Annotated in this window: 55 protein-coding genes (1 of these 55 running past the window's edge); 19 read left to right on the plus strand and 36 right to left on the minus strand. The window is 61.2% G+C overall.

Going from position 1 to position 55,716, the window contains the following annotated elements; genetic code table 11:
- Positions 1–15: 15 nt before the first annotated feature.
- The 6 genes from JNB88_RS21640 to JNB88_RS21665 form a co-directional block, all read right to left on the minus strand.
- Positions 16–1,887: a bifunctional metallophosphatase/5'-nucleotidase gene (locus tag JNB88_RS21640; protein ID WP_220357203.1), complete on the minus strand. Its 1,872-nt coding sequence runs from the start codon at positions 1,885–1,887 to the stop codon at positions 16–18.
- A gap of 398 nt (positions 1,888–2,285) precedes the next feature.
- On the minus strand, positions 2,286–2,654 hold the full coding sequence (omp10, locus tag JNB88_RS21645) for an outer membrane lipoprotein Omp10 (protein WP_220357204.1): 369 nt from the start codon (positions 2,652–2,654) through the stop codon (positions 2,286–2,288).
- A gap of 169 nt (positions 2,655–2,823) precedes the next feature.
- Positions 2,824–4,275, minus strand: a complete 1,452-nt coding sequence (locus JNB88_RS21650) for a homospermidine synthase (RefSeq protein ID WP_220357205.1) — start codon at positions 4,273–4,275, stop codon at positions 2,824–2,826.
- Between the two features lie 139 nt (positions 4,276–4,414).
- On the minus strand, positions 4,415–5,281 hold the full coding sequence (locus tag JNB88_RS21655) for a heme-dependent oxidative N-demethylase family protein (protein WP_220357206.1): 867 nt from the start codon (positions 5,279–5,281) through the stop codon (positions 4,415–4,417).
- 9 nt (positions 5,282–5,290) lie between these two features.
- Positions 5,291–5,659, minus strand: coding sequence for a nuclear transport factor 2 family protein (locus tag JNB88_RS21660; protein ID WP_220357207.1), 369 nt, complete (start codon positions 5,657–5,659; stop codon positions 5,291–5,293).
- 20 nt (positions 5,660–5,679) lie between these two features.
- Positions 5,680–5,964, minus strand: coding sequence for a YciI family protein (locus JNB88_RS21665; RefSeq protein WP_220357208.1), 285 nt, complete (start codon positions 5,962–5,964; stop codon positions 5,680–5,682).
- A 131-nt stretch (positions 5,965–6,095) separates the two neighbouring features.
- On the opposite strand from JNB88_RS21665, the gene JNB88_RS21670 reads away from it, so the two are divergent.
- On the plus strand, positions 6,096–7,004 hold the full coding sequence (locus JNB88_RS21670; protein ID WP_220357209.1) for a sensor domain-containing diguanylate cyclase: 909 nt from the start codon (positions 6,096–6,098) through the stop codon (positions 7,002–7,004).
- Here the strand turns inward: JNB88_RS21670 and JNB88_RS21675 are convergent.
- From JNB88_RS21675 to JNB88_RS21685, 3 genes are read right to left on the minus strand one after another with little or no spacing between them, the layout of a single operon-like run.
- Positions 7,001–7,627 (minus strand): aminotransferase class IV family protein, encoded by a 627-nt coding sequence (locus JNB88_RS21675; protein ID WP_220357210.1) that lies wholly within the window; start codon positions 7,625–7,627, stop codon positions 7,001–7,003. The two genes, JNB88_RS21670 and JNB88_RS21675, sit on opposite strands and share 4 nt — an antisense overlap.
- Positions 7,624–8,784 (minus strand): aminodeoxychorismate synthase component I, encoded by a 1,161-nt coding sequence (locus JNB88_RS21680; RefSeq protein WP_220357211.1) that lies wholly within the window; start codon positions 8,782–8,784, stop codon positions 7,624–7,626. Before JNB88_RS21680 ends, JNB88_RS21675 begins: the two co-directional genes overlap by 4 nt.
- 21 nt (positions 8,785–8,805) lie before the next feature.
- Positions 8,806–10,662 (minus strand): M3 family oligoendopeptidase, encoded by a 1,857-nt coding sequence (locus JNB88_RS21685; protein ID WP_420832205.1) that lies wholly within the window; start codon positions 10,660–10,662, stop codon positions 8,806–8,808.
- Positions 10,663–10,870: 208 nt separating this feature from the next.
- Here JNB88_RS21685 and JNB88_RS21690 point away from each other — a divergent pair, with 208 nt between their 5' ends.
- The 4 genes from JNB88_RS21690 (at position 10,871) to JNB88_RS21705 (ending at position 16,726) form a co-directional block, all read left to right on the plus strand.
- Positions 10,871–12,424: a sigma-54-dependent transcriptional regulator gene (locus JNB88_RS21690; RefSeq protein ID WP_037133682.1), complete on the plus strand. Its 1,554-nt coding sequence runs from the start codon at positions 10,871–10,873 to the stop codon at positions 12,422–12,424.
- A gap of 180 nt (positions 12,425–12,604) precedes the next feature.
- Positions 12,605–14,485 (plus strand): peptidoglycan L,D-endopeptidase MepK, encoded by a 1,881-nt coding sequence (locus tag JNB88_RS21695; RefSeq protein WP_220357213.1) that lies wholly within the window; start codon positions 12,605–12,607, stop codon positions 14,483–14,485.
- Positions 14,486–14,654: 169 nt separating this feature from the next.
- A complete protein-coding gene (locus JNB88_RS21700; RefSeq protein ID WP_220357248.1) occupies positions 14,655–15,563 on the plus strand; it encodes a LysR substrate-binding domain-containing protein in 909 nt (302 codons plus the stop codon).
- A 47-nt stretch (positions 15,564–15,610) separates the two neighbouring features.
- On the plus strand, positions 15,611–16,726 hold the full coding sequence (locus JNB88_RS21705) for an HPP family protein (RefSeq protein WP_220357214.1): 1,116 nt from the start codon (positions 15,611–15,613) through the stop codon (positions 16,724–16,726).
- On the opposite strand, the gene JNB88_RS21710 is transcribed toward JNB88_RS21705, so the two are convergent.
- The 11 genes from JNB88_RS21710 to JNB88_RS21760 form a co-directional block, all read right to left on the minus strand.
- The gene (locus tag JNB88_RS21710; RefSeq protein ID WP_220357215.1) at positions 16,723–17,040 is read right to left on the minus strand and encodes a hypothetical protein; all 318 of its coding nucleotides are present in this window, start codon (positions 17,038–17,040) and stop codon (positions 16,723–16,725) included. The genes JNB88_RS21705 and JNB88_RS21710 overlap by 4 nt on opposite strands.
- The gene (cysG, locus tag JNB88_RS21715) at positions 17,040–18,539 is read right to left on the minus strand and encodes a siroheme synthase CysG (RefSeq protein ID WP_220357216.1); all 1,500 of its coding nucleotides are present in this window, start codon (positions 18,537–18,539) and stop codon (positions 17,040–17,042) included. Before cysG ends, JNB88_RS21710 begins: the two co-directional genes overlap by 1 nt.
- A complete protein-coding gene (locus tag JNB88_RS21720; protein WP_220357249.1) occupies positions 18,511–21,168 on the minus strand; it encodes a nitrate reductase in 2,658 nt (885 codons plus the stop codon). The genes cysG and JNB88_RS21720 overlap by 29 nt, the downstream gene beginning before the upstream one ends.
- The gene (gene nirD / locus JNB88_RS21725) at positions 21,168–21,503 is read right to left on the minus strand and encodes a nitrite reductase small subunit NirD (protein ID WP_025658043.1); all 336 of its coding nucleotides are present in this window, start codon (positions 21,501–21,503) and stop codon (positions 21,168–21,170) included. Before nirD ends, JNB88_RS21720 begins: the two co-directional genes overlap by 1 nt.
- Before the next feature lie 4 nt (positions 21,504–21,507).
- Positions 21,508–23,958, minus strand: coding sequence for a nitrite reductase large subunit NirB (gene nirB, locus JNB88_RS21730; protein WP_220357217.1), 2,451 nt, complete (start codon positions 23,956–23,958; stop codon positions 21,508–21,510).
- 18 nt (positions 23,959–23,976) lie between these two features.
- A complete protein-coding gene (locus JNB88_RS21735; RefSeq protein WP_220357218.1) occupies positions 23,977–25,239 on the minus strand; it encodes an MFS transporter in 1,263 nt (420 codons plus the stop codon).
- 319 nt (positions 25,240–25,558) lie between these two features.
- On the minus strand, positions 25,559–26,773 hold the full coding sequence (locus JNB88_RS21740; protein ID WP_220357219.1) for a CmpA/NrtA family ABC transporter substrate-binding protein: 1,215 nt from the start codon (positions 26,771–26,773) through the stop codon (positions 25,559–25,561).
- Positions 26,770–27,387: an ANTAR domain-containing response regulator gene (locus tag JNB88_RS21745; protein ID WP_220357220.1), complete on the minus strand. Its 618-nt coding sequence runs from the start codon at positions 27,385–27,387 to the stop codon at positions 26,770–26,772. Before JNB88_RS21745 ends, JNB88_RS21740 begins: the two co-directional genes overlap by 4 nt.
- A 283-nt stretch (positions 27,388–27,670) precedes the next feature.
- Positions 27,671–27,934 carry a DUF2312 domain-containing protein gene (locus tag JNB88_RS21750; RefSeq protein WP_007527482.1) on the minus strand — a complete coding sequence of 88 codons (264 nt, stop codon included), beginning with the start codon at positions 27,932–27,934 and terminating at the stop codon, positions 27,671–27,673.
- A gap of 89 nt (positions 27,935–28,023) precedes the next feature.
- Positions 28,024–28,329, minus strand: a complete 306-nt coding sequence (locus JNB88_RS21755) for a DUF1244 domain-containing protein (RefSeq protein WP_037133698.1) — start codon at positions 28,327–28,329, stop codon at positions 28,024–28,026.
- Positions 28,330–28,340: 11 nt separating this feature from the next.
- A complete protein-coding gene (locus JNB88_RS21760; protein WP_420832206.1) occupies positions 28,341–29,195 on the minus strand; it encodes an N-formylglutamate amidohydrolase in 855 nt (284 codons plus the stop codon).
- A gap of 133 nt (positions 29,196–29,328) precedes the next feature.
- Here JNB88_RS21760 and JNB88_RS21765 point away from each other — a divergent pair, with 133 nt between their 5' ends.
- The 3 genes from JNB88_RS21765 (at position 29,329) to JNB88_RS21775 (ending at position 32,017) form a co-directional block, all read left to right on the plus strand.
- Complete coding sequence (locus JNB88_RS21765; RefSeq protein WP_156142530.1) at positions 29,329–29,814, plus strand: DUF1036 domain-containing protein; 486 nt, start codon at positions 29,329–29,331, stop codon at positions 29,812–29,814.
- Entirely contained in the window at positions 29,814–31,253 is a 1,440-nt protein-coding gene (gene pyk, locus JNB88_RS21770; RefSeq protein ID WP_007527473.1) for a pyruvate kinase, read from the plus strand. The genes JNB88_RS21765 and pyk overlap by 1 nt, the downstream gene beginning before the upstream one ends.
- 128 nt (positions 31,254–31,381) lie before the next feature.
- Positions 31,382–32,017, plus strand: a complete 636-nt coding sequence (locus tag JNB88_RS21775; RefSeq protein WP_037133704.1) for a LysE family translocator — start codon at positions 31,382–31,384, stop codon at positions 32,015–32,017.
- Here the strand turns inward: JNB88_RS21775 and JNB88_RS21780 are convergent.
- Genes JNB88_RS21780 through JNB88_RS21790 form a run of 3 tightly spaced genes read right to left on the minus strand, consistent with a single transcriptional unit; the run spans position 31,996 to position 33,379 of the window.
- Positions 31,996–32,565, minus strand: a complete 570-nt coding sequence (locus tag JNB88_RS21780) for a DUF4865 family protein (protein WP_220357222.1) — start codon at positions 32,563–32,565, stop codon at positions 31,996–31,998. The two genes, JNB88_RS21775 and JNB88_RS21780, sit on opposite strands and share 22 nt — an antisense overlap.
- Positions 32,562–32,963, minus strand: a complete 402-nt coding sequence (locus JNB88_RS21785) for a cupin domain-containing protein (protein ID WP_220357223.1) — start codon at positions 32,961–32,963, stop codon at positions 32,562–32,564. Before JNB88_RS21785 ends, JNB88_RS21780 begins: the two co-directional genes overlap by 4 nt.
- Positions 32,960–33,379 carry a tautomerase family protein gene (locus JNB88_RS21790; RefSeq protein WP_220357224.1) on the minus strand — a complete coding sequence of 140 codons (420 nt, stop codon included), beginning with the start codon at positions 33,377–33,379 and terminating at the stop codon, positions 32,960–32,962. The genes JNB88_RS21785 and JNB88_RS21790 overlap by 4 nt, the downstream gene beginning before the upstream one ends.
- Before the next feature lie 106 nt (positions 33,380–33,485).
- Between JNB88_RS21790 and JNB88_RS21795 the strand changes: the two genes are divergently transcribed.
- The gene (locus tag JNB88_RS21795) at positions 33,486–34,415 is read left to right on the plus strand and encodes a LysR substrate-binding domain-containing protein (RefSeq protein WP_220357225.1); all 930 of its coding nucleotides are present in this window, start codon (positions 33,486–33,488) and stop codon (positions 34,413–34,415) included.
- Here JNB88_RS21795 and JNB88_RS21800 read toward each other — a convergent pair.
- Positions 34,406–35,350 carry a GlxA family transcriptional regulator gene (locus JNB88_RS21800; RefSeq protein ID WP_220357226.1) on the minus strand — a complete coding sequence of 315 codons (945 nt, stop codon included), beginning with the start codon at positions 35,348–35,350 and terminating at the stop codon, positions 34,406–34,408. The two genes, JNB88_RS21795 and JNB88_RS21800, sit on opposite strands and share 10 nt — an antisense overlap.
- Before the next feature lie 118 nt (positions 35,351–35,468).
- On the opposite strand from JNB88_RS21800, the gene JNB88_RS21805 reads away from it, so the two are divergent.
- Positions 35,469–36,266 carry an SDR family NAD(P)-dependent oxidoreductase gene (locus JNB88_RS21805; protein WP_220357227.1) on the plus strand — a complete coding sequence of 266 codons (798 nt, stop codon included), beginning with the start codon at positions 35,469–35,471 and terminating at the stop codon, positions 36,264–36,266.
- Between the two features lie 247 nt (positions 36,267–36,513).
- Here the strand turns inward: JNB88_RS21805 and JNB88_RS21810 are convergent, their stop codons facing one another.
- Positions 36,514–37,488 carry a threonine ammonia-lyase gene (locus JNB88_RS21810; RefSeq protein WP_220357228.1) on the minus strand — a complete coding sequence of 325 codons (975 nt, stop codon included), beginning with the start codon at positions 37,486–37,488 and terminating at the stop codon, positions 36,514–36,516.
- 69 nt (positions 37,489–37,557) lie between these two features.
- On the minus strand, positions 37,558–38,643 hold the full coding sequence (locus JNB88_RS21815; RefSeq protein ID WP_223217276.1) for a helix-turn-helix domain-containing protein: 1,086 nt from the start codon (positions 38,641–38,643) through the stop codon (positions 37,558–37,560).
- Positions 38,644–38,778: 135 nt separating this feature from the next.
- On the opposite strand from JNB88_RS21815, the gene JNB88_RS21820 reads away from it, so the two are divergent.
- Complete coding sequence (locus JNB88_RS21820; RefSeq protein WP_220357229.1) at positions 38,779–39,486, plus strand: hypothetical protein; 708 nt, start codon at positions 38,779–38,781, stop codon at positions 39,484–39,486.
- Here the strand turns inward: JNB88_RS21820 and ggt are convergent, their stop codons facing one another.
- The 7 genes from ggt to JNB88_RS21855 form a co-directional block, all read right to left on the minus strand.
- On the minus strand, positions 39,487–41,226 hold the full coding sequence (ggt, locus tag JNB88_RS21825; RefSeq protein WP_220357230.1) for a gamma-glutamyltransferase: 1,740 nt from the start codon (positions 41,224–41,226) through the stop codon (positions 39,487–39,489).
- A gap of 91 nt (positions 41,227–41,317) precedes the next feature.
- Positions 41,318–42,391 (minus strand): alpha/beta fold hydrolase, encoded by a 1,074-nt coding sequence (locus JNB88_RS21830; protein ID WP_220357231.1) that lies wholly within the window; start codon positions 42,389–42,391, stop codon positions 41,318–41,320.
- Positions 42,392–42,456: 65 nt separating this feature from the next.
- Entirely contained in the window at positions 42,457–43,071 is a 615-nt protein-coding gene (locus JNB88_RS21835; RefSeq protein ID WP_220357232.1) for a tetratricopeptide repeat protein, read from the minus strand.
- Positions 43,072–43,173: 102 nt separating this feature from the next.
- Entirely contained in the window at positions 43,174–43,299 is a 126-nt protein-coding gene (ykgO, locus tag JNB88_RS21840; protein WP_007826467.1) for a type B 50S ribosomal protein L36, read from the minus strand.
- Between the two features lie 164 nt (positions 43,300–43,463).
- A complete protein-coding gene (locus tag JNB88_RS21845; protein WP_220357233.1) occupies positions 43,464–44,540 on the minus strand; it encodes a 5-(carboxyamino)imidazole ribonucleotide synthase in 1,077 nt (358 codons plus the stop codon).
- A complete protein-coding gene (gene purE / locus JNB88_RS21850) occupies positions 44,537–45,031 on the minus strand; it encodes a 5-(carboxyamino)imidazole ribonucleotide mutase (protein ID WP_037133747.1) in 495 nt (164 codons plus the stop codon). Before purE ends, JNB88_RS21845 begins: the two co-directional genes overlap by 4 nt.
- A 16-nt stretch (positions 45,032–45,047) precedes the next feature.
- On the minus strand, positions 45,048–45,251 hold the full coding sequence (locus JNB88_RS21855) for a YdcH family protein (protein ID WP_007527435.1): 204 nt from the start codon (positions 45,249–45,251) through the stop codon (positions 45,048–45,050).
- A 229-nt stretch (positions 45,252–45,480) separates the two neighbouring features.
- Between JNB88_RS21855 and JNB88_RS21860 the strand changes: the two genes are divergently transcribed.
- Complete coding sequence (locus tag JNB88_RS21860; protein ID WP_016557151.1) at positions 45,481–45,654, plus strand: YdcH family protein; 174 nt, start codon at positions 45,481–45,483, stop codon at positions 45,652–45,654.
- A 151-nt stretch (positions 45,655–45,805) separates the two neighbouring features.
- Here the strand turns inward: JNB88_RS21860 and JNB88_RS21865 are convergent, their stop codons facing one another.
- Both JNB88_RS21865 and JNB88_RS21870 read right to left on the minus strand, forming a co-directional pair.
- The gene (locus JNB88_RS21865; protein WP_037133752.1) at positions 45,806–46,066 is read right to left on the minus strand and encodes an ArsR/SmtB family transcription factor; all 261 of its coding nucleotides are present in this window, start codon (positions 46,064–46,066) and stop codon (positions 45,806–45,808) included.
- A gap of 69 nt (positions 46,067–46,135) precedes the next feature.
- Positions 46,136–46,900, minus strand: a complete 765-nt coding sequence (locus tag JNB88_RS21870) for a sulfite exporter TauE/SafE family protein (RefSeq protein ID WP_220357234.1) — start codon at positions 46,898–46,900, stop codon at positions 46,136–46,138.
- Positions 46,901–47,008: 108 nt separating this feature from the next.
- Between JNB88_RS21870 and JNB88_RS21875 the strand changes: the two genes are divergently transcribed.
- Together JNB88_RS21875 and JNB88_RS21880 are read left to right on the plus strand one after the other, a co-directional pair.
- Positions 47,009–47,662, plus strand: a complete 654-nt coding sequence (locus JNB88_RS21875) for a thiamine phosphate synthase (RefSeq protein WP_037133758.1) — start codon at positions 47,009–47,011, stop codon at positions 47,660–47,662.
- A 10-nt stretch (positions 47,663–47,672) separates the two neighbouring features.
- Entirely contained in the window at positions 47,673–48,752 is a 1,080-nt protein-coding gene (locus JNB88_RS21880; RefSeq protein ID WP_220357235.1) for a tetratricopeptide repeat protein, read from the plus strand.
- 1 nt (position 48,753) lies between these two features.
- Here the strand turns inward: JNB88_RS21880 and JNB88_RS21885 are convergent, their stop codons facing one another.
- Positions 48,754–50,487 carry a chemotaxis protein gene (locus JNB88_RS21885; RefSeq protein WP_220357236.1) on the minus strand — a complete coding sequence of 578 codons (1,734 nt, stop codon included), beginning with the start codon at positions 50,485–50,487 and terminating at the stop codon, positions 48,754–48,756.
- Between the two features lie 342 nt (positions 50,488–50,829).
- Between JNB88_RS21885 and JNB88_RS21890 the strand changes: the two genes are divergently transcribed.
- The 5 genes in view from JNB88_RS21890 to JNB88_RS21910 are tightly spaced (at most 22 nt apart) and all read left to right on the plus strand, a layout consistent with a single transcriptional unit that may run on beyond the window.
- Positions 50,830–51,159, plus strand: a complete 330-nt coding sequence (locus JNB88_RS21890) for an STAS domain-containing protein (protein WP_223217277.1) — start codon at positions 50,830–50,832, stop codon at positions 51,157–51,159.
- Positions 51,156–51,524, plus strand: coding sequence for a response regulator (locus JNB88_RS21895; RefSeq protein WP_037133766.1), 369 nt, complete (start codon positions 51,156–51,158; stop codon positions 51,522–51,524). Before JNB88_RS21890 ends, JNB88_RS21895 begins: the two co-directional genes overlap by 4 nt.
- Positions 51,521–53,581 (plus strand): chemotaxis protein CheA, encoded by a 2,061-nt coding sequence (locus tag JNB88_RS21900; RefSeq protein WP_220357237.1) that lies wholly within the window; start codon positions 51,521–51,523, stop codon positions 53,579–53,581. The genes JNB88_RS21895 and JNB88_RS21900 overlap by 4 nt, the downstream gene beginning before the upstream one ends.
- The gene (locus JNB88_RS21905) at positions 53,578–54,081 is read left to right on the plus strand and encodes a chemotaxis protein CheW (protein ID WP_037133772.1); all 504 of its coding nucleotides are present in this window, start codon (positions 53,578–53,580) and stop codon (positions 54,079–54,081) included. The genes JNB88_RS21900 and JNB88_RS21905 overlap by 4 nt, the downstream gene beginning before the upstream one ends.
- A 22-nt stretch (positions 54,082–54,103) precedes the next feature.
- Positions 54,104–55,716, plus strand: partial view of a methyl-accepting chemotaxis protein gene (locus JNB88_RS21910; RefSeq protein WP_220357238.1) — the 5' portion only. 79 nt of this gene lie beyond the right edge of the window; the window shows 1,613 of its 1,692 coding nt (coding positions 1–1,613); its start codon is at positions 54,104–54,106; its stop codon lies beyond the right edge, outside the window.

Genomic DNA, 55,716 nt, shown 5'->3' on the forward strand with positions numbered 1-55,716 from the left:
TCGAGACAAATCGTCTTACTTCGACGGAATCTGCAGTTCCTTGCCGATGGTCAGGTGACGTGGTGCCGGCGTTCCGTTGGCTTCCGATATCTTTTTCCAGAGCGCGCCCTCGCCATAGAACTGCTTGGCGAGATCCCAGAGCGTATCGCCCGCGGCGATGACGTGGCTGGTCGGCGTATTCGGGGCAAGGGCTGCGGGTGCCGCGGCCGTGGATGCCGCCGGTGCTGCGGCCGGCGCAGACACAGCTGGAGCGGTCGCTGCCGGGGCTTCTGCGCCCGCTGCCGCAACTTCGGTCACGCGGCCGTCGGTGTAGGGCTTGTAGGGCGAGTGCGCTGCCAGATACTCGACAGTGACGTCGGCAAGATCCGGTCCGAAATCATAGGCGTTCTTGCCTGCGGTCTCGAAGATCGAGTAGCCGTCGCCGCCTGCACGCATGAAGTTGTTGGTGACAACGCCATAGGTCTTGGCATCATCCAGCGGCACGAAGGCGTCGCCTTCCTTCGCTTCGACGGAAACGAGACGGCTGCCTGCGGGATTCGACTTGTCGAAGCTGTATTTGAGGCCTGATACCTGCGGGAACCGGCCCGCCCCTTCCTCGATCTTGCTGAGGCCGTTTTCCAGCGCCTTGCGGATATCGGCACCGGTCAGCTGGAAGGTTGCCAGCGTGTTCTGGAACGGGAGAACGGTGATGACTTCGCCCTGGGTGACGTCGCCGGCATCGATCGATGCGCGCAAGCCACCGCCATTCTGGATGGCGATGGTCATGCCCTGGCTCTTGCCGCGGTCGAGCATGGCATCGGCCACGAGGTTGCCCATCGAGCACTCCTCGACGCGGCAGACGGTGCGGTCGCCCTGGATCGGGGATTCGGTGGAGCCGATAACCTTCTTGCGCAGCTCCTCGATCGGCTTGGCGAGTTCCTCGATCCGGGTAGTCAAAGTCGGATCAGGGGTGAACGAGGAATCGATCAGGATCGGATCGCCCTTGGCTTCCTTGACGACGCCATTGTCATCGAAGGTGACCACGAGATCGCCGAGATACTTGCTGTAGGACGCGGCCTGGACCACCGGTACCTTGTAGCCGCCGGGATTGTCGACCATCGTCGGGTAGGGGCCTTCCGCCTTCGGATCGGTATTGGACAGCAGGCTGTGCGAATGGCCGCCGACAACGACGTCAACATCGGGAATCTTGGCGATGGCGGCGAGGTCTCGCGGATAGCCGACATGGGTCAACGCGATGATCTTGTTGATACCCTGCTTCTTCAGGTCTTCGACTGCGGCCGTGATGGTCTGCACGTCGTCGGCGATCATCACTTTCGGGCCGGGAGAGGAGAGTTCTTCGGTGTCGTTGGTTACCGCGCCGACAATACCGATCTTCTGGCCACCGACATCGAGCACCAGCGACGGCTTGATGCGGTCGCCAAGCTTCGAGCCGTCACCAGCCAGGACGTTGGCTGAAATGACCGGGAATTTCACCTTGTCGAGGAAGGTTGCGAGACCATCCTCGCTGTCGTCGAACTCATGGTTGCCGACGGTCATCACGTCGAACTTCATGTCGTTCAGCACTTCGGCTTCGGCGGCGCCCTTGTAGGTCGTGTAGAACAGCGAGCCCTGGAAATTGTCGCCGGCATTGAGCAGCAGCACGTTCTTGCCGTTGAGGTCGTTTCGACGCTGGTCGATCGCGGTCTTCAGGCGCGCCGCACCTCCGAAGCATTCCTTCTTGCCCTCTTCTTCGGCCGAGCAGGTGGAATCGAACTTGTTGATCGCTTCGATGCGCGAGTGGAAATCGTTGATGTGAAGAATATTGAGTTCGTAATCGGCAAAGGCGGCGCCGCTCGACAGCGCCAGTATCGACGCGGTCAGCAGACCGAATTGAAATGATTTCGTCATCCTGCTCTCCTGATTTTTGGGGCGAAGCCTTTGTCCCCTGCGCTCCGCCGTCTCTGCGGGCTCGATGTTTCCATCAAGCCCTTAGCGGCGGCAAGAGAAAAAGCTGTGACAGAAGCGGCGCATTCCAAGGGCGGTAAACGAAAAACCTCGCGAGAGGCTGCTTTCAACAAGCCTTAGAGCTGCTTTCTTTGAACGACGAAAATCTACTCAGGCTGCGAAAGCAGTCATCCTCTGAAACCGGCTTGTTGAGAATTTGAGGACGGCCAGCGTGATCTCGCGGCAGCAACGTGACGTCAATCGGTCGCCCGACCCCGTTCTATAAATAACGGCGGTCGCGTCCTCGGAGGCTTTTGGCAGACCAGAACCATTTAGTCCAACGCAAATCGAACTTTACAGCTCTACATGCGGCGCGCGAGCGTGAATTGTGACCCGGCATCGGAGGTGCAGTTGAGCTGGTTCTGGCTCACCAGCGCGCAGTTGACCTTGGACTGCGTCTTGCGCACGAGCGAGGTCATGTTGATCTCGACCAGCGACGGGGAGGTATTCACATAAGTGCCTGAGGCGAGAAGCTGGTTGCTGTCGGTCGTGCGGGTGGTGAAGGTTCCAGCCTGGAACGTGGAGATGATGCCGTTCGGATCCGACCATGAACCCTCAACGCCTGTCTGAGCCGGAGTTGCTGCGACCGGCATCGGGCGTGGCGACGACGTATTGCAAGCAGCCAGGGCTGCAGCGGCGCCAAGAAGGACAAGGAGGGTTCTGATTTTCATAAGCTTCTCCCGGGGATTCGGAACGAGAACTATCCGTTTGGTTGTGAGACACATGGCGCGGGCCGCCCGGGAAGGCAAGACTTTACGCTCTCCAGGCGGCATTTATACAGCAGGCGTTACAAAAATGCCCGCTTGAGGCGGGCATCTTCGAATGCGGGTTCGGACAGGATCAGCGAACGAGAATGTTCTTGAACTGCCACGGATCCTTGGCGTCGATCTCTTCCGGGAAGAGACCCGGACGGCCGTCGAGCGGAGTCCAGTCCGTGTAGTGACCTTCGACCGGGCCGAGATACTGCGCCTGGACGTCCAGGCAGCGCTTGTAGTCGACCTCGTCGGCTTCGACGATGCCGGCATCAGGGTTTTCGAGCGCCCACACCATGCCGGCGAGAACGGCGGAGGTCACCTGCAGGCCGGTTGCGTTCTGGTAAGGCGCGATGCGGCGGGTTTCTTCCAGCGACAGGCGTGAGCCGTACCAGTAGGCGTTCTTTGCGTGGCCGTAGAGCAGGACGCCGAGTTCGTCGATGCCGTCCTCCAACTCTTTCTCGTCGAGAACGTGTTGAACCGGCTGCGGGTTGCCGCCGTTGCCGAACATCTCATGCATCGAGAGAACCGCGTCGTTCGCCGGATGATAGGCGTAGTGGCAGGTTGGGCGGAAGGTAACTTCGCCGTCCTTGTCGCGAACGGTGAAGAAGTCGGCGATCGAGATCGCCTCGTTGTGGGTTACGAGGAAGCCGTACTGCGGGCCAAGCGTCGGGCACCAGGTGCGAACGCGGGTGTTGGCGCCGGGCTGCTCGAGGTAGATCGCTGCCTTGCAGCCCTTCTTGTGCTTCTTGCCGTTCTTCGGCATCCAGTTTTCGTGGGTGCCCCAGCCGAGTTCGGCGGGCTGCAGACCTTCGGAGATGAAGCCTTCGACGGACCAGGTGTTCCAGAAGACGTTCAGCGGCTTCGGATGCTTGGTGCGCTGGGTGTCGCGCTCTGCGATGTGGATGCCTTTGACGCCGACCTTCTTCATCAGCTTGGCCCAGCCTTCGCGGTCATGCTGATCCGGCTCCTCGAACTTCAGGCCGATGTCTTTGGCGAGGTTGACGAGCGCCTGCTTGACGAACCACGAGACCATGCCCGGGTTTGCGCCGCATGTCGAAACAGCAGTCGGACCGCCGGGGTTCTTGGCCTTTTCCTTGCGAAGGGTTTCACGCAGCGCATAGTTGGTGCGGTCGGCGTTCTTCATGCTCTTGTCGAAATAGAAGCCGAGCCAGGGCTCGATAACTGTGTCGATGTAGAGGGCGCCGAGCTTGCGGCAAAGCTTCATCAGGTCAACGGACCCGGTATCGACGGAAAGATTGACGCAGAAGCCCTGGCCGCCGCCTTCAGTCAGAAGCGGCTTCAGCAGCTCCTTGTAGTTGTCCTTGGTGACATGAGCCTTGATGTGCTTCACGCCGTGCTTTGCCATGATCTCGGTGTGATCTGCGTCGTCGCGCGGGTCGATGACAACCATCCGGCTCTTGTCGAATTTGAAGTGGCGCTCGATCAGCGGCAGGGTGCCACGGCCGATGGAGCCAAAGCCGATCATCACGATCGGGCCGGTAATTTCGGCATATACCGGGTGGTTGTGTTCTGTCATTCTTTCTTTTCTCCTGTGGAAGGCGACGAAGGCGATAGCCTCTAAGAATTTATCTGAAAATGCGCAGATAATGCGAGATTACCGGCTCTAACCATAAAACCGCGTCACAATAAAGAGTGTTGGTCCCGGAACGCAACTATCAGACGGGCGAGAGGGCATCGGCTAGCGCACGAAGCTTGGACGCAAGCTCTGCTTTTTGCAGGGTGAGGCCCTTGTAGGCGGCTTGCTGCTCATCGAGCGCTTCCAGTTGCTCGGCGAAGCTCGCAGCGAGCCAGCCGGCGCTGGGGTGATGGGCGATCGCGGCGATTGGATCGACATAGACGCGGATTGTGAAGAGGATGTCGCCAGACTTGGGCAGCTTGCGCAGCGTCTGGCGCTCAACCCGGGCAAAACGCTCGGCGAGGGTAAAGGCGTCGGCAGAGGGCGGGCGACGGTGCTTGGAAACAGGCAGGAAGAGATCGTCCGTGATATTGACCGACCAGTTCAGCCTTTCCACCGGCTGTGAAACCTGGAGGTTATCAAAGATGCGGGTGATGAGCGCCGCGTTGCGGGTGCCTTCGCCAAACCCGGGCACGTCGGCGTGGATCGCCTGCATCGGGCGACCGAACTTCTCCTGCAGCGACCAGGAGGAGGGAAAGGCGACGAAACCAGCGACAAGATGCCAGCCTTCCTCCTTGCGGCGCATGATGACGAGGTCGTCTTGCACCAGCAGCCCGGCGCGCAGGAGGGGTGGGGTGTTGCAGTCGGTCGCGTCGTCCGAAAGCCCGGGATGGCGCTCGGCAAGGTGAGCCCGGAGGAGATCGTAAGCCTCTTGTTGTGCCTCTTCGGTTCCGTCCTCGGCCACGAAGATCTCATCGCGATGGGCGTCGAGGAGCCTTCGCTTTTCGCCGACATAGCGCCCCCAATCGTCGTCCGGTTCGATCCAGCGGGCGAGATCGAGCGGCATCAAGCCGATGGTGAATGGGCGGGCGGAACCGTCATAGGGCGTGTAGATCGGAAGCGTCATGACGGCACTCTATCCGGTCAACGTCCCCTGATGGAAGACCATGCGCCACTCGCCATCGGCATCATGGCGCCAGATGGAACTGCGCAGCGATCTGACCGGCGGACCAGCCGGGACATTCCGTGTCGCCCGGTAGGTGACGAGCGCCAGGTCGGATGCGAGCAATCGCAGCTCGAAGTCCGTCAATGTGCGTGTCGTCCCATCCGGCGGCTCTGCGAGCAGGTCGGCGACGACGTCCCCGTATCCATAGAGGCGACCGGATGCACCGATTTCCCTGAACTCAGGCGAGAGAAGAGACGCAAGCGCTGTCACGGAGGCGCGGATCTCAGGCTCGAATAGCCGCTGTTCCAGAGATTGAAGATGTTCGGTGAGGTCGCTCATGCCGTTCCTGTCGTGGTCGTTCAGCTCTTCAGGAGATCCAGCCCTTCGGCCGTGGTCGTGATGGCTACCTCGGTGATTTCGTATTCGGCGACGCCATGCACCGTGAACGGGTCCTCGGCGACATAGGCTTCGATTTCGGCGCGCTGACCGATCGCAAGGACGACACCGCCGGTGCGCGGCACTTTGCGGCCGGAGGCGAGGAACCAGCCCTTTGCATAGCCTTCCCTGACCCAGGCCATATGCGGCTCCATGTGCTTGTCGGCTTCCTCGTTCGGCTTCACGTAAGTCAGGGCGAGGATGAACATTGCAGAATTTCCTTTCAGGGCGTTGCGTTCCGACGTATGTGAATATTCAATTGCCGTGGAGCCATCCATATTCTTTTTAGAATTCTGCTCCAAAGTGCGAACCGTTAAGTCAGCACGCCCGGAACAATCGGATGAACCAGATATCTGAGCGGCTTGCCGAGTTGCAGGAAAACAGTGCCGTCCTGATCGCCCTCTACGATCAGGAGGATCGACTGCGTTATGCAAATCCGGCCTTTCGTTCGACCTACGCCATCGAACCAGATGAAACGCCCCTGTGGTCGGAACTGATGCGGCGCAACACGCGCGCCGGCAAGGGGACGATCATTCGCACCGCCGATTTCGAGGTGTGGCTCGTTTCCGCGCAATCGCGCCGGGGCAAGCTGCCGTTCAGGGCTTTCGAAACCGATGTCGTCGATGGGCGCTGGTTCTGGATGACGGAGACAGTGCAGAAAGATGGCTGGATGCTTTGCATCGCCAGCGACATCACGCATCTGAAGCAGAGCGAGCGCGATGTGCGACAGGACCGTGACTTTGCGCTGCGGGCCTCGCAGACGGATGAACTCACCAGCATCTCCAACCGCCGCTTCATGATGGCTGCGCTGGAAAGCCTGATCGCGCGGCAAGACTCCGCCAATCCCGATATTGCCGGCTGCATCTGCATCATCGATCTCGACTTCTTCAAACGCATCAACGACGTCTACGGTCATCAGTTCGGTGACGATGTGCTGATTGATTTTTCCCGTCGCGTGCAGCCGGTCATCCGCCGGCGTGACAGTTTCGGGCGGATCGGCGGTGAGGAGTTCATGCTGATCCTGCCGGATACGACCCTGGCGCAGGCCGAGCTGATCATCGAGCGCATCATCGCAATGGTGCGTGTAGCCAGTCCGATCCCGGCCGCACCGTCCTTCTCTTATACCTGCTCGGCGGGATTGGCCGAGTTGCGATCCGGCGAGACGGCGCGTGAGGTCTATGCCCGTGCGGACGAAGCCTTGTATATCGCCAAGCAAAGCGGCAGGGACCGGCTGAAGATCGTGGCCTAGCCGACGATCCGGGCCGGGATCAGCCCGCGCAGCGAATTGCCCATGTAGAGCTTTCCGGTCATCAGATCGTCTACGGAGATTCGTCCAACGCGGGCCTTGCGTTGGCAAATCAGTTCCGTGCGCAAGACGCCTGATAGCAGGCCGCAGGAAATCGGCGGCGTGCGCAGCGTGCCCGAACCGTCATCGAGGAAGGCCGAGGTGATCGTACCTTCGCAGACCTCGCCGCGCTCGTTCAGAAGCAGAACTTCGTCGGCTTCGGACGCCGGATATTCTGCGCGCGCAGTCTCGTAAACGTCGCGGCGTGTCGTCTTCATTCGCAGCAGTTTATCGGCGGAATCGAGACGGGTTTTGGCAATCCGGACCTTCCATGTGATGCCCTCCGGTATCGGTGCGAAAGGCGCAGCAGTGACCTCGATTTGCCCCAGTCGATCAAGCGTCAACCGCATTCGCAGGGCCGTCGTGGCGCCGGCAACCGCCTCTTCCAGTTTCGCGGCAGCGCCTGTTGGCTCGGGAAAGCCGGTGCGGCGGGCGGAGCGGGAAAGGCGGGCAAGATGCAGACGCAGCCTGACGAAACCAATTTCCGGCTCCCAGCGCAGTGTTTCGATCAGCGAGAAGTCGTTCATCGCGCGATCTCCTGATCGCCGATCGCAAACCGCGCCTTCAGCAGGCATTCCTCGTATTCCGCTTCGGCGGTGGAATCGAAGACGATGCCGCCGCCGACGTTGAAGACCGCCTTGCCATCGGAAAAGACGCTGATAGTGCGGATCGCGACGGAAAAGCGCATGGCGCCTGATGGAGCAATCATACCGATCGCGCCGCAATAGGCGTCGCGTGGTGTGTCTTCCAGCGTGTGCAGGATCTGCATGGCACTAAGTTTTGGAGCGCCGGTGATCGATCCGCAGGGAAAGAGGGCAGCGAAGATATCGCGGATAGTCAGGTCCGGGAGGAGTTTCGCCTGCACGTGGCTGACCATCTGGTGCACGGTCGGATAGGTCTCGATGTCGAAGAGTTTCGGCACATCAAGGGTGCCGACCTCTGCGATGCGCGAGATGTCGTTGCGCAGCAGGTCGACGATCATGCGGTTTTCGGCCTGGGTTTTGACGTCCTCGCGCATCGCGGCGATGATCGCTGCGTCCTCGGCATCATCGGCGCCGCGTTTTGCCGTTCCCTTCATCGGGTGCGTTTCGATCCAGCCTTCCTCGTCGGTGCGGAAGAAGAGTTCGGGCGAGCGCGAAAGCAGGATGGGGCCGCCGAGATCGACCAGCGCGCCGTATTTCACCGGCTGCCTTGAAATCAGCGACCAGAAGGCCGCGCGCGGATCGCCGTCCCAGCGGGCGGTGATCGGCATGGTGAGGTTTGCCTGGTAGCAGTCGCCCTGCCGCAGGTGCCAATGCAGGCGGTCGAAGCGCTCTTTATATGTAGCAAAATCCCAGCCGGCCCTGGGGTCGCTCAGGAACTCACCGTTCTCGGTGCGCTGTTTCGGCTGGGAAAGCGGGTGGGTATCGGCTTCGGGCGCTTCGAAGATGCCGAAGGCCAGCAGCGGCGTCTCCCGGCATTCCGGCAGAAATGCCGCCAGCTTTTCTTCGAAGAGATAGCCCGCCTCATAGGCCATGTAGCCCGCCAGCCATTTGCCTGCGGCTTTTGCTTCTTCCATTCGGGCAAGGCCGGCAAGGAACTCGGCGCGCGTCCGGGCGATGATGATCTCCGACGGATCGGAAAAGAGCATCACTTGCCCGGTCGTGTCATCCCGGAACAGAACGTAGCGTTCAGCCTTGGTCATGCCTGCCTTTGGATCGAGAGCTTATGCGCTCTTATCAAGCGCTTCCAATTCGTCGATCAGCCCTTCGATCATCGACAACCCCTTGCTCCAGAACGACGGATCGGTGGCATCGAGGCCGAACGGCTTCAGGAGTTCGGAATGATGCTTGGTGCCGCCGGCCTTCAGAAGCTCGAAATACTTCTCCTGGAAGCCCTTGTCGGCCTTCTGGTAGACGGCATAGAGCGAGTTCACCAGGCAATCACCGAAGGCATAGGCGTAGACGTAGAAGGGCGAGTGGATGAAGTGCGGGATATAGGCCCAGTAGGTCTCGTAGCCTTCCGAGATCTTGATCGCCGGCCCGAGGCTTTCCGACTGCACCGAGAGCCAGAGTTCGCCGATATCCTCCGATGTCAGTTCGCCGGCCTTGCGGGCGGTGTGGACCTTGCGCTCGAATTCATAGAAGGCGATCTGGCGCACGACCGTATTGATCATGTCCTCGACCTTCTGGGCAAGCATCGCCTTGCGCTCACGCTTGTCCTTTGTCTTGTCGAGGAGGGCGCGGAAGGTCAGCATCTCGCCGAAGACGGATGCGGTTTCTGCGAGCGTCAATGGCGTCTGGCACATCAGCGCGCCCTGCGAGCCGGCGAGAACCTGATGGACGCCGTGGCCAAGTTCGTGAGCGAGCGTCATCACGTCGCGCGGCTTGCCGAGATAGTTGACGAGCACATAGGGATGCGCCGACGGAACCGTCGGATGGGCGAAGGCGCCGGGTGCCTTACCCGGGCGAACGGGGGCGTCGATCCACTGCTCGTCGAAGAAGCGCTTGGCGATCGCCGCCATCTCGGGCGCGAAGTTGCCGTAGGCGGAGAGAACCGTGTCCTTCGCCTCGCTCCAGGGAATGACGGCATTGGAGGTTTCCGGCAGCGGGGCGTTGCGGTCCCAGAAATTCATCTGGTCCATGCCGAGCCATTTTGCCTTCATCTTGTAGTAGCGGTGCGAGAGGCGGGGATAGGCTTCCTTGACGGCAGCCGCCAGCGCATCGACGACGTCGCGCTCGACGCGGTTGGCAAGGTGCCTGCTGTCGGCAATGTCCTCGAAGCCGCGCCAGCGGTCGGAGATGTCCTTGTCCTTGGCGAGCGTATTGGTGATGAGCGTGAAGATGCGCAGGTTTTCCTTGAAGGTCTGCGCCAGCGCCATCGCGCCCTTGCGGCGGATCTCCGGATCCTTTTCCTGCAGCATGTTCAGCGTGACTTCGAGCGGCAGCTTCTCGCCGTCGACGTCAAAGCGAAGCTCGGCCATCGTCTCGTCGAACAGGCGGTTGAAGGCGGCGGCCGATGTCATCGACTTTTCCAGGAACAGCTGTTCCAGCTTGTCTTCCAGCTGGTAGGGCTTGTCCTTGCGCAGGTCGACGAGCCAGGGGCGGTAGTGGCCGGCATCCAGGTCGTTTGCCATGCAGGCATCGATGACGGCGTCGTCGATGCGGTTGAGCTCGAGCGCGAAAAACAACAGGTGGCTGGAGAACTCGGTGATCTTCGCCTGGGCGTCACCATAGAGCTTGCCGTTCACCGGGTTTGATGTGTCGGAAAAATAGGTGAGGCCGGCAAACGAGCCGAGGCGTCCGATGATATCGTCCAACGCCTCGTATTCCTTCAGTGCCTGACCAATGCCCTCGGCACCTTTTTTGGTCGCGGCGTCGGCGAGCTTGCCCTTCCACTTCTCTTCGAAGGCGATTGCCTGCTTTCCGGCTTTTTCCATGTCGCCGGTGAAGGCCGTGGACGTTGCGGAGGGGTAGAGATCCTGCAGCTTCCAGGTCGGCAGATCGCCGAGAGCGGCGTCGGTCGCGGAGGCAGCAGAACTTGCCGAAAAATTAATGGCGGTGCCGGAGAGCGGGTTTTTCATCATCGGAGTCCTCTTCCTCTTTTGCGACAGGCTTGACTGTCTATGCCGCTAAAGGCTTGGCATCAAGGGGCTTTCGGCTGCCCACAAGCTCCGTTTCGGGTCGGATTCGGGTTCGTCACAAACGTTAAAATGCAATTGTTTCTCAAAACAGGATGTTCAAGCCTTTCTGCCAGAGTGCGTCTCAGGTTTCGCATGAAGTGAGGCAGCAATGACCGGTTACCATGAGCTCAAGGGTGCAGCGCAGATACTCGTCGTCGAGGACGACCCGATCCAGCGTCGACTGCTCAAGAACGCGATAGAGCGTCACGGCCACGTCGTCCATCAGGCGGAAAACGGCCGGATCGGGCTGGAGATGGTGAAGAGAGGCAGTGGCCTCTACAACGTCATCGTTCTCGACCTGATGATGCCCGAGATGACGGGCCTCGAATTCCTGGAAGCACTGCACGAATTCGGCACGCATGTTCCTGTCATTGTCCAGACAGGGCAAGGCGGCATCGAGACCGTGGTGCAGGCAATGCGCGCCGGTGCCTTCGATTTCGTCGTCAAGCCGGTCTCGCCTGAGCGGATTGCCAATTCGATCTCCAATGCCCTGAAGCTCGATCAGCGCGAAGTCAAAGCACGCGCTGGCCGCAGATCGCGTTCCGGCGCTGTCGGCTTCGACGATATCGTTTCGGCAAGCCCGGCGATGCTTCGCGTCATCGATCTGGCGCAGCGCGCAGCGCAATCGAATATTCCCGTCGTGCTCGAAGGCGAGTCGGGCGTTGGCAAGGAACTGGTCGCCCGTGCCATCCAGTCCGGCAGCGACCGCTCAGGCAAGCCGTTCGTCACGGTCAATTGCGGCGCCATTCCGCACAATCTTGTCGAAAGTATCCTTTTCGGTCATGAGAAGGGAGCCTTCACTGGCGCCACCGAAAAGCATATCGGCAAGTTTATGGAAGCCGACGGCGGTACGATTTTCCTCGACGAGATCGGCGATCTGCCGCTCGAAGTGCAGGTCAAGCTGCTGCGCGCCGTCCAGCAGGGAGAGATCGAGACCGTTGGTGCGCGTACAGCGCACAAGGTCAACGTCCGGCTGATCTCGGCGACCAACAAGGATCTGATCGAAGAGGTCAAGAACGGGCATTTCCGTGAAGACCTCTATTATCGCCTGAACGTTTTCCCGATCACCATTCCAGCACTTCGCAAGCGCAAGGAAGACATCCCACATCTCGTGCGCGTCTTCACCGAGCGCTTCTCGAGCGAGCAGAAGGGCGGTCACCGAATGTCGGTGAGTGCCGGCGCGCTGGCCTTGCTCACCGCCTATGACTGGCCGGGCAATATCCGTCAGCTCGAGAACGCGATCTTCCGCGCTGTCGTCCTGGCCGAAGGCAATGAACTGACCGAAGCAGATTTCCCGCAAATTGCGGCGCAGCTACCGGAATACGAAGTCGTCGATCACCTGGCACTGGTCGCGGACAACACGCGCCATGACAGGCAAAGCGACTTTTCGACAGGCGAGTATCCGGCCCACCAGGCCAGCGTCGAAGAGGCCGTGGCACGAATCACGGAGGCGCCTGATAACGCAATTGCCAGCACGAACCCTGCCGGGGACGTGCGGAAGCTTGCGGATGTGGAGGAGGAATTGATCCGATTCGCCCTTAAATTCTATCGCGGCCAGATGAGTCAAGTGGCCCGAAAATTGGGCATCGGAAGATCCACATTGTACCGCAAGCTCAAGGATTACGGCATAGATCCGGACAATCCGCAGAAAGACGCCGCATAAGTCCCCTAAATTAACATTCCGGCAATCATCTTTTGTTACCAATCATAAACCACTTGTTAGTGGCCTGTTCACTATGTAAAGAAAAGGTTGATCATGTGTGGCATTTTTGCCATCGTGTGACCGCATTTAACAGTCAACGGTGTCAAAGAGGGACCATCGGCTGTCTGACGGGGATTGAGTTTGCCGGATCTGAATGGGAATACGAAACCTTCGCGCCTGAACGTGCGCACTAGGTATACGGACCTTTGCGGAAAGGTGTTTAGGACGGCTATGGCCGCCCTTCTCGCACTCGCTGTTTCGTCGCCGGTTCTGGTCAGCTCGCCTTCCGAGGCGGCCGGCGAAACACGTAGCCTCAAGCTCTATTTCGTCCACACCGGCGAAAAGGCCGTCATTACCTTCAAACGCAACGGACGATACGACACCCAGGGCCTCCAGCAGTTGAACCGATTCCTGCGCGATTGGCGCAAGAACCAGCCGACGAGAATGGACCCGCGTCTTTTCGACCTGGTCTGGGAAGTCTACCGCCAGAGCGGCTCGCGCGACTATATCCATGTCGTGTCCGCCTTCCGCTCTCCGTCTACCAACGCGATGCTGAAAGGCCGCTCGCGCAATTCGGGCGTCGCCGAAAAGAGCCAGCATATGCTCGGCAAGGCGATGGATTTCTATCTTCCTGACGTCAAACTGGCGACTTTGCGCGGTATCGGCATGAAAATGCAGGTCGGCGGCGTTGGATTCTATCCGAAATCCGGCTCTCCTTTCGTTCACATGGATGTTGGCGGCGTGCGCGCCTGGCCGCGCATGAGCCGTCAGGAACTGGTCCGGCTTTTCCCCAATGGCAACACGATGCACATCCCTGCGGACGGCCGTCCGCTGCCGGGCTATGAGCAGGCCGTGGCTGATTACAAGCGTCGCGTGAGCTCCTCGCAGGTGATGATGGCAAGCTCAGGCGCATATACCGGATCGTCGTCGGGCGCTGCGGGTAAGCCCAGGACGCTTTTCGCCGCCCTCTTCGGCGGTGGTGCTGACGAAGCCGAGGACAATGATGATAGCGGTGCAACAGCGGTTGCCACTGCGCCGGCCGCGACGACCGTCTTGCCGAACGCTGCCAATCCCGCCGAACAAGAGCCCGCGCAGGCTACAGAAGTCGCAAGCGTAAACGCGCCGGTTCCGCAAGTGCGTCCGGCGTTCGCCAATGAGCCGGGCGGCAGCCAGATAGCCAACGCCCTTATTCCTCCGCAGTCCGGAAATGCAGCGCAGGAAGCCCTTGCTGCCGTGACCGATCAAAGTCAGCAGCAGTTCGCGGATCTCAGCGGCTACAGCGTACCGGTTCCTTCTCTGCTCGGACCGCGCCGCTCTCCGGGTGACGCGGAGGTCGCTTCGGCTGATCCGTCTGCGATGACGGGGAATCTCGCAGCGGTTCCGACACCGGCTGAACGACCGGCGCTTGCCGAAAAGCTTCTTGCTGCAGCGGACGCTGCTGAAGCAGACGACGATATGGCGGAGCAGGAGGATACGCTTTCTCCGGCTGTTGCCGATGCCCTTGACCAGCAGAATGTTGATGGCGACCGTCAGGTCGCATCCAACCAGGCGTCGGTCACGAGCGTCGAGCAGGCTATTAACGCGGCAATGCCGCAAAAGGTTCCAGGCGAAAAGCCACCGCTACAGCTTGCTGCGCTTGCTCCCGCCACGAAGTCCGCAAGCTTCGGCGATGGGTTCGATGCGCCGCGTCCGGCCGATGCCGGCGGCGTGTCGCAGGGCATGCCGACCAAGGGTGGTCGTCCGACGAAGCATGAAGCTGCCGAAGCCGACGCGAGCCGTGCCACCGTTCGCACCGAGCCTAAGCTGACGCAGAAGATCATCTCGCAATGGGCGCTCACCAACGCTCGCATGGAAATGGTCACCAAGCCGGTCAAGGCGCCGCGCTTCGTCAGCCAGACTCTTCGCGCGCAGCCGACCTCGGTCTATGCGGAAGGTTTCACCAAGACGGCTTCCGTCGATCCGGGCCGTTTCAGCGGCAGCGCGGTCAATTTCATGGAAGTGAAGAAGTTCGACTCGAACTGAGGTCGAAGGACAGGAATTTGAAAGAGCCGTCGGAGCGATCCGGCGGCTCTTTTGCTTGCGCCTGTGGCGGAAAGTCGCGTCGCAGGAGGTCATGTCGGGGAAAGAGTGGCTTGCGTTTAATTTCCATATCGAGAATAAAGCGGTTCCGATATTCTCGATAAGTGAAGACATGGATCTCTCGTCGATTGAAATCTTTCAGGCGGTCGCTGCGCACAGCAGCGTAACGAAGGCCGCCGCCGTTATGGGCCGCGTGCCCTCGAACGTGACGACGCGCATCCAGCAGCTCGAGGAGGACCTTGGGGTCCCGCTGTTCAGCCGTGACGGCCGGAGGATGTCGCTGACGCGTGAGGGGACAATCTTTCTGTCGTACGCGACGCGGCTTGCCGATCTGGCTGTGGAGGCAAGGCAGGCCGTGCGGCCGCTGAGCGTGTCGGGCGCGCTTCGCGTCGGGACGATGGAGAGTACGGCAGCGAGCCGGCTTCCTGAGGTCATCAGACGGTTTGGATCGCGTTGGCCCAACGTTTCCCTGGAGCTCACGATGGGGGCGACACGGGAGCTCATGCAGAGCGTGCTCGCTGCAGAGATCGATTGCGCGCTGGTGGCGCGGCCGCCGCAGGCGATGCTGGATCAGGCACGCTATGGGGATCTCGACTTCGGTAGGTTCGATGCCCGGCGCATTTATGTCGAAGACCTCGTGCTCGTGCTCCCCCCAAAGCACCCCGACGTCGAACTCGCAGCCGACCTTCGCGTTGGGACACTGGCGGTCATGGAGCCAGGATGCACCTATCGACGCATGGCTGAGGAGTGGGCGGAAGGCGCCACCTCGCTGCGCACGCTGGAACTCGCTTCCTACCACGCGATCCTCGCAAGTATCGTCGCCGGCAATGCGTGCGGTGTCATGCCGCGCTCGGTGTTCGATCTCCTGCGCTGGCCTGCCGATATCGTCACGCGCGAGGTCGGTGCTGTGGAAACCTTTCTCGTGCGGCGCAGGGGTGACCGGTCGGATGCGTTTGAGGCTTTTCACGATGTCCTTGTTGCCTCGCGAGGCAGGGATGGCCCTGCCAAACCCACGGACTGACCTCTGCTCGCACATCCAGTCAATCAATCGCTCTCTACCGGTTTGCCATGTCCAACACCACGCGTCCTAAAACAGACCCCAGCCAGCGCTCGCGTCTGTTTTCACCAATCCTCGCCGGCGCCACGCTCCGCGAACGCATGTTTGCCTGCCTTGGCGCGCTGATCGCGATTGCGCTGACGGGTATGGTTTGCGGCTATCTCTTCGGGCAGGGATCGCATCTGCCGCTGATCGTCGCGCCTATGGGCGCTTCGGCCGTACTGCTTTTCGCAGTGCCGGCAAGTCCGTTGGCGCAGCCCTGGTCGATCATTGGCGGCAACACGATCTCCGCCATGATGGGCATTCTTGCCGCACACTTCATTCATGAGCCGATTATCGCCATCGGTGTCGGTGTCTCGCTGGCGATCGGCGCCATGTCGTTTACCCGCTGTCTGCACCCACCGGGCGGTGCAGCGGCGTTGACCGCCGTACTCGGTGGCCCGGCGGTAGCGAGTTGGGGCCTGCTTTTTCCGTTCGTTCCGGTGGCGTTGAATTCCTGCATCCTGGTGGCGATCGGGATTCTCTTCCACAAGCTTGGGCGGCGGAACTATCCGCATGTTCCCGCCGCGGTGCCGGTCAATACGCACCAGACGATTGATCTGCCGTCCATTGTGCGGGTTGGCTTCCGCGAAGAAGACGTCGATGCTGCACTGGCGAAATTCGAGGAAACCTTCGACATCGATCGTGGCGACCTGAGCCGTTTGTTGCGGCAGGTCGAGGCCGAGGCTGTCGTCCGTTCGCACGGCACCGTCACCTGCGCCGACATCATGTCGCGGGACGTGATCGCGGTGAACGAGAATGCTGCTGTGGAAGAGGCGCGCTCGCTGCTGCTCAAGCACAATGTACGCACGCTTCCCGTCAAGAATGGCAGCGGACGCCTGATCGGCACGGTCGGACTGCGGGAGTTGATGGAGGCCGAACAGCTTGCCGGTCACGTCGCGAAGGCCGCGACCGCTCCCCCGGATGCGCCCGCCGTCAGCCTGTTGCCTGACTTGACGGACGGGCACACCCACGCAGTCATCATTGTCGATGCCGGCGGGCACGTGCTGGGGCTCATCTCACAGACGGACCTCCTCAGTGCCATGGCCCACATGTTGCCTGAACAGGCTCCGCGCATCGCCGCCTAGATGGGCGTTGCCCAGCCGAGCTGCAGGTAGGCCGCCAGGCTTATTGCGGACAGCGATATTGCGAAAACCGGTGGCGGAGCCCGCATCGTTCGAGCGAGAAGCGGGCCAAGCACTGCGATCAGCGTGCCAATCCACGGCCCGCCGCCGGCGAAGGCCAATCCGAGGGCGGCGAGACTGACGGTACTCGCGACCATCGTGAGCGGTGCCGTTGCCACGGCAGCATCCGCGCCGGCGCTGAAGATGCTGACGAAGCGCGGCCAACTGAGGGCGATTGCGAGAACCAGGAAAGCGGGAGCGATCGTCTCGAGTTGCATCAGCGCGCTCCGACGGCCAAGTGAAGATCGTCTTCGAAGCAACCAACATCGCCGGTGCCGGTTTGGCGTGCCGCAAGCGCGCTGCCGACAGCGATCAGGACAGGATTGTCATAACCGATCTCCGAGATTCCAGAGGCGATGGTCGAGAGCGTGCCGCGCCAATCGCGCTCAGTCGACCGGCTGACGTCGCTGATGACGATCGCCGGCGTTTCGGGCGAAAGTCCTTCGTGGATCAACCGATCGGCGATGAGCGGCGCCGTTCGGCCGCCCATGTAGAAAACGGTTGTCGTACGGGGATCGGCGACGGTCTTCCAATCGACATCGGCGGGCAGGCTTCCATGTCGGGAATGACCGGTGATGAAGCGGACGGACTGAGCATGGTCGCGGTGCGTCAGCGAAATCCCGAGGCGGGAGGCCATGGCGCTTGCGGCTGTTATGCCGGGGATGACGTCGACGGGGATGTTTTCGCGATCGAGATGGGCAATCTCTTCGCCGGCGCGGCCGAAGATCATCGGATCGCCGGACTTCAGCCGTACGACCCGCTTGCCCGATTTGGCGAGCTTAACCATCATGGCGTTGATGTCTTCCTGGCGGCAGCTTGTGCGGCCACCGCGTTTGCCGACCAGCATGCGCTTGGCTTCTCGCCGGGCAAGCTCCAGTACCTCCGAAGAAACAAGGTCGTCGAAGAGGATCACATCGGCGGCCTGCAGGGCGCGGACGGCCTTCAACGTCAGAAGCTCGGCATCCCCGGGGCCGGCGCCGACCAGCGTTACTCGGCCGCGCGAGGAGTGGGCGGGCGCTTCCCGAAGCCTGTCGGCTTCCTTGAGAAGCAGCCCGCTGACGCCCTCCTCCGGCGTATCCGAACTTGAAAAGGCGCGATCGACGAATGTCTCCCAGAAAGTGCGGCGGAGCGGACCGGGCGTGAGCCGTTCATTGACCCTGTCGCGCAATGTCTGAGCGAGTTCAGCCCAGCCCTTCAGTGCACGTGGTAGCAATGTCTCGATCCGACGCCGGATCGCCTGGGCGAGGATCGGGGCTGCGCCATCCGTCGAGATCGAGACGACGACGGGCGAGCGGTTGACGATCGAGCCGAACTGGAACTGGCAAAAGGCTGGCTTGTCTATGACGTTGACCGGCACGCCGGCGAGGCGGGCAGCGTCGAAGAAGGCTTTCGCCTCGTCGTCTTCCTCACAGTCGGCAATGGCGATGGCCGCGTCGGCGAAGATCGTTTCATCCCATGCTTGGCTGTGATGAATGAAACCGCCGTGAAGGTGCTCGGCACCGCGCGAGATCAGCTTCTCGAAAGTGTCGGAAAGCGCGTCAGCATAGACATGCACCTGCGCGCCGCAGGCACCGAGGAGCTCGGCCTTCCAGGCGGCGGCGTCGGAGCCGCCAGCGACGACTACGCGCTTGCCTTCGAGCGCCCAGAACACCGGCAGCTTGGCAAGCGGTTCCATGCGGGCGGGTGCTTCATTCCGCGGCTGCTGCAAGACATCCATCGATGATCCCCCTGATCTCGGCGCGGCAGGAGCCGCAGTTGGTTCCGGCATTGAGTTCCTTGCCGACGGCTTCGACGCTGTGGCAGCCGCCGCGAACAGCGGCGACGATCTGGTTGACGCCGACGCCGAAGCAGGAGCAGACGGTGGCGCCCGGATCGGGCTTGTCTGCGCCGGGGCGACCGGCGACGAGGGCGAAGCGCTTGCGCAGATTGGTGTGCTCGGCGGTAAGCTGGGAGATCGCCCAGTTGCGGGCAACCGCCACGGGTTCGCGGGCCAGGAACAGCGCCGCGAGCAGTCGCTTACCATCGAAGAAGGCGAGCCTCAGATCGCCGGACTGCTGGTCAGCGTAGCCGAGCGGCTCGACATTTTCGGGAATGGCGAAGGTGCTGCGGCACCACGTGCACCAGTCCTCGACCGGCTGGTCGAAGGCAAGCTCCACCCGCCAGCCGCCTTCGGCCTTTGCCAGCGCCCAATAGGCGGCCTCGAGATTGTCCGGCTTGGCGGCGGAAACAGCAAAGCCGTAACGCGCCGCCTTGAAGCGTCGCGCGGCGACGGCGACATTCTTCGAGGCCGGCTGGCCGGAGATTGCGTCTGTCAACGGCGCAACGACTGCGTCGATGCGGGCCTTGGCGGCAAACTGATCGTTCCAGTGCATCGGCACGAAAATGCTGCTGCGGGCCTGGCGCTCGGTGATCAGGGCACGCACCACGGCCTTGCCGTGAAGGCTTTCGATTTCAACGAGGCCGGCATTGCCGACGCCGATCTCGATCGCGTCGCGAGGGTGAAGTTCCGCGAAGGGTTCGGCGATATGGGACGAGAGCCGCGCGCTTTTGCCCGTGCGCGTCATCGTGTGCCATTGGTCGCGGATGCGGCCGGTGTTCAGCGTGAAGGGATAGTCGGCGCTGGTGCGATCCGCGGCGACCGGTTTGACTGCGATGAAGCGTGCCTTGCCGTCGGCGTGGTAGAAGCCGCCCTTGGCGAAGAAGCGGGTCACATCAGTCTCACGGCCCGCAGGCTGCGGCCATTGGAACGGCGAGAGCTCGTCATAGGTCTGATGGTTCATGCCGGTATAGGCGCCGATATCGAAGTCGCGACGGCCGTTGTTCTCGAAAGCTGAGAGGGCAGCGTGTTCGTCGAAGATCCCGGCATTGGAGTCGAAGTCGAAGGCCTGCGTAAAGCCCATCCGTTGCGCCACTTGCGTAAGCTGCCACCAGTCGGCGCGCGCGTCTCCCGGTGTCTCGAGGAAGGAGCGCTGGCGGGAGATGCGGCGCTCGGAGTTGGTGACAGTGCCGCTCTTTTCGCCCCAGCCGAGCGAGGGCAGAAGGACATGGGCGTGACGGGCGGTGTCGGTGCTTTTCAGGACGTCGGAGACGACAACGAAAGGACAAGCCTTGATGGCGGCCTCGACGGCGTCGGCGTCGGGCATGGAAACAACAGGGTTGGTCGCCATGATCCACAGCGCCTTGATGCGGCCGTCGGCAACAGCCCTGAACATGTCGACGGCCTTCAGGCCCGGCTTTTCCGCAATGGTCGGCGCATTCCAGAAGCGCTGGACACGGTCGCGATCCTCGGCACTTTCGATCGCCATGTGGGCGGCAAGCATGTTGGCAAGCCCGCCCACCTCACGCCCGCCCATCGCATTCGGCTGCCCGGTGAGCGAGAAAGGCCCCATCCCCGGCCGGCCGATGCGGCCGGTGGCGAGGTGACAGTTGATGATGGCGTTGACCTTGTCGGTACCAGACGAGGACTGATTAACGCCCTGGCTGTAGCAGGTGACGACCTTCTCGGTCGTGGCAAAGAGGCGATAGAATTCGCGAAGCTGCATGGCCGGCAGGCCGGTCATATCAAGCACCTCGTTGAAGGAGACGCCTGTCGCAGCCGTAAAGGCCTCTGCAAAGCCGTTGGTATGTTCGGCGATGTAATTCTGGTCGATCGAGTTGCTTGCGATCAGGTGTTCGAAAAGGCCGACGAAAAGCGCGACATCGCTGTCGGGACGGATGGCGAGATGCAGGTCGGCGATATCTGATGTCATCGTCCGGCGCGGGTCGATGACGACGACCTTCATGCCGGGGCGCGCGGCCTTGGCGGCCGCCAGCCGCTGATAGATGACCGGGTGACACCAGGCGAGGTTCGAGCCGGTGAGGATCACCAGATCGGCAAGCTCTATATCCTCGTAGGTGCCCGGCACAGTGTCCGAGCCGAAGGCGCGGCGGTGGCCGGCGACGGAAGACGACATGCATAGCCGCGAATTGGTGTCTATGTTGGCCGAGCCGATGAAGCCCTTCATCAGCTTGTTGGCGATATAATAGTCCTCGGTGAGCAGCTGGCCGGAGACATAGAAGGCGACGGAATCGGGTCCGTGCTCATGGATGGCATCCGAAAATCGTTGTGCGACGAGGTCAAGCGCCTGTCCCCATTCCGCCCGCTCCCCCGAAATTTCCGGGTGGAGGATGCGCCCGTCGAGATCGACGGTCTCCCCGAGCGCCGAGCCCTTCGAGCATAGCCGCCCGAAGTTGGAGGGGTGGTCCGGGTCGCCCTTGACGGACACCTTGCCGTCTTCCGCGACCTTGGCGATGACGCCGCAGCCGACACCGCAATAGGGACAGGTTGTCTTGACCTCTTTCTCCATCATTCGGCCGCCATCATCAGGCTTTCGAGCGCGATGTAGAGGGCGCCGTCCTCGTTGCGGACGGGAATGGTCCGCACTTCGCCCTCATCGGCGCCGAGCGCCTTGCCGGTTTCGAGCGAGATCACCCAGTTGTGCAGCGGGCAGGTGACGGCCTTGGCATGGACGATACCCTGGGAGAGCGGCCCGCCCTTGTGCGGGCAGTGGTCCTCGATGGCGAAGACCTCGTTTTCGGCCGTGCGGAAGACGGCGATCTTTCCCTGGGGTGTCTTCACGCAGCGAGCGCCGCGGAGCGGAATGTCGGATATGTCGCCGATTGAAATCCAGTTCATATCCATCTCCTTACTCAGCGGCCTGCGGGTAACCGATGGTCGCCATAGGCTTGAACTCATGCTTGTCCTTGCCGGAGACGCGCTCCGACCAGGGATCGACCTGGGCGAATTTCTGGGAGAAGACGAAGCGGTCGTAGTAGGCCTTGCGCTTGTCGGCATCGTCCATGATCTGGTGGCGGATTTCGTCGAGGCCGACGCGCTTCGCCCACTTGTAGATGCGCTCGAGATAGCGGGCTTGTTCGCGGTACATCTGCGTCAGTGCCACGATATGCTCCAGCGCCTCGTCCTCCGTTCTGACGAGGCCGAGAACCTCCGTGCCCTTGATGTCGAGGCCCGCAGCACCGGCGAAGTGGATCTCGAAACCCGAGTCGACGCAGATGACGCCGATGTCCTTGCAGGTCGCTTCGGCGCAATTGCGCGGGCAGCCGGAGACCGCCATCTTCAGCTTCGCTGGTGTCCAGGAGCCCCACATGAACTTCTCGATGCGAATGCCGAGACCGGTGCTGTCCTGCGTGCCGAAGCGGCACCAGTCGGAGCCGACGCAGGTTTTCACCGTGCGCAGGCCCTTGGCGTAGGCCTGTCCGGAAACGAAGCCGGCCTTTCCGAGATCGGCCCAGACGGCCGGGAGGTCTTCTTTCTCGATGCCGAGCAGGTCGATGCGCTGGCCGCCCGTCACCTTCACCATCGGGATTTCGAACTTGTCGACGACATCGGCGATGGCGCGCAGTTCGTTTGAGTTCGTCACGCCGCCCCACATGCGCGGAACGACGGAATAGGTGCCGTCCTTCTGGATGTTGGCGTGGACACGTTCGTTGATGAAGCGCGACTGGTAATCGTCGGCATACTCATCCGGCCAGTCGCAGACGAGGTAATAGTTGAGAGCCGGGCGACACTTGGCGCAACCGCACGACGTCTTCCATTCGAGCTCCTGCATGACAGCAGGGATGCTCTTCAGGCCCTTGGCCTTGATCAGGCGCCTGATGTCGTCGTGGCCGAGTTCGGTGCAGGTGCACATCGGCGTGACGGCGGCCGGGTTGTAGCTGTCGCCAAGCGTCAGCGTCATCAGCTTCTCGACGAGCCCGGTGCAGGAGCCGCAGGAGGCGGATGCCTTGGTATGGGCGCGTACGTCGTCCAGCGACGTCAGGCCTTTGCTTGTGATCGTCGAGGTGATCTTGCCCTTGCAGACGCCGTTGCAGCCACAGATTTCCGCGTCATCCGGCAAGGCTGCAACGGCCGCCATAGGGTCCAGCGGCGACCCTCCCTGATAGGCCTGACCGAAGATCAGCGTTTCGCGCATCTCCTTGATATCGGTCTGTTTCTTCTTCAGATCGTTGAACCAGGCGCCGTCGGCGGTTTCGCCATAGAGCACGGTGCCGATGATCTTGTTGTCCTTCAGCACGAGGCGCTTGTAGACGCCGGCTGAGGCGTCGCGCAGCACGATTTCTTCGCGGTCGTCGCCATCGGCGAAGTCACCCAGCGAGAAGAGCTCGATGCCTGTCACCTTGAGCTTGGTCGGCGTGTCGGAATGCACGAAGGCAGCGGAACGGTCGCCCGACAGATGCGAGGCGGCGACGCGGGCCATCTCGTAGAGCGGAGCGACAAGGCCGTAGACCATGCCGCCGACTTCGGCGCACTCGCCGAGCGCCATGATGCTGCCGTCCGAGGTCAGCATGCCGTCATCGACGACGATGCCGCGGTTGACGGCGATGCCTGCGTCCTTGGCGAGCCCGACGCTCGGGCGGATGCCGACCGCCATGACGACGAGGGTTGCCGGAATGATGCGGCCGTCGTCGAGCTCGATGCCCTCGACCTTGCCGTTGCCGACGATGGCCTTGGTGTTGGCCTTGGTGATGACCTTGATGCCGCGTTCTTCCACGGCCTTTTGAAGCAGGTAGCCGGCAGCCGGATCGAGCTGGCGTTCCATCAGTGTCGGCATCACATGAAGGACGGTGACGTCCATGCCGCGCGAGGCAAGGCCAGCCGCCGCTTCGAGGCCGAGCAGGCCCCCGCCGATGACGATCGCCTTCTCGCGAGACTGGGCGGCAAGCAGCATCGCCTGCACGTCGTCGAGGTCGCGATAGGTGATGACGCCGGGCAGATCCTTGCCAGGCACGGGAATGATGAAGGGCACAGAGCCGGTGGCGATCACCAGCTTGTCGTAGCTCTCCGTGACGCCGTGATCCGACGTGACGGTTTTCGCGGCACGGTCGATCTTGATGATCTTGTGGCCCTTGTAGAGGGTGATGCCGTGCTTGATGTACCATCCATCGCCGTGGATGATGATCTCTTCGTATTCTTTCTCGCCTGACAGAACCGGCGAGAGCATGATGCGGTCGTAATTGACGCGCGGCTCGGCGTTGAAGATCGTGACCTGATATTGGCCCGGTGCCTTTTCGAAAAGGTGCTCGAGCATGCGCCCGGGCGCCATGCCGTTGCCGATGATGACAAGCTTCTCAGTCATGTTTTTCAAGTCCTCAGATCAGGTGGCGGCGACGGCTTGGGCGGAGAGGCCGCGTCGGTCTAGTTGCTTGACCGACAGGTGCATCCAGACCAGCGAGATGACGACGACCGCAAAGAGCAGCATGAAGCAGCTCGACCAGAGGCCGGTCATATCCTTGAGAAAGCCGAAGGCGATCGGCAGGATGAAACCGCCAAGGCCGCCCATCATGCCAACGATGCCGCCGACCGCGCCGACGCTCTCGGGGTAGTAGGCAGGGATGTGCTTGTAGACGGCAGCCTTGCCGAGGCTCATGACGAAGCCGAGGGCGAAGATGACGACGATGAAGACGACAGGCGTGATGCCGAGCGCGGAGCCGGTGCCGGCGGCCGGGAGCGAAAGGATCAGCGTTGCCACAGCCGATACGGCGAACATGGCGTACATGACGCTGCGGGCGCCTTTCTTGTCGGACAGGACGCCGCCGAAGGCGCGGAAAATGCTGCCCGGAATGGAATAGGCAGCCGCGACCATGCCTGCCGTTGCCAGATTGAAGCCATAAACGCCGACCAGATAGCGGGGCAGCCACAGCGACAGGGCAACGAAGCCACCGAATGCGAAGAAGTAGTAGAGCGAGAAGCGCCATACCTGGGCATTCTTCAGCGGCGCGAATTCCTGAAGCAGGCTCTTGGAGGCAACGCCACGCTCACGGCGGAGGCGGAATGCCGGGTCATCGGTCGTGGTGAACCAGAAGACGATTGCCATTACAGCCAGGCCGACCGCCCAGATCTGAGCAACCGCCTGCCAGCCCCAGGCGATCAAGATGAAGGGTGCTGCGAATTTGGTCACTGCGGCGCCGACGTTACCGGCACCGAAGATGCCAAGCGCCGTTCCCTGCTTTTCAGGCGGGAAGAAGGGCGAGACATAGGCCACGCCGACCGCGAAAGAGCCACCGGCAAGCCCTACGCCGAGGCCGGCGATCAGCATCTGCGTGTAGGTCTGGGCATAGGAGAGAAGGAAGGTCGCCAAGGCAGCGGCCAGCATGGTGAGCGTGTAGACGAGGCGGCCGCCATAACGGCCGGTCCAGATACCAAGGACGATACGGACAAGCGAACCGGTCAGAACCGGTGTGCCGACCAGCAATCCGAACTCGGCCTCGTTCAGGCCGAGATCCTGTTTGATGCGGATGCCGATGATCGCGAAGATCGTCCAGACGGCAAAACAGAGGGTGAAGGCAATCGTGGACATCCACAATGCTTTGGCTGGTTCGCCGGCGGACATGGACTGCGTGTTCCTGATAACAGACATGGCTTCTCCGGGGCCCGACAAGGTCGTGCCTATCCATCGCTAGGGGTTAAAAACAAAAAGCCGGTGGTCAGGGCGCGCTTGCACTAGACGTGCGCGAGATATCCTGATCAGCGGCTTTGCTGTGGGCGCCCGTCGTTGGACGCGGAATTCTTGGCCTGTTGGCCTGCTTATAGCAAAGCAAGGGCCGTGCCAGTTTTGTTAAGTTATTGTTTTTGAATGGGAAGCATCGATCTCGAAAGTCAGGCGAGCATCTGTCGGCGCCAACGCATGCGCAGCAATCGCTCTAAAAATTGTGCAATGCGCATAAAATGAGCACGCTTTAGATGCGGGCTTGACGGGCGATATAGCTCTCGACGTCAGCGGGATCGAACAGGCCACCGTCGAAGAAACCGTCCGGCCCCAGTGTCAGCGCGCCGCTTGAGCCGACGGGGGTCTCGACCTGAAGCGCACCTTCCACCTTGGAGCTTGCGGCCGGCATGGCAATATTCAGTGCCTTGAGGGCATTTCGGTAAATATCGGGCCGGTAGGTGTCGTTGGCGATCTGCTGATGCTCCGGAGTATGCCGGATGTGCTCCCAACGAACCATCTGCGTATAGAACCACAGGGCGTGGCTCTTCCACGGAAAGGTCGCCGCTTTGGCATTGGGGACGAAAAAGTCCCTGATGCTCAGTGTTTCGCCTCCGCCGATTTGCAGAAGGCCGGTCAAAGCGGGCAGCAGGCTTTCTGCGGGCCGATCTACGTAGGCGGGCCGCGCCAGGAGATTGGCAAGCTCCTCGTGATTGCGGGTGTCGGCGGACCAGAGGGAGGCGCCGTAAAGAGCCCGCAGGAGAGCCGCCAGGGCTTCCGGGTGGCCATCGGCCCAGCGGCTGTTGACGCCAAGCACCTTCTCCGGACTTGATTTCCAGATGGCCGCTTTCACTGTCGCCAGGTGCGCCCCGCTGTGGAGTACGCCGAGCGTATTCCACGGCTCGCCGGCGCAATAGCCGTCGATCAGGCCCGATGTCATCGCATCAGCCATATCCGGGGGCGGCAGGATGCCGATCTCCACATCCGCGTCGGGGTCAATGCCGCTCGCTGCCAGCCAGTAGCGCAGCTCGTAGTTATGGCCTGAATAGGGGTGGACGACACCGAAGCGCAGTCGCTCGCCCTTCCTGTTATCGACGACCTTGCGCAAGGCGAGACCGCTGGATCGGGCATCAAGATCAGGCGAGGCGCCGCATTCGGCCATCTTGCTCCAGAGGCCGGCAGAGACAGTTACCGCATTGCCGCCAAGTCCAAGCGCCATCGGCACGATCATGCGCGGCGCCGGCGCGGTCAGTCCGAGATTGCAGGCGATCGGCATCGGGGCGAGAATATGGGCCACGTCGAAATGGCTGACCGCAAGCCGGTCGCGAATCGTCGCCCAGGAGCGCTCACGCACGAGCGTCAGCTCGATGTCCTGTTCGGCCGCAAAGCCCCTTTCCTTGGCGACGACCAAAAGCGCACTATCGAGAAGCGGCAGGAAGCCGGCGGTAATCTGATGCGTGCTCGTCATGCGTCGGTTCCCGGATCGAGGAGGCTTGCGGCGGTGATCAGGCTTTGCGCGATCTCGACGATCTTCCTGTTCTGGTTCATGGCCGTGCGCCGCATGAGCGCATAGGCCTCGTCTTCCGTCAGCCCGCGGGATCGCATCAGCAATCCCTTCGCGCGGTCGATCAGCTTGCGGTTTTCCAGTTCGCCGCGCGTTTCTTCCAACTCGCGGTTCAGGCGCGAGAAGGCATTGAAGCGGCTGATCGCCATCTTGAGGATCGGGCGGACACGCTCCTGCTTCAGGCCGTCGACGATATAGGCAGAAACCCCAGCCTCGACGGCGGCCTCGATGGAGGCTTCGTCCGACTTGTCGACGAACATTGCTATGGGGCGTTTTACCGCGCGGGAAATCTGGAAGATGCTTTCCAGCATGTCGCGGTTCGGGTTCTCGATGTCGATGACGATGACATCCGGGTTGATCTCCGTAATGCGCCTCGCAAGGCCGTTCATGTCGTCGATGATCGTGACATTGTCGTAGCCGGCCTCGCGCAGGCCGACCTCGATGATCGACGCGCGAATGCTGTTCTCGTCAATGACGAGAACGTTGAGATCGCTGGGTATGGCGGAGCGGTTGGCCACAGGTTTACCGCCGTTCACGGAGATCCGGGGGGCATGTGGGTTCAGATAGCGCCGGTGTCGGTATCGGGGAAGGTGCCATGCTGTCGTTGCGCTGCCCTGTGGCTTGGAGGCTGTGGTATGCCCGTTGTGTGGCCATTGAATGCGCGAACGACGCCTTAAAATCAAGCAGTTTCTATTGTGCTCATTTAATGGGCTTTGCTCTGACGTCACGGACTGCGCTGGGCGTCTGCAAAAAAGAAAGCCGCCGATCAGGTCGGCGGCTTCAAGGAAAATAGGCTGAAGATCAGCCTTCTGGCGGCGCCTCGATCATGCCGAGCGCGTGCAGATACGTGTCGAGGATTGCATCCTCTTCCATGCGTTCCTGCTCGTCCTTCTTGCGCAGCGCAACGACCTTCTTGAGGATCTTGGTATCGAAGCCCATGCCCTTGGCTTCGCCGTAGACGTCCTTGATGTCGTCGGCGATGGTCTTCTTTTCTTCTTCCAGGCGTTCAATGCGCTCCACAAAAGCGCGGAGCTGGTCGCGGGCGACGCCATGAGCATCAGACATCGTGTTCTCCTGATCGGGGTGTGAAATTCGGATGGCGTTGACTGCCGCGAAGCGTGTCCGGGGTCAAGCTGATTCAGGTCGCCGGAGATTTATTTGTGCGGCTTGTTCAGTTCGAATGCGGCTTTTTGGTCAGCCGAGGCATCGTTCTGATGAAGGTTCTTCCAATCCTCGTATGGCATGCCGTAGACGACTTCGCGCGATTCGTCCTTGGATAGGGTGACGCCTTCGGCCTCGGCCGCCTCGCGGTACCAGTTGGACAGGCAGTTGCGGCAGAAGCCGGCCAGATTCATCAGGTCGATGTTCTGCACATCGTTTCGTTCGCGCAGATGCTCCACGAGGCGGCGAAAAGCCGCAGCCTCGAACTCCGTCTGCTGTTCCTTCGTCAGGGTGCCCATCGTGGTCTCCTTCATTCGTACGGACCGGTGCGCGACACATGCACATTATACTCGTGCAGCGCCGGGTCTGCGTTCATTGTCTCGAAGATCGGCGCCAGGCGCTTTGCCCAAGCGGCAATGCCAGGTTCGTCGCCGATCAGGTCCTGGCGCACCTCCAGCAGGGCATGCGGGATGCCCGTCAGCATGCAGTGCCGGTACATCGTATCGCCTTTTAGCGCGCCGTCGTAGGGCTCGTTGTCGCCCACCACCAGATCAGGATCGCTGCGCAACATGCCGAGCAGCTGAGCGACTGCCCGGTGGTCGGTATCCCAGAGGACGGCCGCGTGCCAAGGGCGAGGGAAGGTTTTCCAGACCGGCGTATAGGAGTGAAGCGACAGGACGAGCGGGGCCTTGCCCGTCTTGTTCGCTACGCTGTCGATCGTTTCGCTGACGGCTTTGTGATAGGGGCGATGGAAGGTTTCGACGCGATAGTTCCACTCTTCATCTGTGATCGGATGATTGCCGGGAATAATCGCTCCGTCGGAAATCTTCATGATCAGCGTAGGGTCATCTTCACCGCGGTTCGGATCGATCAGCAGCCGTGAGAAGCCGCCAAGCACAGCCGGAACATCCAGCATCGAAGAGAGGCTCCGAACGAGCCCTTCAATCCCGATGTCATAGGCGATGTGGCGTTGGAAAGCGCTGTCGGGCAGGCCCAGTCTGCCATAGCGTTCGGGCAGTCGGCTCATCGCGTGATCGCCGAGCAGCACCAAGCCCTTGTCATGATTGCCGGATAATAGTTCGAATGATTTGAAAGTGCTCATGAGGGAAATGATCATCGCAATTGCGGGGCTGCCACTGATCGCACGGGTCACCGGCAGGTTCAAGCGTGCAGGACAAGGGAAGGGCGCGGCGTGGTCCAAGCGGGGCGCCGATCCGGAATATAATCGATTAGCATTGCGTTGACTTTCGCCGGGAGGCAGCGCAAGAAGGCACACCTAAAAAATAATCGGGAGCCCATTGGAAGTCGTGTTGATTCAGACCGCGCCAAGTTTCCTCATGCGTTCCGGGCCGCTTGCCCGTTTTGCACTGTTTGTTGTCGCGGCATTCTCGCCGTTTTTTATTGCCGATGCAGCCCGCGCCGACTTTCGCGTCTGCAATGGAACGCAGAACCTGGTGGGAGTGGCAATCGGCTACCGAGCGAAGGACGGCTGGATCACGGAGGGTTGGTGGCAGGTGCCGGCGACGACCTGCGCGACGCTGATCGAAGGGGAGTTGCAGTCCCGATATTACTATCTCTACGCCGAAGACGCTGCCCGGGGAGGCCGATGGACGGGTAACGTGCAGATGTGCGTGGCGGAGAATGAGTTCAAGATCACGGGTGTCAATGATTGCTACGCCCGTGGCTATCAGAAGATGGGGTTCAAGGAATATGACACGGGCCGCCAGGGCAGCTGGATGGTTCAACTTTCCGATACCCCAGGCACGCAAGAAAGCCCGAATTGATGAAGCGCAACCGCAAAGTTAAAATCCTCGCCACCCTCGGACCTGCCTCGTCCGAGGAATCGATGATCGAGAAGCTGCACCAGGCCGGTGCCGATGTCTTCCGCATCAACATGAGTCACGCCAGCCACGATGTGATGCGAACGCTGATCAAGCGTATCCGCGCCGTCGAAGCCCGCTCCGGCCGCCCGATCGGCATCCTCGCCGACCTGCAGGGTCCGAAGCTGCGCGTCGGCAAGTTCGCCGAAGGCAAGGTTGATCTGAAGCCGGGTGACACGTTTACGCTCGACAACAAGGATGTTCCCGGCGACGCGACCCGCGTATTCCTGCCGCATCCGGAAATCCTGGAATCAGTGCAGCCCGGCCACCGGCTGCTGATCGATGACGGCAAGCTCGCCCTGCGCGCTGAAAAGTGCGATGGCAAGAGCATCGTCACCACGGTTATCTCCGGCACGAAGATTTCCGACCGCAAGGGCGTCAGCCTTCCCGACACGCTGCTGACAGTCGGCGTTCTTACGGACAAGGATCGCACCGACCTCGCAGCCGTTCTCGAAACCGACGACGTCGACTGGGTCGCGCTCTCCTTCGTGCAGCGCCCGGAAGATCTGGCCGAGGTGCGCAAGATCGCGCGCGGTCGCGTCGGCATCATGTCGAAGATCGAGAAGCCGCAGGCGATCGAGCGCATCGAGGAAATCATCGAGCTCTCCGACGCTCTCATGGTTGCCCGTGGCGACCTCGGCGTCGAAATGCCGCTCGAATCCGTTCCGGGCATCCAGAAGCAGCTGATCCGCGCCTGCCGCCGTTCGGGCAAGCCCGTCGTCGTCGCGACGCAGATGCTCGAGTCGATGATCTCTGCGCCGGTTCCGACCCGCGCTGAAGTCTCCGACGTCGCCACCGCCGTCTTCGAAGGCGCCGATGCTGTCATGCTGTCTGCCGAATCCGCTTCGGGTGACTACCCGGTTGAAGCCGTCTCGACGATGGCCTCGATCGCCAGCGCCATCGAGCGCGAGCCGCACTATCCGGGTATCATCTACGCGCAGCGCGCGCAGCCGGAAGCAACCGGCGCCGACGCGATTTCGCTTGCTGCCCGCCAGATCGCCGAGACGCTGCGCCTGTCGGCCATCGTCTGTTACACCTCATCGGGCACGACCGGCCTGCGCGCCTCGCGCGAGCGTCCGCAGGTGCCGATCCTGGCATTGTCGCCTGTCATTCAGACGGCCCGCCGTCTCGCCATCGTCTGGGGTCTGCACTGCGTCGTCACCCATGACGCAACCGACCTCGACGACATGGTCAACCGCGCCTGCCGCATCGTTGCCGACGAAGGCTTCGGCAAGCCCGGCGACCGCATCATCATCTCGGCCGGCGTGCCGCTCGGCACACCCGGCGCGACCAACATGCTGCGCATTGCCTATATCGGCTCCGACGGCCAGAGCGGCGTCTGAGGCCTTCGATCCGAACCGAATGGAAGCCCGTCGCCTGATGCAGGCGGCGGGCTTTCCGTTTTCCGGCGCGCCCTTGCGCCGGACAAATGCAAATGCAAGTCTGCCCCTCCGAGGTCTGGGAGGTTTTCATGCAGACAGTGACACTTCTTGCTTTCGCAGCGGTTTCCTTTGTCGGTATCGCAACGCCAGGCCCGACGGTGCTTCTGGCAATGACCAATGGTTCGCGTTTTGGCATCAGGCGCGCAGCCGCCGGCATGCTCGGCGCGGTACTATCGGATTTCGTGTTGATTGGAGCGGTTGCGATTGGCCTCGGCGCGCTTCTGGCCGCCTCCGAGTTCTGGTTTTCGGCGCTGAAATATGTTGGTGCCGCCTATCTTGCCTTTCTCGGCGTCATGATGCTGCGGTCGAAAGGCACGATCGACGCTGCACTGAAGCAGGGGGATGCGGCGGCGGGCGGAACACCTTTCTCGATTGCGCTCAAGAGCTTCCTGGTCGCGGTCACCAATCCGAAGGGTTACCTGTTCTTCTCTGCTTTCCTGCCGCAGTTCATCGATCCGACCAGCCCGCAGGCAGCCCAGTATGCTGTGCTGGCGCTCGTGTTCGCCTCGCTCGATTTCGTCATCATGTTCGCCTATGCCGTGTTCGGCTCGCAGGCCGTGCGCTTTCTCAAGACGAAAGGCGCACTCTGGCTCGAGCGCGCTTGCGGCGGCGCGCTGCTGGCGCTGGCAGGTTCGCTGGCGCTCTATCGTCGGGCGACAGTGTGAGGCAGGGAAACGTGGCCGACGCGATAGATCTGGCCCGAGCCTGAAACGGGCGGAACTGATCCGTACAGACTGAAGCGCACCATTGTCCAGCTTGTCGGCTCAAAGGCTGATACGGAAGCCAGGACATCGGTCTCTAGCGTTTGTTGCTGTGCCCGCTTCGTCTCTTCCTGCCGGATGAGAGCCAACGGGGCATAAGGCTCGATCGCAAACGTCTCCGCAACGGCGAACTTCGCATCCCCGATCGTGGGGGCGGTTTCAACGTGCCATGCAATCCAGGTCTTGACCCGCGGCCAGCCGAATGAGCGTGTCAGTCCTTCGAAGCCGGGCCCGGTGAGGAAGTTGCTTGCGCCCTCAGGCTGTTGCCAGACATAGAAGGGCGCATAGAGATTTTCGGGGGAGCCGAACTCACCCTTGCGGGCGCTCAGATATGCCTTGAAGCCGAGGCCGGGAAACCCGTCCAGCATAGGTCCCTTGTCGCGGATGCGCCGGTCGATGATCGACATGTCGTAGTCGGAAGGCAGAGTGAAGCTGTATTGCATGGCCATCATGCGAGAACCTCCACCGGCTCCAGCCAGTCGACGACGCGGCCGGCCTCGGTTGCCTGGATGCTGATGTAGCTGAAGGGCGTGTCATCGACCGCGCCATGCCAATGTTTTTCGTTGGGCGCGAACCAGACGGCGTCGCCGGGTCTTATCTGCTCGACGGGGCCGCCTTCTCGCTGCGCGCGTCCGGCACCGGAGAGGGCGTATAACAGTTGTCCGCGTGGATGCGTGTGCCAGTTTGTGACCGTGCCGGGTTCGAGGGTTGCCCGCATCGCAGTGTTTTCGCCATCGGCTGCGCCTTCGAGCAGCATCTCCACCCAGAAGGGAACCGATGCGACGCCTTCGGGGGAGCGCGCAGCGTTGCCTGGGCGGCGGATAGTCATCTGCAGAGGATTGCCGCTCATGACGGCTCTCCCATGGCTCGCGCCCGCCAGCCTTCATCGGCCATCTGGGCGAGACCGTCGCCGAAGGACCACTCGTCCGGCTGCGAGCTGACGATGGTGATCATCACATCTTCCTTCCGCAGGCCCGGTGCCTCTGCGAGAATTTCGACGGCCCGTTCGAAGAAACGCTTTCTCGTCTCGGTGCTTCGTGGCCGTCCGGCGCGGATCGCAAAGAGGACGAAATCATCGGAACGCGGCCCGGCGAGGTAGTTGCGGTCGAAGATCAGTTCGCCGGGTTCGTGCTGATGGATGACGTGGAAGCGGTCGGCGGGCGGCACGTCGAAGGCCTCCACCAGCGCGCGATGAATGCCGTCGGAGACGGCGCGAAGATACTCCGGCGACTTGCCGCGCAGGAGCGAGATACGAACAAAAGGCATGAAAGCCTCCTCACTGATTTCTTGACAGGAGAAGGATGGCACGCCACGATAATGCATAAAATCAGAATTTTATGGATAGACTGTCCATAAAAACAGGACCATTGTAATGCGACGGACGATCTTCGATCTTGAAGTACTGAGGACCTTTGCGACCGGAATGGAGCTCGGCAACTTTGCCAGGGCCGCTGACCGGCTCGGACGCTCCACCTCGGCGGTCAGTGCCCAACTGAAGAAGCTGGAGGAGCAGGCCGGCACGCCGATCTTCCGCAAGGCGGGGAGAGGGTTGGCGCTGACCGATGCTGGCGAGACGATGCTGGCCTATGCGCGCCGGCTGCTGGAGCTCAACGATGAAGCGGCTGCCGCGGTACAGAGCATCGAGCTCGAGGGTTGGGTAAGGCTCGGGCTACAGGAGGATTTCGGCGAGACCTTGCTCCCTGACGTGCTGGGCCGTTTCGCGCGCGCGCATCCGAAAGTCCGTATCGAGGCGCGGGTGGTGCGCAATGTCGAGCTGATCGAGCGCGTCACGACAGGAAAGCTCGACCTGGCGCTTGCCTGGAGCGATGGTACATTAACGCCGCATTTCGAGAAGATCGCGGATGTGCCGATGCGCTGGATCGGGCCTGCCGAGGGAGGGATCGGCTGGACGCGCGGCAGCGGCGAGCCGGTGCCTCTTGCCTCTCTGGAGGCGCCATGTTTGCTGCGTGCGGCGGCGACCAAGGCACTCGATGCAGCCGGCATTCCCTGGCGGCTCTCGTTCGTCAGCCCTAGTCTCGGCGGACTGTGGGCTGCGACGGCAGCTGGCCTCGGCATTACCATTCGCACGCCGATCGGGTTGCCACGGAAGGTTAGGCCGCTCATAGCCAGAGAGGCAGGTTTGCCGGAGCTCCCATCGCTTGGCCTCGTCCTGCACCGTGCCGAGGCCGATCCCTTGCCTGCGACGGCCCGGCTGGCCTCGATTGTGCTGCAATCCGTCCGCGAGGCTGTGACGGACGCCGTGCCGCAACCTATCCAAATTGCTGCTGATGCCTACGCCTGATATTCACGCTGCGCGTTGCGGCGTATCGCCTGCGGCGGCTGGCCGAAGGCGCGCAGGAAGGCGCGGCGCATCCTCTCGCGATCCGCGAAACCTGTTTCCGTGGCAACGACATCGATCGGATGCCGCCCTTGTTCCATCATCAACCGCGCAGCCTCGAGGCGCAGGTTCTCAACTGCCTTGGCAGGGGATTGTCCGGTCTCGGCCCGAAATGTCCGGCTGAACTGGCGGGGGCTCAAGTGAGCAGCTTCGGCCAATTCCTCGACAGAAAGCGTGTTTTTCAGATTGCTACGGGCATGGGCGAGCGCCTTCTGGATGCGGTCCGATTTCGGCTCAAGCTCCAATAGTGCCGAAAACTGCGACTGACCTCCGGCCCGGCGATGGTAGACGACAAGCTTGCGGGCAACGGCACGGGCGACATCGGCGCCGTGGTCTTTCTCTATCATGGCGAGAGCCAGATCGACGCCGGCGGTCATCCCGGCTGAACTCCAGACGGAACCATCGATGATGAAGATGCGGTCATCCTCGATCTTGATCTTTGGGTAACGCGACTGAAGCTCGCGGGCGAGAAGCCAATGCGTGGTGGCGCGGCGTCCATCCAGGATGCCGGCTTCGGCCAACAGGAAAGCGCCGGTGCAGATCGAGGCGACGCGCCGTGAAGCGGCAAGCGCGCTGCGAATGAACTCTGTTTCCTTCGTAGTCGGCAGCTTGATGCCGACCGCGCCCGAAACCAGCAGCGTATCAAAGGCGGGATCGTCGAAGCGCTTGGTATCGACGGTCACCCCGAAGGAACTGGGCACAGGTCCCCCGGTCTCGGAAAGATACGAAACTTCATAGGCCGGTTCGTCGAGCTCGAGGTTGGTGAACTCGAAGGCAGAGATGGCAGCCAGGCTCATCATCTGGAAGCCAGGGAAAAGCAGGACGGCTACGCGCTGCATGGCTCAAAACTCCGTTTGTCCTAAAAGGTGGTTTATATGACATTCAAGACATTGGCAATCGGGCGTAAGACTCCATGCATGCGAACAGCGGGTGCTGTTGCTCAACCGGAGAACGACAATGACCGAACAACACAAAGGGACCGCGCTCGTGACCGGCGCGTCATCGGGGATTGGTGCTATCTACGCTCATCGGCTCGCCAAGCGTGGCTATGATCTCATTCTGGTCGCGCGAAATGCCGAACGACTTTCCGATCTTGCGACCAAATTGACCAGGGAGACAGGCAGGACGGTCGAGACGATCGCCGCCGATCTCGGCAACACGGCGGATCTGGCGCGCATCGAGGCGGTGCTGAAGAGCGATCGGAGCATCACACTCCTTGTCAACAATGCCGGCGTCGGGGGGACCGCACCACTGCTTTCGGCAGATGTCGACAAGATGCAGGCGATGGTCGACCTCAACGTGACGGCGTTGATGCGGCTGACCTATGCCGCCGTGCCGGGCTTCGTGGCCCGTGGCAACGGTGCGATCATCAACATCGCCTCGATCGTCGCGATTGCGCCCGAAGTCTTGAACGGTGTCTACGGGGCCAGCAAAGCTTTCGTTCTTGCCTTCAGCCAGTCGCTGAAGCATGAGCTGGCGGACAAGAATATCCGCGTTCAGGCGGTGCTGCCGGGAGCGACCGCGACTGAATTCTGGGGTATTGCCGGAACGCCGGTCGAGCACCTGCCGACCGAAATCGTCATGCAGGCGGAAGACATGGTGGATGCGGCTCTTGCCGGTTTCGACCAGGGCGAATTCGCGACGATCCCGGCGCTCGAGGATGTTGGATTGCTCAAGGCTTACGAGGATGCGCGCCAGGCGCTGATGCCGAATTTATCGCGGTCGGCACCTGCGGCACGTTACATGGCGGCATGAGGAAGGAATGGAGGCAGGCATCGCCTGCCTCACCCTTTGTTGGCGAACCTCTGTTGCTGGACATCCCTTATTTCTCCGTCATTCCGGCCTAGGGCCGGAATCCAGCCCGCCGCGCGTCTGCGCGGCCAAGGAGTCTTTCGCGATCAAGGACTTGATCGCGCTGGATACCGGCACGAGGCCGGTATGACGGTGATGGGCATCTTGCTCTCGTCCAGGCATTCAGTCGAGTTGACGGCTTCGCCTGCCTCTATCCGTGCCGTGCCAGCGCCTCGGCAAAGATATCGGCGTCGACGTTGCCGCCCGAAGTGACGACGACGACGTTGTCCTCCTCAAGTTCATCGCCATGGAACAGGGCTGCGGCCAGTGCGACCGCGCCACCCGGTTCGACGACGATCTTCAGCCGGACGAAGGCGAGGGCCATGGCGCGAAGCGCTTCCTCGTCTGTTACAACGATGCCGGCGCCGGCGAGGCGCTGCAGGATCGGGAAGGTGATATTGCCGGGCTGCGGCGTGATGATCGCATCGCAGATGGAACCGGTCATCGCGGCGTTTCGCTCGATCTTGCCTGACGCCAGCGATCGCGTGAAGTCGTCGAAGCCATCGGGTTCGCAGGGGCGTACTCGGAACGCCGGTGCGCTGGCTTCAAGCGCCAGGGCAATACCCGATGAGAGACCGCCACCGCCGCAGGGGACCAGTACCTCGGCCGACTTGATGCCTTCCTCATCTGCCTGTTCGGCAATTTCGAGGCCCGTCGTGCCTTGGCCGGCGATCACCTGCGGTTCGTCGAAAGGCTTGATCAGAGTGAGCCCACGTGCCGCCGAAAGCTCCGCACCAATGGCGTCTCTGTCCTGTGTGGCGCGATCGTAGAGGACGACTTCGGCACCGAGCGCGCGGGTGTTGGCAATCTTCAGCTTCGGGGCATCCGAGGGCATGATGATCACGGACGGAACACCATGCAGCTTGGCGGCGAGCGCAACGCCCTGTGCGTGGTTGCCTGACGAGAAGGCGATGACGCCGCGCGCACGGGTCGCAGGGTCAAGCGCGGAAACAGCCGACCAGCCGCCGCGGAACTTGAATGAGCCCGTGTGCTGCAGACATTCGGCCTTCACGAATACCCGCCGACCGGCAAGCTCGTCGATGAAGGGGGAAGAGAGAAGCGGCGTGCGGCGCGCATGTCCGCGCAGGCGGGCGCGGGCGGCGACGATCATTTCAATGCTGGCCATGGAGACTCTTTCGAAAGACTGTACGCCCATGCATAGGGCCGCACGCGATACTTGTGAACGACGACTTTGTCACCGTGACACGAAAAGCGTCGGTCGTGTATCGCTTGTTTCGGGTTTATGGCGACCGCGCCGCCGGAATTCCGTCGGGCTGGTGCCGGCAACGCGCAGGAACTCGCGATTGAAATTCGATTTGCTGATGAAGCCGCAATCGAACATCAGTCGCGTGATGGGCTCGTCCGTGTTCAAGAGCGCTTCGCGGGCCGCCCGGATGCGGTAGTCATTCACATATTGCGAGACGCTGACACCGTGAACGCGGTTGACCGCGACCGACACCCGCCTGGCCGGCAGGTTCATCTTTCGGGCGATGCGGCCGAGATTGAGGTCCGGATCGCGGTAGATCTGTCGCGACTGCATCAGGCCCTCGAGCGCGCGGGCGATGGCATCGTCCTCCTGGCTAGGTGCCGGAGGAGCAGGTGGTTCAGCGGAGGTGGTTACCAGCGACTGGCTGCCACTCGCAATCGAGGCCGCGGTGCCGAGGATCAGAAGCGTAATGACGTTGCCGACCGCGACGATTGCCCCGGCGTGAATGCCGCCGCTTTGTTCGAGGTCGAGACTGATCGCGATATCGGCCGCAGCCGAGGCGATCAGTGCCACGCCGGTGATCACGAGGGAACGATAGGAAAGAAGTGCCCCGTCGAGGCGCGAGGAGACGAGGGCATCGGGGCCGTGGCGAGCCAGCCACAGGAGGGCCGCCCCGTAAGCGAGGAAGGTCGCTGTCACAGCCGGGCCGACCCCATCGCGCCAGAAGATCAAGAGTGCGACGATCAAGATACTCGGCAGGATATGCGGCCAGAAGCGGAGGAGCGATGCCTGGCCTTCCGCAGCGAGGTTACGAAAGCTGATCCAGGCGAGCGCTGCGATCCCTGTTGCGACGACGGGCTGGATCGGCAGGATGGCGATCACGTCGTAGCCCCAGCGGATGCCGATCAGGATCGATTGCAGGGCGTAGGCACCAATGAGCAACAGGAACGGGCGCTTCTCTTGCTCGGCCCAATCATTCTGGCGGACCATCCGCACAAGCAGGATAGCAAGCAGCAGGGCAACGACGAAGGGCAGCGGAACGAAGATCATGTGGCCAGGTCCGATGAGACGCATTCAATAACTGCACCAGTATGGCCTTGATCGCAATCGCGGGCGACCCGGATCACGATCGAGGTCTCGATACAGTGTTCGATCCTCCACCTTGAACGCAGTCGCCAGCCGATGGCCGGCCTGTTCAAGGAGAAACCCATGACACTGATCCTTTTCATTCCCGCATTCATCCTGACACTCGCTTCCGCCTTCGCGGATGTTCGCGCGACCGGCGAGACGCTTGATATTTCCTCTGTCCGCTCCGTCGTCATCAGCGGGGATGCGAGCGATATAAGGCTCACAACGCGCGGTGCAGGGCCATACAGGGCGATCACCAGCGCGCGACGCGGCGGCTGGTTCTCGTCGTGGTATTCCAGCTGGTTCTTCAACGGTTGCCGCGACCGAAGCGCGATGCGTATCGACGGGGCGGTTCTGAAAATCCAGGTGATGCAAACGTCATGGACAGATCTCTCGGACTGCACGCCCGAGGTTTCGGCCAATCTGGCGCCGGGCACTATCGTGCGGATCGACCAGCAGGCGGTCAGAGCGCAGTTGGATGGCGATTTCGCCAGTGTCGCAATCGCCAGCAAGGCGGCCGATATTACCTTCGATGGCCACGCAACAGGGATCGATATCCTTGGTACCGCAGTTCGCGCTCAGCTCCGCTACGACACTATCCGGCAGGACGAGACAGTCAGCATCACGGCACAGTCATTGCAGGCCGATCTCAACTTCGGAAGCGGCGTACCGCTGGATTACTCGGTGATCGCCAAGGCTTCCTACGTCGATAGTCTGGAGCCGAGTGTACCCGGCGCCAAACCGCGCGTCAGCATCAAGGGCGACTATGTCCACGCTCGCATCCGGTAATCAGTAGCCGCCGGCGGAGCCCTCGGTGGAGCGGCTGTCCATCGCGCCGTAATAGCGCGCACCGCCACCCTTTTCGATATCGGCGAGGCTCTTGCCGCCGACCAGGATGCCGGCGGCCTGTCCCCATTGTGGCGGGCCGCTGCCGTCATCAAGCGTGTGCCCCATGCCGATCAATGCCCGGATCGTATCGGGCGAGAGCGCGTAGGGCTCGAGATAGATCTTGTCCGGCTGCCACTGGTGGTGGATGCGCGGGGCGTTAACCGCCTGACTGATGTCCATGCCGAAATCGATGACATTCAGGATCGCTTCCAACGTGATCGTAATGATGCGCGAACCACCGGGGCTGCCGATCACCATGAAGGGCTTGCCGTCCTTGGTCACGATCGTCGGGCTCATCGAGGAAAGCGGCGTCTTCTTTGGCGCAATCGCATTGGCTTCGCCCTGCACGAGACCGTAAAGGTTCGGCACGCCGGGCTTCGAGGTGAAATCGTCCATCTCGTTGTTGAGCAGGATCCCCGTACCGGGGGCGACGACGGCTGCGCCGAAATTGCCGTTCAGCGTGTAAGTGACGGCGACGGCGTTTCCTTCATTGTCGATGATCGAATAATGCGTGGTCTCAACGCTTTCCTTGACGCCGAGAGGCTGCAGGTTGGCAGACGTGCCCGATTTATAAGGATCGATCTTGGCGCGGATCGCCTTGGCGTAGCCCTTGTCGAGCAATGTCGAGAGGGGGTTGTCGACAAAATCAGGGTCGCCAAGGGCGGCGTTGCGGTCGACATAGGCGTAACGCATTGCCTCGACCATCAGGTGCACTGTCTCGGCCGAACCGTAGCCGAGGAAGGACAGCGGGTAGTCTTCCAGCACGTTGAGGATTTCGCAGATGATGACACCGCCCGAGGAGGGCGGAGGTGAAGAGATGATGTCGTAGCCGCGATAATTGCATTCGATCGGTTTCAGCTCACGCACCGCATATTGTTCGAAATCCTCCTTGGCAAGAATGCCGCCTTTCTCCTGGCTCGCCTTGACGATCGCGTCCGCCGGCATGTCCTTGTAGAAGGCGTCGGGGCCCTTGTCGGCGATGCTGGAAAGAACGGTGGCAAGGTCGGGTTGCACGAGCTTTTCGCCAACGGCGAAAGGTTTGCCCTCGGCCTTCAGAAAGATCTTTGCCGCGGCCTCGTCCTTGGCGAGTCGCTTTGCGCTCCCGCCAATACTGGCGACGTCGCCCTGTTCCAGCGTGAAGCCTTCCTTGGCGTAGCGGATGGCCGGTGCCAGCAGATCCTGTCGCGACTTGGTGCCATATTTCTCGCGCGCCATCTCGAAGCCCTTCACGGAGCCGGGCACGCCGACGGCGAGATAGCCGTCGAGGCTGGCGCGAGGGACGATGTCGCCCTTGGCATCGAGATACATGGTCTTGGTAGCGGCGAGCGGCGCGCGCTCGCGGAAATCGAGAAATGTCGTCTTGCCGTCCTTCAAGCGGATGGTCATGAAGCCGCCGCCGCCGATATTGCCGGCCGCAGGGTAGACTACGGCAAGCGCGTAGCCGACCGCGACAGCAGCGTCGACGGCGTTGCCGCCGCTCTTCAGCACTTCGACACCGACATCGGTCGCCAGATGCTGTGCGGTCACGACCATGCCGTGCTCGGCTTCAACCGGCGCGGGCGAGGCGGCGATTGCCGGCGACGCAAGGGCAAGCGACAGCGCGGCGACAACGGCAAGCATTCTATTGCGGGGGTGATCCATGACGTCCCTCAAACCATGATGTCCGAGGGATATGGGACGCGGCCTGCGTTCGACAATGAGCCGTGCGACGGCATATCCGGTCGCAGTGAGGTCAGTTTCTTGTCGCGACCGGTGGTGCCAGTCCGGCCGGGTGGCCGAAGGGTGCTGCAATGTCAGGTGGCAGCACGGGTTGTTCATTCACCAGCCGGCACTCGGCTTGACGCGCGGCGGCCTGGAGATCGCGGGGCACCCCACTGATTTTTTCCAGTGCTGCGATGGCAACGTCGGTGACCACGTAGTCCGGCTTGTGACCAAGGCCGCGAATCTTCACCAGTTCAGAGTCGGGGATATCCCGGGCCAGTCCTTGCGAGTGAAGGTGCTCCCAAACGATGGCATCGCTATCGCCGGTGATGATGACTGTCGGGGCGCTGATGCTGGAATACTGCGGCGAGTGGATTTTGACGTAGTCCAACAGGCGGAGACAATCGACGGCGTTGTAATGGAACGTTTGTGGGCGCAGCACGAGGGTAGGGCCAGTCCTGGTTACATAGTCCTTGGGGCGCGGATTGGGTCGGAAGATATTCTGTGTCGCCTGCTCCACGCGCCGCAGACCAAGCGGCACGACGACGGCGTGGTTGAAGAGCCAGCCAACGATCGGCATCGCCGAAAGATGATAGTACCAATCGAGGCCGCCAGGCCAGGGATGCGTCGCCGGAGCGAGAAACAGCAGTCCCGCGGTCATGTCGGGATGCCGGACCCCGAAGGCGGCGGCAATAGCGCCGCCGAAGGAATGGCCGACGATGATCGCCCGCTTGATCCCGCGCCTTTCCATGAGCTTAGCGATCGCGTCCGCCTGCCCGGACGGGAGGGCATTCTCGGGGCCGCCGCGTTCGGAATAGCCGTGCCCCGGTCGGTCGACGAAAAGCATTTCCGCACGGCCCTCCAAGGGATGCAGGAACGCGCCGACCTGATCCAACAGATTGCCGGCCGCGCCATGGATAAACACGAGCGGCGGCAGATCGGCTGATTTGGGACGAGGGACGTGAACGGCGTTCATCCGGTAGCCGCCTATATCCGTGAGTTGACCGATGTTGGGGTGCTTTGCCTCGAACTGCCGTCCCTTATAGGTGGAGTAGGCAATGGCAGCGGCTAGAGGAGCAAGGAAAACGGAAGCTTCGGCAAGCATGGAAATATCTGCTGAAAACACCTGACTGGTGCGTAAGATTGGGCAGTGGAGTTGACCGTCAAGGATCAGGTGCGGCTGCCAGCCAGCTTTTCGGAAAGTGTATTCATCTGTTCCTGTGCGCTTCGGTTGGCCGGATAGATATCCAGGAACCGCTCCCAGGCTTTCAGTGCCAGCTGGTCATTGCCCGATTCGGTGAGAATGGCGGCCATGCCCGACAGGGCGCCGAAATGGCGCGGCTCCAGATCGAGCACGTGCTCGATGTCCGACATCGACTTGCGATAGCTGCCGTTTGCGTAATTGAGCGTCGCCCGGCGATTCCAGCTTTCCGCGTAATCCGGCTTCAGCGCAATCGCCTGATCGAGAAAGTCGAGTGCGGCTACGGTGCGTTTGTCCTCAATCGCCTTGTCAGCCCATTGCATCAGGAGATTGACGGTAGCGCTTCCCGAGTCGTTCCACGCACCACGAATCTCGTTGGCAATGCCGCTCGCCTTGTCTGGATCACGCTCGCGTTTCAGCTGCGCGTAGAGCTGATCCAAATGCTGCTTCGGTGACAGGCTTGCGTCCGGCTGCTCGACAATAACTTCCTTCTCTGCGGCAACGGCAGGAGAAATAGGCGAGAACAGGAAAAGGGACAGCGGCAGCGCCGCGCAGGTCATAGCAAAAAAGCGCATGGCGGGCATAGTAGCCCGCCATTGCTGAAGATCAAAGCAATTTGATTTGATTGCCAAAGCAATCCCCGGACAGGCACGCCAAAAGCGCGCGAACCGTCCAGGCGTGCTATATCAGCCCTGACGAGCCTTGTAGCGCGGGTTCTGCTTGTTGATGATGTAGATGCGGCCCTTGCGGCGAACCAGGCGGTTGTCACGATGACGAGCCTTGAGCGACTTGAGCGAATTCTTGATCTTCATTGTTTTGATCCGCGATGTTTGAGGGGGAATTCACATTCGCCCGTAACTATTACATTCAAAAGCGCGCTCAGGGCGCGCTCTTCAGGTTGGGCGTGCAGATAACCCGGCGGCTTGGCTGTGTCAACCACATGACGGAGTTTTTCCCATGGCCGGGGCGGCTTTTATCAGGGAAAAACCGGCAATTTCGTGGTCAACGTTGTGACATGTCCCATCTTGCGGCCGGGGCGGGATTCCGTCTTCCCATAGAGATGAACGAGCGTGTCCGGCCGCCGCAGCCAGTCCGGCAGTGCCAGAATATCGTCGCCGATGAGGTTCTGCATCACGCAGTCCGAGTGGCGGTCCGCATTGCCGAGAGGCAGGCCGGCAACCGCTCGGATATGCTGCTCGAATTGCGAGACGACGCAGGCGGCTTCGGTCCAGTGACCGGAGTTGTGGACACGCGGCGCCATTTCATTGGCGATCAGGCTGCCGTCGGCAAGTACGAAGAATTCGATGCCTATGACGCCGACATAACCGAGCGCGGCAAGAATCTTCTCGGCGGCTCCCCGGGCGGCGGCTGAGGTTTCCGCGGAGATGGAAGCCGGAACCGTCGACGTGTGCAGGATGCCATCGCGATGAACGTTTTCGGCAGGGTCGTAGCAGACGACAGTGCCGTCGGTCGCGCGCGCCGCGATGATCGAGATCTCGCGTTCGAAGGAAACGAAACTTTCGAGTATCAGGGGGACGCCGCCAAGCGCTGCAAAGGCGCCGTCCGGTCTGTCAGCTGCGGAGCGGAACACCTTCTGGCCCTTGCCGTCATAACCAAGACGACGGGTCTTGAGGACGCCCTGGCCGCCGAAGTCTTTCAGCGCGGCTTCGAGATCGGTTTGGCTGTCTACTGCGTGGAAGCCAGCCGTCGGAATACCGCATCCGTTGATGAAACGCTTCTCGACGAGCCTGTCCTGCGCAGCCTCCAGTGCCTTGGGCGGCGGGTAGACCGGCACTTTGCGTGCAAGGCTTTCGGCGGCCGATACCGGGACGTTCTCGAATTCGTAGGTGATGACGTCGCAAGCCTTCGCAAGCTCGGCCAGCGCGGCGGGATCGTCGTACGCGGCTGCAACCTGGTCATTGGCGACCTGAGCGGCCGGACAGTCGGCCTGCGGTTCCAGGACGACGGTTCGGAAGTTCAGCCGTGCGGCGGCCATGGCAAGCATGCGGCCAAGCTGACCGCCGCCGATAATGCCGATTGTTGTTACAGTCATAGGTCGTCCATTGGATACTCGGCAACGGCGGCACTCTGGCGCTCGCGCCATTCGTCAAGCCGATCGGCAATCTCCTCATCCGACAATGCCAGCACCGCGGCCGCCAAAAGGGCTGCGTTGATCGCGCCTGCCTTGCCGATGGCAAGCGTGCCGACCGGGATGCCGCCCGGCATCTGGACGATGGAAAGAAGGCTGTCCTGACCGGACAGCGCCTTGGATTGAACCGGGACACCAAACACGGGAAGCGGCGTCATGGCCGCGGCCATGCCCGGCAGATGAGCGGCCCCGCCGGCGCCGGCAATGATCACCTTGAAGCCCTCATCGCGCGCCGTCTTGGCGAAGTTCACCAGGCGGTCCGGCGTGCGATGGGCCGATATGATGCGCGCATCATAAGGGATTTCGAGCGCCTCCAGCGTATCGGCGGCGTTCTTCATGGTCTCCCAATCGGACTGGCTTCCCATGATGATGGCAACGGATGGTCTGTCTGTCATCGTCACGGCATTCCCTTCAGGCGATGATGTCAGGGATGATCTGATCTTCAAGCTTCGTCAGCTTGTCCTTGATGACCAGTTTCTTCTTCTTCATGCGCTGGATGCGCAATGCGTCACACCCGGTGGCAATCATGGCGTTGATGGCGGCATCGTAATCCTCGTGCTCCTGGCGCAGTCTTGCGACCATGAGCCTGATTTCCGCCTGTTCCTGATCGGCCATATGCATTCCCCATGATCGTCTTCGGACATCGTCCGTTCTGCCGATGATTTCCGCAAGCTCCTATCACCAATTGGAAGTAACCGCCAGCCGCTGTTCGTCATGATTTTGCCACTTGTTCTCCTTGTTTTCACCTTCGACAAGCCTTCAAAAATGTGTCACAGTCGAAAGGTTGACGCCTTGGATCTCCGGCGGTGTTGGCCGGGGAGAGGTAAGAGGAAGGAAGGGTCAAATGACTGTTCAAGCTCATCTTGAGTCACTCCAGAAAAAGCATGTTGCTCTCGAGGAGGAGTTGCATACGCTGATGATATCCCCCTCTCGAAACGATAATGAAGTAGCTGAGTGCAAACGCAGAAAATTGCGGATCAAGGACGAGATTGAGCGCCTTAAATCATCCTTCCATTGAGAAGGACGCATAAATTGCCGAGCGCGGTCCTAGGCGCGGAGGAAAGAAATCCAATTTCACCAACAGCTTAGATGAGTTCGTGCTCAATACGCACATGTGCGCCGGTTCCGACGAAAGTCGTGAGCCGGCGCTTTTCATTTGAGCGGCCGGCCTACGCCCAGAACTGATCGAGCCAGAGATTGAGCTTGTCGAAGCCTCGGTTGTTAACCGCGTAGATACGCCGCGTGCCCTCTGCCGTTACAGAAACCAGATTGCAATCCAGCAGTGCCTTGAGGTGCTGCGACACGGCAGGGCGGCTAATCGGCAGCCCCTCGGCAAGCTCGTTCACGGTCTTCGGCGCGCGCCGGAGTTCCTCCAGCAGGAAGCGCCGGTGAGGGTCGGCTATCGCGGTGAAGGGATCCACGTTCGACATGGCGAAAAAGCTACGTCAAACGGCGCAATCAGGCAAGGAAATTGTGCGGCGCAACGAAACCCAAAATTGTCAGAAACCCAGGCCTTCCTTGGCGATCAATACGGCGGCGATGAGGGCCATTGCGTACATGAAGGGATAGAAAATCGCGGGCTTCATCCGGCGCACGCACCAGGCGCCGGCAATCGTCGCAAGCGGCGCAAATGGCAACAGCGTAGCCGAGGTGGCGAGGTTCTGGGTGTCGAGTTGGCCAAGCGCGAAGTAGGGAACGAGCTTGACGGCATTGAGGATCGCGAAAAAGCGGACGCTGGTGCCGGTATATTCTCGCGGCGGCATCTGCAGCGGCAGGGCGTAGATCTGGAAGGGTGCTCCGCCGGCATGCGCGACGAAGCTGCCGTAGCCCGACAAACTTCCCCAGATGGTTGCCAGCAATGGTCGCTGGTCATGGGGCGGCGTGTGCCGTCCGGCGCCGGGGCCGAAGTTGTTCCAGAAATAACGAAGGCAAAAGAGGATGGTGACGGCACCGATGACGACGCGCAGGACATTTCCCGGCACGAGGGCTGATGTCGCCCAGCCAAGTGCGATGCCAAAGAGGGCGCCGGGCAGCATTATCTTGAGCGTTGTCCAGTCGCCGTGCTTGCGCCAGATCACCAGCGAAATCATGTCCATGAAGATGAGGATCGGCAACAGGATTGCAGCTGCCTGGACAGGCGAAACGACGAGAGCGAGAAACGGCAATCCGATCAGCGACAGCGCATCGCCCATGCCGCCTTTCGCAAGTCCGACCAGAATGACGGCGGGGACGGCGGCGTAATAAAATGACAGGTCCATCGGCATGCTTTTGAAAATCCTCCCCTTGCCAGCCCCGTCTAACGGAATTACTCACACAGGACGAGTGCAGATCGGCCGCAAAACGGCCTGTTCCGCTGTAAATGGAAAGAGTTCATGACCGAACCCGAAAATCGCTGCCGCCTAGTTCTGATCGTCCCCGATGTTGCCGATGCCGATGAGCAGGCAAAGATGGTCGGCGATGCCTTGAAGGGCGGTGATGTCGCCTCGGTGATCGTGCCGCAATATGGTCTCAACGACGGCGAGTTCCAGAAGCATGCCGAGAAGCTGGTTCCAGTCATTCAGGATGCCGGCGCCGCCGCACTGCTTGCAGGCGATAGCCGCGTTGTCGGGCGCACCAAGGCGGATGGCCTGCACCTGACCGGTCCGGCTAGCGACATCGCCGAAGCGATCGACAAATATGCCGACAAGCTGATCGTCGGCGGTGGCAATGCCGCCGACCGGCACCATGCGCTGGAGATCGGCGAGGAGCGTCCTGACTACATCTTCTTCGGCAAGCTCGACGGCGATATCAAGCCGGAGGCGCACCCCAAGAACCTCGCCCTCGGGGAATGGTGGGCCTCGATGATCGAGATCCCGTGCATCGTCATGGGTGGTACGGATCCGGCGTCTGCACTGGCGGTCGCCGAGACGGGTGCGGAATTTGTCGCTCTGCGCCTCGCGGTTTTTGCGGACGCCGGTCGCGCACCGTCGGTTGTCGCTGAGGTGAATGCGCTCTTGGACGAAAAAGCGCCACGGTTTGAGGATTGATATCGCGCTCATGCCGATCCTGTCCCGCTCTCCGCGCGTTTATGCAGCCTTCGCCGCCATTCTGGCGGGGCTCACGCATGGCGCTTCGGCGCAGACGACTGACAACGTCGTCACGCGACCGCTTGTCACCGCTCCGGAGTCGTTGAAAACAGGGCGACCACAGGCAGACGGGACGGCACCTTCTACCGGCGTCGGCGTTTTCGACCGCATGGGTGCGAAGCTTCCCGACCTGCCGCCGGAAAAGGATTACAAGGGGCCGGTCGATGAGGCTTACGGCGCCTATCAGCGGGGCTACTATCTGACCGCAATGGAAAAGGCTCTGCCCCGTGCGCAACTCGGCGATCCGGCTGCGCAGGCGCTTATGGGCGAACTCCTGGCGGACGGGCTGGGCGTCAAGCGCGACATGAAGAACGCAGCCTTCTGGTACAGCAAGGGCGCGGAAGGCGGCGATCCCGCCGCTATGTTCAAGTATTCGCTGATGCTTATCGAAGGACGGTTCGTCAAGCGGGACAAGGCCAAGGCCGACGAATACATGCACAAGGCGGCGGATGCTGGAAACCCCTCGGCGCAGTTCAATTGGGGCCAGATCCTCACGGCCGACAATCCGGGTGACAAGGGCTTGAAGCTTGCACTGCCCTACTACGAGAAGGCTGCCGAACAGGGTATCGCCGACGCGCAGTATGCAGTGGCGGAGATTTATTCTTCGCTGCCGGATTTGCCGGAAGAAAAGAAGCAGCTGGCGCGCGAATGGATGGCACGCGCTGCGCATGCAGGCTACGATACGGCTCAGGTCGATCTCGGCATTTGGTTCGTCAACGGCAAAAACGGACCGCGCGATTTCACCAAGGGTTTCCAATGGTTGCGTCTTGCTGCCAATCGCGGCAACGTGGTCGCGCAGAACAAGCTCGCGCACCTCTATATCAATGCGCTCGGAACCAAGCCGGATCCGATCGAGGCGGCAAAGTGGTATGTGCTGTCACGTCGCGCCGGCCTGCCGGACCCGGCGCTTGAAGATTTCTATCTCGGTATCGAGGAAAGCCAGCAGAAGGCGGCAATCGATGCCGCCAACAAGTTCCGCCGGCTCCAGTGACCTAGAAGAGTGCGTCGGCGAAGAGGTCTTCGTCGTCCTCGGCCTTCGCGGTCTCGACGACTGCTGCCACGGGTTCCTCAGTGGCGGGAATGATGTCGCGGTGGACATTCCGTTCCTGCACCATGGTGTAGAGCTTGAAGATCTTCCGGTCGAGCGGTGCGACCAGGTCCGAAATATCCGATATGTCCGCGATCTCGGCGCCGGCCACGTCCTCCAGAACGTCCGCGCAGCGCGCGAGAACATCGCCCAGGTCACGCTGGAAATCCAGTTTGCCGATCAGCAGGCTTATTTTGCTTGCGACTTCGCGGCCATGCTCGGAAAGAACCTTGAGTTCGTCTTCCATCGTGTCTGCCGCTGCGCGGATGCTGGCGACAGCCGACGTGAGGTTTTCGCCGAGACCACCGCCATTCTGTGTGCTGGCCGGCGCAATCCGACCGGCTGCCGCTTCGAGCGCCGGGAGACCGTTGACGATCGCATCGGCCGACTCGTCGAGCTTGCCGGCAAATATCCGCAGTTCGGCCGTGACGACGTTAATCGACTTGCCTTCTTCCCCGAGACGGCTGCAGCGCAGGTTGGTGTTCAACGCCATGTAGTTGATGTCGGTCTTGACGGCGCGGATATTGCCGATCGCTTCCAGAAGCTTGGCAGCCGTGCCGAGGGTCGAGTGACTGACCTGATCGGCCTGCCGGGTGGCTTCGTCCACCTGCTTGACGATTTCATGTGCAGCGGAAACGCTGGATTCCAAGGCACGCATGAAATTGCCCTGACCGCCACCACTCATTTGATCGCGCAGGCGTAGAATTTCCTGTGTGTCCTGGCCGAAGCTCGCGATCGTGTCCACGACGCTGCGGGAGTCGCGATGGAAGTCCTTGCACATGTCGCTCATCTGCGCGGCGGTCAGATGATGGACGACGTTCTGCAGGCGCTGGCGTGCGTCTGCATCGAGCCTGCGTCCGTCTTCCCCATCCAGAAATTCATCGAGCAGGACAAAGGTGCTTTGGACATGTTCGATGCGTTGGCGGGTGATGTCACCGACCTGTAGGGCCGACAGCGTCGCGGCCACCTTGCTCTGGATGCCGCGGGCAATAGCCGAGACATCGCGGGCAATGGCCGCCAGGTTCTGTCGGTGGCTCGCGATTTGTCGGGCGTCGTCCTGCAAGGCACGGGCAACCTCGGGAACCGTCTCCGAATAACTGCGGGCGACGGACGCACCGAAGCTCAGGGCGATTTTGACTTCCTTCTCGAGGCTGTCGAGGTGCGCGGCGAAGCCATTGACCTCGGCAGTGCCCGAAGAGATGCGCTCAAGGATTTCCTGGGCGAAGCCGGCGAATTCGGGAAGGCCGGCGCCGGTGATCTTCACAGTCACGGCGAAGGTACGCAGATAGCGCATCGTCTCCTGCATGTCGGTGACATGCTTGCGCAGTGAATAGCCGGTGTCTGCCAGCGACGAAAGCGCATCCTGGCGCGCCTGCTCGGAACTCGGCAGATCGGTCAGGCTTTGCACCGTCGAGCGCAGATCCGCGCCGGTATCGCCGGACTCGTTGGCATCCAGCACCTTTGTCACATTGTCGAGTGAATTCAACAGGCGGTTGAGAACGTCCATGACGGAAAGCAGCACTGTGCCACCTTCGAGAAAGCGCTCTTCGACCTGGCTGCGCGCCGCTTCAAGCGTGTCGTTGATTCCCGATTCGGAACCCTGGAATGCGGTAAGTGCCGATGTCGCCCCGTTTGTCACGTTATTTCCTTTACTTATAACACTGGCAATTTCGACTCCGTTTCTAGGGGCTGGACGGAAACAGCGGGTAAACGCCGCGGGACTCGTCAATGTTGTGCTTAACGGGTTGTGAAAATCTCGACACTCAGCACTGCGAAAATAGATGCTTTCGATATTTCCATATGAAAAACAATATCTTATTTAACGAAAATCGCCCTCAATGTAAGTTTTATCGGGTAATAATTCAGGGAGTCTGGACACGTCGCAATTGTACCCCGGCACCGTCAAACTTTACCCCCTGTTAAGCCTGTCGTGAGAGTCCTCTTGTAGTCAAAAAGTATTTCTTCATTGCCGGAGGCCGCGTTGAGCGTAAATGGCCAATATACAGAATCGATTTCCCTGTCAGATTCTTTGATAATCAGGAATATCTCGGCTCTTTACTCGAGTATTTCTTCCGAAATCGATAGTAATAACGCGATTATTATCGATATTCCCGAGCATGCCGAAGCGGATCTGAGTTTCATTCAGCTTATCGAGTCCGCCCGTCGCCACGCCAAGGCACAAGGCAAGTCGATCGCGCTCTCCTCGCCTGCCACGGGACAAATTCTGAAGGTGCTTGAGGGTGCTGGCTTCATCGAAGCGTTCAACCCTGACGACGCTAAATTCTGGTTGCATAAAGAGGTGACGCCATGAGCGCAAACATTCTGACAGTTGACGATTCCGCAAGCATCCGGCTGACGACGAAGGTCACGCTGACGAACGCCGGCTACGCCGTGACCGAAGCGGTCAACGGCGCCGAAGGGCTGGCGACCGCCAAGTCGGCGCACTTCGATCTGATCGTCACCGATCTGAACATGCCTGTCATGGACGGCCTGACAATGATCGAGGAGCTTCGCAAGCTTCCGACGCACACGGGCGTACCGATCATCTTTCTGACGACGGAGTCTGATGCCGATCTGAAGGCTCGTGCCAAGGCGGCGGGTGCCACCGGCTGGCTGACCAAGCCTTTCGATCCTGAGAACCTAGTGAAAATTGTCAGAAAGGTGCTCGGCAAATGAGTACGCTCGACCCCGTTGCGGTCTTCCGGATGGAGGCGGCCGAGTGCCTCGAGACGATAGAGGCCGGCCTATTGGACCTGACGCATCAGCTCGATGACAAGGATCTGGTGGACGCCGTATTCCGGGGTCTGCATACTCTCAAGGGCTCGGGCGCGATGTTCGGCTTCGAGGCGCTTGCGGCCTTCACCCATCATTGTGAAACGGCCTTCGACAGGGTTCGAAAGGGCGAGGTTCCGGCAACTGCCGAACTCGTTGCGGCGGTTCTTGCCGCACAGGATCACATGCGGGCGCTCGTCGACCGGCCAGACGCCGATCACGGCGATACAGGGCAGAAGCTTCTTGCGCAGTTGCAGGCAGCGGTCGGCGGCAAAGGCGGTACGACGGCAGGCGCGGCTTCGGCTCCTGTATCAACGCCAGCGGTACTGGCCCCGGCAAAGAAAGCCACCACGTGGCGCATCCGCTTCGGCCTTCCATCGAATGCGATGGCAAACGGCACCAATCCGCTCGGGCTTCTCGATGAGTTGCGCGATCTCGGCGAGTGCTCGATACGAGCCAATACCGCAGCCGTTCCACCGCTCGGCGAGCTAGTGCCGACGGAGCTTTATGTCTCCTGGGATGTTGTGCTGACGAGCGAGCAGGACCGCTCTGCGATCGACGACGTATTCATCTTCGTAATGGACGATATGGAACTCGACGTTCAGGAAATCGATGCTCCGGTCGCAGACAGCACAGCGAAGGAGCCGGTTGCCGCTTCCGTGGTTGCCTTGCCGGTCGAACCGATTGCGGCGGCTCCGATTGTCGAACCAGACTTCAAGCCTGTCGAGGCCGTACCAGTGAAGCGTGATGCGCCAACTCCGGCTGTCGATCATCGCCAGGCGAAGGCCGCCGAGAACGTCCGCGTTCCGGCCGAACGCCTCGACGAACTCATGGATCGTGTCGGGGAGCTCGTCATTGCGCAGTCGCGCCTCAGCCAGCTTGCCAGCGCCAGCGCCGATATTGCCTTGCGGTCTGTCTCGGAAGAGATCGAGCGTCTGTCCGGCGAACTGCGCGACACGATGATGGTGTTGCGCATGGTGCCGGTCGCCACCCTGTTCTCGCGCTTCCGCCGCCTCGTTCATGATCTGGCGCGCGAAACCGGGAAGGTGATCGAGCTTGTGACGGAAGGCGAAAGCACCGAAGTCGACAAGACCGTGATCGAGCGTCTCGCCGATCCGTTGGTGCATCTGGTGCGCAACTCTATCGATCACGGCCTGGAAACACCGCAGGACCGCCTTGCGGCGGGCAAGTCGGAAGCCGGGACCGTGACCCTGTCCGCCCGTCAGGCTGGCGGTGAGGTGATCATCTCGATCAAGGACGACGGTCGCGGCATCAATCGCGATCGGGTTCGCGCCAAGGCGGAATCTTCCGGCCTGATCGCGCCCGGACAGCCGCTTTCGGACTCCGAGTTGCTGCAGCTCATCTTCGCGCCTGGCTTCTCCACGGCTGCGCAGATCACCAATCTCTCCGGCCGTGGCGTCGGCATGGACGTTGTCAAGAAGACAGTCGAAGCGCTTCGCGGCGCGATCGATGTCGAAAGCGTGCCGGGGCAGGGATCGGAGGTCTCGCTTCGCATCCCGCTGACGCTGGCGATCATCGACGGTCTGCTGGTTCGGGTCGGCTCGGGCCGCTACGTGATCCCGCTTTCGGCCGTAGAGGAATGCCTTGAACTCTCGCTCGAAGAGGATCTGCGTTCGCGCGGTCGCAGCTTCATTTCGCTGCGCGACAGCCTGGTTCCCTTCCTCCGCCTGCGGGACCTCTTCCGCACCGGAACGAAGCCTGACGTGCATCAGAAGGTCGTGGTGATCTCGACCGGCACGGAGCGCGTCGGCCTGGTCGTCGACCAGATCATCGGCGACCACCAGACAGTCATCAAGTCGATGTCCAAGCTCCACAACGACGTACAAACCTTCTCGGGGGCGACGATCCTCGGTGACGGCAGTGTCGCTCTAATTCTTGACGTCGGCCATCTCGTGGCCGCCGGGCAGCAGCAGGAAACGCAAATGAGGGCGGCGGGATGAGCGCGGCAGCAGAAAAGTTCGACAGCCATTGGGACTACGCCGACGAAGTTGAAGTTCTTACCTTCGACATGAACGGCGAAACGTTCGCGCTGGAAGCGGTGATTGTGCAGGAAATCCTCGATCTCCTGCCGGAAACCGCAGTGCCGGGCGCTCAGCCCTTCGTCGCAAGCGTCATCAATTTCCGCGGCAAGGTCATTCCGCTTGCCGACCTGCGACTTGCCTTCGGCATGGAGGCGACGGAGGCGACGATCGACAGCCGGATCATCGTGATCGAAGTCGACCTGCAGGGCGAGGCGACGTTGGTTGGCTTGCGAACCGACAAAGTCAACGAGGTCACGACGCTGACCCAGGCGGCCAGCGAGCCGCCGCCAAGCGTCGGCATGCGCTGGCGTGCCGACTACATCAACTGCCTCGTCAAGCGCGGAGGCGAATTCATCATCCTTCCGAACCTGCAGGCGATTTTCTCATCGCGGCACGACACATCGGGCGCGGGCAACTAGCCGGTCATCTAAGGGGTTAAAGATGCGACTGACAATCAAGACGAAACTGGTGACGGCGTTCACCCTTGTTATCCTTATGCTCATAGGCACGGCCGCATACGGCATTTTCAGCCTTGGCAAGATCAACGACACGCTTGGTGAGGTCCTTGCCGGGCCGGCTGCGCGCCTCGAGCTGACGCAGGCCATCAATATCGCCGAGCTTGAAATCATCCGTCAGCAGAAAAACCTGGTTGCTGCTCGGGACGAGAAGGAAACGGCAAGCGCGGTTAAGAACGGCGATGTTGCCCGCGAAGAGCTGACTAACTCCCTGACGTCGATCATTGCGCTGGCTGACGCCGAAGAGCGCGCTCACTGGGTTGAGATCGAAGCGATGTCGAAGAAGTTCATCGCGGCCGACGACCAGATCCGTCAGTTGCTGCAGGCGGGTAATCACGACGGTGCGACCGCGGTTTCCGTTGGTGAAGCCCGGCAGCTTGCCCATCAGCTCGATGGTGAACTTGACGGTTTGCTTGGCGCCGAGAAGGGCAAGATGAAAGCGGCCGACGAGAGTGCTGACCAGCAATATGCCTCGACGCGGCTCACCCTCGTCGTAGTTGCCGTTGTTGCAACGTTGCTCGCTGCAGTTACCGCCCTGTGGATCGCAATGACGATCAGCAAGGGTCTGGCCCGCGCCAACTCCGTCGTTCGTGAAGTGGCCGAGGGCGATCTGACGAAGACCGCCGAGATCACCAATCGCGATGAAATCGGCGAGCTTCTCGGCAATGTGAACCTGATGATCGAGCGTCTGCGTGGCGTCGTTGCGGATGCACTCTCTGCCGCAGAAAACGTCTCCGCCGGCAGCCAGGAGCTGTCTGCAAGCTCGGAGCAGGTCTCCCAGGGTGCGACAGAGCAGGCGGCTTCAGCCGAAGAAGCTTCCGCCTCGATGGAAGAGATGGCTGCAAACATCAAGCAGAACGCCGACAACGCCGCCCAGACGGAAAAGATCGCTCGCCAGTCTGCCAAGGACGCGGAAGAGAGCGGTGCTGCGGTCACTCGCGCCGTCGACGCCATGCGGACGATCGCCGAGAAGATCGGCATCGTGCAGGAAATCGCCCGCCAGACGGATCTGCTTGCGCTAAACGCCGCTGTCGAAGCCGCTCGTGCCGGTGAACACGGCAAGGGCTTTGCGGTCGTCGCTTCCGAAGTGCGCAAGCTCGCCGAACGCAGCCAGTCGGCCGCCGCCGAAATCAGCGCCATGTCGAGCGACACCGTGAAAGCCGCCAGCAACGCGGGCGACATGCTGAGCCGTCTGGTGCCGGATATCCGCAAGACGGCGGAGCTCGTGTCCGAAATCAGCGCTGCTTGCCGCGAGCAGGATATCGGCGCCTCGCAGATCAACGAAGCGATCCAGCAGCTCGACAAGGTGACACAGCAGAATGCCGGTGCATCCGAAGAGATGTCGGCAACCTCGGAAGAATTGGCGGCTCAGGCCGAAGAGCTCCAGGCTTCCATCGCCTTCTTCAAGGTTGATACGGCTGGCACAAAGCTCAGCGCCAAGAAGCAGCAGCCCAAGGCACATGCAAAGCCCGTTCCGGCCGCAGCGCGCAGTGCCTCCGCAGCTCCCGCTGCTAACCGCACCATCGCCGCCCAGCAGGC

The organism is Rhizobium cauense (assembly GCF_019511525.1).
Lineage (GTDB): Bacteria > Pseudomonadota > Alphaproteobacteria > Rhizobiales > Rhizobiaceae > Rhizobium > Rhizobium cauense.

Coding starts and splice junctions, on each gene's coding strand:
- JNB88_RS21640 (WP_220357203.1), bottom strand. CDS start 1,887: ATGACGAAATCATTTCAATTCGGTCTGCTGACCGCGTCGATACTGGCG.
- omp10 (WP_220357204.1), bottom strand. CDS start 2,654: ATGAAAATCAGAACCCTCCTTGTCCTTCTTGGCGCCGCTGCAGCCCTG.
- JNB88_RS21650 (WP_220357205.1), bottom strand. CDS start 4,275: ATGACAGAACACAACCACCCGGTATATGCCGAAATTACCGGCCCGATC.
- JNB88_RS21655 (WP_220357206.1), bottom strand. CDS start 5,281: ATGACGCTTCCGATCTACACGCCCTATGACGGTTCCGCCCGCCCATTC.
- JNB88_RS21660 (WP_220357207.1), bottom strand. CDS start 5,659: ATGAGCGACCTCACCGAACATCTTCAATCTCTGGAACAGCGGCTATTC.
- JNB88_RS21665 (WP_220357208.1), bottom strand. CDS start 5,964: ATGTTCATCCTCGCCCTGACTTACGTGAAGCCGAACGAGGAAGCCGAC.
- JNB88_RS21670 (WP_220357209.1), top strand. CDS start 6,096: ATGAACCAGATATCTGAGCGGCTTGCCGAGTTGCAGGAAAACAGTGCC.
- JNB88_RS21675 (WP_220357210.1), bottom strand. CDS start 7,627: ATGAACGACTTCTCGCTGATCGAAACACTGCGCTGGGAGCCGGAAATT.
- JNB88_RS21680 (WP_220357211.1), bottom strand. CDS start 8,784: ATGACCAAGGCTGAACGCTACGTTCTGTTCCGGGATGACACGACCGGG.
- JNB88_RS21685 (WP_420832205.1), bottom strand. CDS start 10,662: ATGAAAAACCCGCTCTCCGGCACCGCCATTAATTTTTCGGCAAGTTCT.
- JNB88_RS21690 (WP_037133682.1), top strand. CDS start 10,871: ATGACCGGTTACCATGAGCTCAAGGGTGCAGCGCAGATACTCGTCGTC.
- JNB88_RS21700 (WP_220357248.1), top strand. CDS start 14,655: ATGGATCTCTCGTCGATTGAAATCTTTCAGGCGGTCGCTGCGCACAGC.
- JNB88_RS21705 (WP_220357214.1), top strand. CDS start 15,611: ATGTCCAACACCACGCGTCCTAAAACAGACCCCAGCCAGCGCTCGCGT.
- JNB88_RS21710 (WP_220357215.1), bottom strand. CDS start 17,040: ATGCAACTCGAGACGATCGCTCCCGCTTTCCTGGTTCTCGCAATCGCC.
- cysG (WP_220357216.1), bottom strand. CDS start 18,539: ATGGATGTCTTGCAGCAGCCGCGGAATGAAGCACCCGCCCGCATGGAA.
- JNB88_RS21720 (WP_220357249.1), bottom strand. CDS start 21,168: ATGGAGAAAGAGGTCAAGACAACCTGTCCCTATTGCGGTGTCGGCTGC.
- nirD (WP_025658043.1), bottom strand. CDS start 21,503: ATGGATATGAACTGGATTTCAATCGGCGACATATCCGACATTCCGCTC.
- nirB (WP_220357217.1), bottom strand. CDS start 23,958: ATGACTGAGAAGCTTGTCATCATCGGCAACGGCATGGCGCCCGGGCGC.
- JNB88_RS21735 (WP_220357218.1), bottom strand. CDS start 25,239: ATGTCTGTTATCAGGAACACGCAGTCCATGTCCGCCGGCGAACCAGCC.
- JNB88_RS21740 (WP_220357219.1), bottom strand. CDS start 26,773: ATGACGAGCACGCATCAGATTACCGCCGGCTTCCTGCCGCTTCTCGAT.
- JNB88_RS21750 (WP_007527482.1), bottom strand. CDS start 27,934: ATGTCTGATGCTCATGGCGTCGCCCGCGACCAGCTCCGCGCTTTTGTG.
- JNB88_RS21755 (WP_037133698.1), bottom strand. CDS start 28,329: ATGGGCACCCTGACGAAGGAACAGCAGACGGAGTTCGAGGCTGCGGCT.
- pyk (WP_007527473.1), top strand. CDS start 29,814: ATGAAGCGCAACCGCAAAGTTAAAATCCTCGCCACCCTCGGACCTGCC.
- JNB88_RS21775 (WP_037133704.1), top strand. CDS start 31,382: ATGCAGACAGTGACACTTCTTGCTTTCGCAGCGGTTTCCTTTGTCGGT.
- JNB88_RS21780 (WP_220357222.1), bottom strand. CDS start 32,565: ATGATGGCCATGCAATACAGCTTCACTCTGCCTTCCGACTACGACATG.
- JNB88_RS21785 (WP_220357223.1), bottom strand. CDS start 32,963: ATGAGCGGCAATCCTCTGCAGATGACTATCCGCCGCCCAGGCAACGCT.
- JNB88_RS21790 (WP_220357224.1), bottom strand. CDS start 33,379: ATGCCTTTTGTTCGTATCTCGCTCCTGCGCGGCAAGTCGCCGGAGTAT.
- JNB88_RS21795 (WP_220357225.1), top strand. CDS start 33,486: ATGCGACGGACGATCTTCGATCTTGAAGTACTGAGGACCTTTGCGACC.
- JNB88_RS21800 (WP_220357226.1), bottom strand. CDS start 35,350: ATGCAGCGCGTAGCCGTCCTGCTTTTCCCTGGCTTCCAGATGATGAGC.
- JNB88_RS21805 (WP_220357227.1), top strand. CDS start 35,469: ATGACCGAACAACACAAAGGGACCGCGCTCGTGACCGGCGCGTCATCG.
- JNB88_RS21810 (WP_220357228.1), bottom strand. CDS start 37,488: ATGGCCAGCATTGAAATGATCGTCGCCGCCCGCGCCCGCCTGCGCGGA.
- JNB88_RS21815 (WP_223217276.1), bottom strand. CDS start 38,643: ATGCGTCTCATCGGACCTGGCCACATGATCTTCGTTCCGCTGCCCTTC.
- JNB88_RS21820 (WP_220357229.1), top strand. CDS start 38,779: ATGACACTGATCCTTTTCATTCCCGCATTCATCCTGACACTCGCTTCC.
- ggt (WP_220357230.1), bottom strand. CDS start 41,226: ATGGATCACCCCCGCAATAGAATGCTTGCCGTTGTCGCCGCGCTGTCG.
- JNB88_RS21830 (WP_220357231.1), bottom strand. CDS start 42,391: ATGCTTGCCGAAGCTTCCGTTTTCCTTGCTCCTCTAGCCGCTGCCATT.
- JNB88_RS21835 (WP_220357232.1), bottom strand. CDS start 43,071: ATGCCCGCCATGCGCTTTTTTGCTATGACCTGCGCGGCGCTGCCGCTG.
- ykgO (WP_007826467.1), bottom strand. CDS start 43,299: ATGAAGATCAAGAATTCGCTCAAGTCGCTCAAGGCTCGTCATCGTGAC.
- JNB88_RS21845 (WP_220357233.1), bottom strand. CDS start 44,540: ATGACTGTAACAACAATCGGCATTATCGGCGGCGGTCAGCTTGGCCGC.
- purE (WP_037133747.1), bottom strand. CDS start 45,031: ATGACAGACAGACCATCCGTTGCCATCATCATGGGAAGCCAGTCCGAT.
- JNB88_RS21855 (WP_007527435.1), bottom strand. CDS start 45,251: ATGGCCGATCAGGAACAGGCGGAAATCAGGCTCATGGTCGCAAGACTG.
- JNB88_RS21860 (WP_016557151.1), top strand. CDS start 45,481: ATGACTGTTCAAGCTCATCTTGAGTCACTCCAGAAAAAGCATGTTGCT.
- JNB88_RS21865 (WP_037133752.1), bottom strand. CDS start 46,066: ATGTCGAACGTGGATCCCTTCACCGCGATAGCCGACCCTCACCGGCGC.
- JNB88_RS21870 (WP_220357234.1), bottom strand. CDS start 46,900: ATGCCGATGGACCTGTCATTTTATTACGCCGCCGTCCCCGCCGTCATT.
- JNB88_RS21875 (WP_037133758.1), top strand. CDS start 47,009: ATGACCGAACCCGAAAATCGCTGCCGCCTAGTTCTGATCGTCCCCGAT.
- JNB88_RS21880 (WP_220357235.1), top strand. CDS start 47,673: ATGCCGATCCTGTCCCGCTCTCCGCGCGTTTATGCAGCCTTCGCCGCC.
- JNB88_RS21895 (WP_037133766.1), top strand. CDS start 51,156: ATGAGCGCAAACATTCTGACAGTTGACGATTCCGCAAGCATCCGGCTG.
- JNB88_RS21900 (WP_220357237.1), top strand. CDS start 51,521: ATGAGTACGCTCGACCCCGTTGCGGTCTTCCGGATGGAGGCGGCCGAG.
- JNB88_RS21905 (WP_037133772.1), top strand. CDS start 53,578: ATGAGCGCGGCAGCAGAAAAGTTCGACAGCCATTGGGACTACGCCGAC.